The sequence below is a fragment of the Nonomuraea sp. NPDC052116 genome (assembly GCF_040680035.1).
Lineage (GTDB): Bacteria > Actinomycetota > Actinomycetes > Streptosporangiales > Streptosporangiaceae > Nonomuraea > Nonomuraea angiospora_A.
Window position 1 is genome coordinate 324,364 of sequence record NZ_JBFAWA010000008.1, and the last position, 55,716, is coordinate 380,079.

The 55,716-nt window shown below is 70.9% G+C and carries 56 protein-coding genes (1 of these 56 only partly in view); 25 read left to right on the forward strand and 31 right to left on the reverse strand.

Going from position 1 to position 55,716, the window contains the following annotated elements; all coding sequences use genetic code 11:
* Positions 1-55: 55 nt before the first annotated feature.
* Positions 56-250, reverse strand: a complete 195-nt coding sequence (locus AB0L65_RS18120; protein ID WP_364246475.1) for a hypothetical protein — start codon at positions 248-250, stop codon at positions 56-58.
* A gap of 535 nt (positions 251-785) precedes the next feature.
* Between AB0L65_RS18120 and ettA the strand changes: the two genes are divergently transcribed.
* Positions 786-2,450, forward strand: coding sequence for an energy-dependent translational throttle protein EttA (gene ettA, locus AB0L65_RS18125; protein WP_364246477.1), 1,665 nt, complete (start codon positions 786-788; stop codon positions 2,448-2,450).
* A 415-nt stretch (positions 2,451-2,865) separates the two neighbouring features.
* Here the strand turns inward: ettA and AB0L65_RS18130 are convergent, their stop codons facing one another.
* From AB0L65_RS18130 to AB0L65_RS18140, 3 genes are read right to left on the reverse strand one after another with little or no spacing between them, the layout of a single operon-like run.
* Positions 2,866-3,276 carry a hypothetical protein gene (locus tag AB0L65_RS18130; RefSeq protein ID WP_364246480.1) on the reverse strand — a complete coding sequence of 137 codons (411 nt, stop codon included), beginning with the start codon at positions 3,274-3,276 and terminating at the stop codon, positions 2,866-2,868.
* A 3-nt stretch (positions 3,277-3,279) separates the two neighbouring features.
* Complete coding sequence (locus AB0L65_RS18135; protein ID WP_364246483.1) at positions 3,280-4,227, reverse strand: ribonucleotide-diphosphate reductase subunit beta; 948 nt, start codon at positions 4,225-4,227, stop codon at positions 3,280-3,282.
* Positions 4,224-5,540, reverse strand: a complete 1,317-nt coding sequence (locus AB0L65_RS18140; RefSeq protein ID WP_363980780.1) for an MFS transporter — start codon at positions 5,538-5,540, stop codon at positions 4,224-4,226. The genes AB0L65_RS18135 and AB0L65_RS18140 overlap by 4 nt, the downstream gene beginning before the upstream one ends.
* A gap of 159 nt (positions 5,541-5,699) precedes the next feature.
* Between AB0L65_RS18140 and AB0L65_RS18145 the strand changes: the two genes are divergently transcribed.
* Positions 5,700-6,215 (forward strand): VOC family protein, encoded by a 516-nt coding sequence (locus AB0L65_RS18145; RefSeq protein ID WP_364246486.1) that lies wholly within the window; start codon positions 5,700-5,702, stop codon positions 6,213-6,215.
* A 152-nt stretch (positions 6,216-6,367) separates the two neighbouring features.
* Here the strand turns inward: AB0L65_RS18145 and AB0L65_RS18150 are convergent, their stop codons facing one another.
* Positions 6,368-6,979, reverse strand: coding sequence for a TetR/AcrR family transcriptional regulator (locus AB0L65_RS18150; RefSeq protein WP_364246489.1), 612 nt, complete (start codon positions 6,977-6,979; stop codon positions 6,368-6,370).
* 533 nt (positions 6,980-7,512) lie between these two features.
* On the opposite strand from AB0L65_RS18150, the gene AB0L65_RS18155 reads away from it, so the two are divergent.
* Both AB0L65_RS18155 and AB0L65_RS18160 read left to right on the forward strand, forming a co-directional pair.
* On the forward strand, positions 7,513-7,662 hold the full coding sequence (locus AB0L65_RS18155) for a hypothetical protein (protein WP_364246491.1): 150 nt from the start codon (positions 7,513-7,515) through the stop codon (positions 7,660-7,662).
* Positions 7,659-7,811 (forward strand): hypothetical protein, encoded by a 153-nt coding sequence (locus AB0L65_RS18160; protein WP_364246494.1) that lies wholly within the window; start codon positions 7,659-7,661, stop codon positions 7,809-7,811. Before AB0L65_RS18155 ends, AB0L65_RS18160 begins: the two co-directional genes overlap by 4 nt.
* A 144-nt stretch (positions 7,812-7,955) precedes the next feature.
* On the opposite strand, the gene AB0L65_RS18165 is transcribed toward AB0L65_RS18160, so the two are convergent.
* Entirely contained in the window at positions 7,956-8,207 is a 252-nt protein-coding gene (locus tag AB0L65_RS18165; RefSeq protein ID WP_350731592.1) for an SCO4226 family nickel-binding protein, read from the reverse strand.
* A 791-nt stretch (positions 8,208-8,998) separates the two neighbouring features.
* Between AB0L65_RS18165 and AB0L65_RS18170 the strand changes: the two genes are divergently transcribed.
* Both AB0L65_RS18170 and AB0L65_RS18175 read left to right on the forward strand, forming a co-directional pair.
* Positions 8,999-9,370: a thioesterase family protein gene (locus AB0L65_RS18170; RefSeq protein ID WP_364246497.1), complete on the forward strand. Its 372-nt coding sequence runs from the start codon at positions 8,999-9,001 to the stop codon at positions 9,368-9,370.
* A complete protein-coding gene (locus AB0L65_RS18175) occupies positions 9,367-10,533 on the forward strand; it encodes an MFS transporter (RefSeq protein ID WP_364246500.1) in 1,167 nt (388 codons plus the stop codon). Before AB0L65_RS18170 ends, AB0L65_RS18175 begins: the two co-directional genes overlap by 4 nt.
* Positions 10,534-10,549: 16 nt before the next feature.
* Here the strand turns inward: AB0L65_RS18175 and AB0L65_RS18180 are convergent, their stop codons facing one another.
* The 4 genes from AB0L65_RS18180 to AB0L65_RS18195 all read right to left on the reverse strand — a co-directional run bounded on the left by AB0L65_RS18180 (position 10,550) and on the right by AB0L65_RS18195 (position 14,159).
* On the reverse strand, positions 10,550-12,058 hold the full coding sequence (locus tag AB0L65_RS18180; RefSeq protein ID WP_364246503.1) for a glycoside hydrolase family 13 protein: 1,509 nt from the start codon (positions 12,056-12,058) through the stop codon (positions 10,550-10,552).
* Between the two features lie 17 nt (positions 12,059-12,075).
* Entirely contained in the window at positions 12,076-12,456 is a 381-nt protein-coding gene (locus tag AB0L65_RS18185; protein WP_364246506.1) for a globin, read from the reverse strand.
* A 9-nt stretch (positions 12,457-12,465) separates the two neighbouring features.
* Positions 12,466-13,299 (reverse strand): mechanosensitive ion channel family protein, encoded by an 834-nt coding sequence (locus AB0L65_RS18190; protein ID WP_364246509.1) that lies wholly within the window; start codon positions 13,297-13,299, stop codon positions 12,466-12,468.
* Between the two features lie 575 nt (positions 13,300-13,874).
* Positions 13,875-14,159 carry a hypothetical protein gene (locus AB0L65_RS18195; RefSeq protein WP_185067321.1) on the reverse strand — a complete coding sequence of 95 codons (285 nt, stop codon included), beginning with the start codon at positions 14,157-14,159 and terminating at the stop codon, positions 13,875-13,877.
* A gap of 276 nt (positions 14,160-14,435) precedes the next feature.
* Between AB0L65_RS18195 and AB0L65_RS18200 the strand changes: the two genes are divergently transcribed.
* From AB0L65_RS18200 to AB0L65_RS18220, 5 genes are all read left to right on the forward strand, one after another.
* Positions 14,436-15,977, forward strand: coding sequence for an XRE family transcriptional regulator (locus AB0L65_RS18200; RefSeq protein WP_364246512.1), 1,542 nt, complete (start codon positions 14,436-14,438; stop codon positions 15,975-15,977).
* Positions 15,974-16,462, forward strand: a complete 489-nt coding sequence (locus tag AB0L65_RS18205) for a GNAT family N-acetyltransferase (RefSeq protein WP_363980757.1) — start codon at positions 15,974-15,976, stop codon at positions 16,460-16,462. The genes AB0L65_RS18200 and AB0L65_RS18205 overlap by 4 nt, the downstream gene beginning before the upstream one ends.
* Positions 16,463-16,759: 297 nt before the next feature.
* A complete protein-coding gene (locus tag AB0L65_RS18210) occupies positions 16,760-17,983 on the forward strand; it encodes a DMT family transporter (protein ID WP_364246515.1) in 1,224 nt (407 codons plus the stop codon).
* Between the two features lie 275 nt (positions 17,984-18,258).
* Entirely contained in the window at positions 18,259-19,890 is a 1,632-nt protein-coding gene (locus tag AB0L65_RS18215; RefSeq protein ID WP_364246518.1) for a tetratricopeptide repeat protein, read from the forward strand.
* A 31-nt stretch (positions 19,891-19,921) separates the two neighbouring features.
* Complete coding sequence (locus AB0L65_RS18220; RefSeq protein WP_364246521.1) at positions 19,922-20,374, forward strand: hypothetical protein; 453 nt, start codon at positions 19,922-19,924, stop codon at positions 20,372-20,374.
* Here AB0L65_RS18220 and AB0L65_RS18225 read toward each other — a convergent pair.
* Entirely contained in the window at positions 20,371-21,306 is a 936-nt protein-coding gene (locus tag AB0L65_RS18225) for a zinc-binding dehydrogenase (RefSeq protein WP_364246524.1), read from the reverse strand. The genes AB0L65_RS18220 and AB0L65_RS18225 overlap by 4 nt on opposite strands.
* Positions 21,307-21,363: 57 nt before the next feature.
* Between AB0L65_RS18225 and AB0L65_RS18230 the strand changes: the two genes are divergently transcribed.
* From AB0L65_RS18230 to AB0L65_RS18240, 3 genes are all read left to right on the forward strand, one after another.
* The gene (locus AB0L65_RS18230) at positions 21,364-21,981 is read left to right on the forward strand and encodes a helix-turn-helix domain-containing protein (RefSeq protein WP_364246527.1); all 618 of its coding nucleotides are present in this window, start codon (positions 21,364-21,366) and stop codon (positions 21,979-21,981) included.
* 15 nt (positions 21,982-21,996) lie between these two features.
* Complete coding sequence (locus tag AB0L65_RS18235; RefSeq protein WP_357745298.1) at positions 21,997-22,788, forward strand: hypothetical protein; 792 nt, start codon at positions 21,997-21,999, stop codon at positions 22,786-22,788.
* A gap of 94 nt (positions 22,789-22,882) precedes the next feature.
* On the forward strand, positions 22,883-23,674 hold the full coding sequence (locus tag AB0L65_RS18240) for an MBL fold metallo-hydrolase (protein WP_364246530.1): 792 nt from the start codon (positions 22,883-22,885) through the stop codon (positions 23,672-23,674).
* 7 nt (positions 23,675-23,681) lie between these two features.
* Here AB0L65_RS18240 and AB0L65_RS18245 read toward each other — a convergent pair whose 3' ends face one another.
* Together AB0L65_RS18245 and AB0L65_RS18250 are read right to left on the reverse strand one after the other, a co-directional pair.
* Positions 23,682-24,137, reverse strand: a complete 456-nt coding sequence (locus AB0L65_RS18245; RefSeq protein WP_364246533.1) for an NUDIX domain-containing protein — start codon at positions 24,135-24,137, stop codon at positions 23,682-23,684.
* 10 nt (positions 24,138-24,147) lie between these two features.
* On the reverse strand, positions 24,148-24,504 hold the full coding sequence (locus AB0L65_RS18250; protein WP_350731560.1) for an ArsR family transcriptional regulator: 357 nt from the start codon (positions 24,502-24,504) through the stop codon (positions 24,148-24,150).
* A 33-nt stretch (positions 24,505-24,537) separates the two neighbouring features.
* On the opposite strand from AB0L65_RS18250, the gene AB0L65_RS18255 reads away from it, so the two are divergent.
* Together AB0L65_RS18255 and AB0L65_RS18260 are read left to right on the forward strand one after the other, a co-directional pair.
* On the forward strand, positions 24,538-25,425 hold the full coding sequence (locus AB0L65_RS18255) for a TIGR03620 family F420-dependent LLM class oxidoreductase (RefSeq protein WP_364246536.1): 888 nt from the start codon (positions 24,538-24,540) through the stop codon (positions 25,423-25,425).
* A gap of 53 nt (positions 25,426-25,478) precedes the next feature.
* Positions 25,479-26,432, forward strand: coding sequence for an SDR family NAD(P)-dependent oxidoreductase (locus AB0L65_RS18260; protein WP_364246539.1), 954 nt, complete (start codon positions 25,479-25,481; stop codon positions 26,430-26,432).
* Here AB0L65_RS18260 and AB0L65_RS18265 read toward each other — a convergent pair.
* Positions 26,429-27,061 (reverse strand): DUF47 family protein, encoded by a 633-nt coding sequence (locus tag AB0L65_RS18265; RefSeq protein ID WP_350731555.1) that lies wholly within the window; start codon positions 27,059-27,061, stop codon positions 26,429-26,431. The two genes, AB0L65_RS18260 and AB0L65_RS18265, sit on opposite strands and share 4 nt — an antisense overlap.
* An 81-nt stretch (positions 27,062-27,142) precedes the next feature.
* Entirely contained in the window at positions 27,143-28,093 is a 951-nt protein-coding gene (locus AB0L65_RS18270; RefSeq protein WP_364246542.1) for an inorganic phosphate transporter, read from the reverse strand.
* A gap of 195 nt (positions 28,094-28,288) precedes the next feature.
* Between AB0L65_RS18270 and purU the strand changes: the two genes are divergently transcribed.
* The gene (gene purU, locus AB0L65_RS18275) at positions 28,289-29,143 is read left to right on the forward strand and encodes a formyltetrahydrofolate deformylase (protein ID WP_364246545.1); all 855 of its coding nucleotides are present in this window, start codon (positions 28,289-28,291) and stop codon (positions 29,141-29,143) included.
* Here the strand turns inward: purU and AB0L65_RS18280 are convergent, their stop codons facing one another.
* Entirely contained in the window at positions 29,144-30,121 is a 978-nt protein-coding gene (locus AB0L65_RS18280) for an NADP-dependent oxidoreductase (RefSeq protein WP_364246548.1), read from the reverse strand. It abuts the gene before it with no gap.
* Positions 30,122-30,201: 80 nt separating this feature from the next.
* On the opposite strand from AB0L65_RS18280, the gene AB0L65_RS18285 reads away from it, so the two are divergent.
* Positions 30,202-30,795 carry a helix-turn-helix domain-containing protein gene (locus tag AB0L65_RS18285; RefSeq protein WP_364246550.1) on the forward strand — a complete coding sequence of 198 codons (594 nt, stop codon included), beginning with the start codon at positions 30,202-30,204 and terminating at the stop codon, positions 30,793-30,795.
* A 111-nt stretch (positions 30,796-30,906) separates the two neighbouring features.
* Here AB0L65_RS18285 and AB0L65_RS18290 read toward each other — a convergent pair whose 3' ends face one another.
* On the reverse strand, positions 30,907-32,964 hold the full coding sequence (locus tag AB0L65_RS18290) for a prolyl oligopeptidase family serine peptidase (protein ID WP_364246553.1): 2,058 nt from the start codon (positions 32,962-32,964) through the stop codon (positions 30,907-30,909).
* 285 nt (positions 32,965-33,249) lie between these two features.
* On the opposite strand from AB0L65_RS18290, the gene AB0L65_RS18295 reads away from it, so the two are divergent.
* Genes AB0L65_RS18295 through AB0L65_RS18305 form a run of 3 tightly spaced genes read left to right on the forward strand, consistent with a single transcriptional unit; the run spans position 33,250 to position 34,809 of the window.
* Positions 33,250-33,756, forward strand: a complete 507-nt coding sequence (locus AB0L65_RS18295; protein ID WP_350731891.1) for an HNH endonuclease — start codon at positions 33,250-33,252, stop codon at positions 33,754-33,756.
* Between the two features lie 47 nt (positions 33,757-33,803).
* Positions 33,804-34,601: a GNAT family N-acetyltransferase gene (locus AB0L65_RS18300; protein ID WP_364246556.1), complete on the forward strand. Its 798-nt coding sequence runs from the start codon at positions 33,804-33,806 to the stop codon at positions 34,599-34,601.
* 4 nt (positions 34,602-34,605) lie between these two features.
* Positions 34,606-34,809, forward strand: a complete 204-nt coding sequence (locus AB0L65_RS18305; RefSeq protein WP_355200186.1) for a zinc ribbon domain-containing protein — start codon at positions 34,606-34,608, stop codon at positions 34,807-34,809.
* A 6-nt stretch (positions 34,810-34,815) separates the two neighbouring features.
* Here AB0L65_RS18305 and AB0L65_RS18310 read toward each other — a convergent pair whose 3' ends face one another.
* From AB0L65_RS18310 to ilvD, 3 genes are all read right to left on the reverse strand, one after another.
* The gene (locus AB0L65_RS18310) at positions 34,816-35,691 is read right to left on the reverse strand and encodes a serine hydrolase (protein ID WP_364246558.1); all 876 of its coding nucleotides are present in this window, start codon (positions 35,689-35,691) and stop codon (positions 34,816-34,818) included.
* Between the two features lie 67 nt (positions 35,692-35,758).
* On the reverse strand, positions 35,759-36,253 hold the full coding sequence (locus tag AB0L65_RS18315) for a WYL domain-containing protein (RefSeq protein WP_350731538.1): 495 nt from the start codon (positions 36,251-36,253) through the stop codon (positions 35,759-35,761).
* Between the two features lie 85 nt (positions 36,254-36,338).
* Positions 36,339-38,177: a dihydroxy-acid dehydratase gene (ilvD, locus tag AB0L65_RS18320; RefSeq protein ID WP_364246561.1), complete on the reverse strand. Its 1,839-nt coding sequence runs from the start codon at positions 38,175-38,177 to the stop codon at positions 36,339-36,341.
* A gap of 146 nt (positions 38,178-38,323) precedes the next feature.
* Here ilvD and AB0L65_RS18325 point away from each other — a divergent pair, with 146 nt between their 5' ends.
* On the forward strand, positions 38,324-41,020 hold the full coding sequence (locus AB0L65_RS18325; RefSeq protein WP_364246564.1) for an ABC transporter substrate-binding protein: 2,697 nt from the start codon (positions 38,324-38,326) through the stop codon (positions 41,018-41,020).
* Here the strand turns inward: AB0L65_RS18325 and AB0L65_RS18330 are convergent.
* A complete protein-coding gene (locus tag AB0L65_RS18330) occupies positions 41,017-41,799 on the reverse strand; it encodes a thioesterase family protein (protein ID WP_364246567.1) in 783 nt (260 codons plus the stop codon). The genes AB0L65_RS18325 and AB0L65_RS18330 overlap by 4 nt on opposite strands.
* A gap of 96 nt (positions 41,800-41,895) precedes the next feature.
* Between AB0L65_RS18330 and AB0L65_RS18335 the strand changes: the two genes are divergently transcribed.
* Positions 41,896-42,639, forward strand: a complete 744-nt coding sequence (locus tag AB0L65_RS18335; protein ID WP_364246570.1) for a TetR/AcrR family transcriptional regulator — start codon at positions 41,896-41,898, stop codon at positions 42,637-42,639.
* A gap of 49 nt (positions 42,640-42,688) precedes the next feature.
* Here AB0L65_RS18335 and AB0L65_RS18340 read toward each other — a convergent pair whose 3' ends face one another.
* Entirely contained in the window at positions 42,689-43,465 is a 777-nt protein-coding gene (locus AB0L65_RS18340) for a nuclease-related domain-containing protein (RefSeq protein WP_364246573.1), read from the reverse strand.
* Between the two features lie 256 nt (positions 43,466-43,721).
* Between AB0L65_RS18340 and AB0L65_RS18345 the strand changes: the two genes are divergently transcribed.
* Positions 43,722-44,012 (forward strand): hypothetical protein, encoded by a 291-nt coding sequence (locus AB0L65_RS18345; RefSeq protein WP_363980686.1) that lies wholly within the window; start codon positions 43,722-43,724, stop codon positions 44,010-44,012.
* 7 nt (positions 44,013-44,019) lie between these two features.
* On the forward strand, positions 44,020-44,382 hold the full coding sequence (locus tag AB0L65_RS18350; RefSeq protein WP_364246576.1) for a DUF5130 family protein: 363 nt from the start codon (positions 44,020-44,022) through the stop codon (positions 44,380-44,382).
* On the opposite strand, the gene AB0L65_RS18355 is transcribed toward AB0L65_RS18350, so the two are convergent.
* The 9 genes from AB0L65_RS18355 to pepN form a co-directional block, all read right to left on the reverse strand.
* Positions 44,379-45,329: a hypothetical protein gene (locus AB0L65_RS18355; RefSeq protein WP_364246579.1), complete on the reverse strand. Its 951-nt coding sequence runs from the start codon at positions 45,327-45,329 to the stop codon at positions 44,379-44,381. The two genes, AB0L65_RS18350 and AB0L65_RS18355, sit on opposite strands and share 4 nt — an antisense overlap.
* A 50-nt stretch (positions 45,330-45,379) precedes the next feature.
* Positions 45,380-46,669, reverse strand: coding sequence for a protein kinase (locus AB0L65_RS18360; RefSeq protein WP_364246582.1), 1,290 nt, complete (start codon positions 46,667-46,669; stop codon positions 45,380-45,382).
* 10 nt (positions 46,670-46,679) lie between these two features.
* On the reverse strand, positions 46,680-48,920 hold the full coding sequence (locus AB0L65_RS18365; RefSeq protein ID WP_364246584.1) for a TIM-barrel domain-containing protein: 2,241 nt from the start codon (positions 48,918-48,920) through the stop codon (positions 46,680-46,682).
* Positions 48,917-50,059 (reverse strand): glycoside hydrolase family 15 protein, encoded by a 1,143-nt coding sequence (locus tag AB0L65_RS18370; protein WP_364246587.1) that lies wholly within the window; start codon positions 50,057-50,059, stop codon positions 48,917-48,919. The genes AB0L65_RS18365 and AB0L65_RS18370 overlap by 4 nt, the downstream gene beginning before the upstream one ends.
* Positions 50,060-50,077: 18 nt before the next feature.
* The gene (locus AB0L65_RS18375) at positions 50,078-51,334 is read right to left on the reverse strand and encodes a sugar ABC transporter substrate-binding protein (RefSeq protein WP_364246590.1); all 1,257 of its coding nucleotides are present in this window, start codon (positions 51,332-51,334) and stop codon (positions 50,078-50,080) included.
* Between the two features lie 11 nt (positions 51,335-51,345).
* Positions 51,346-52,152, reverse strand: coding sequence for a carbohydrate ABC transporter permease (locus AB0L65_RS18380; protein ID WP_364246593.1), 807 nt, complete (start codon positions 52,150-52,152; stop codon positions 51,346-51,348).
* Positions 52,145-53,041: a sugar ABC transporter permease gene (locus AB0L65_RS18385; RefSeq protein WP_364246595.1), complete on the reverse strand. Its 897-nt coding sequence runs from the start codon at positions 53,039-53,041 to the stop codon at positions 52,145-52,147. Before AB0L65_RS18385 ends, AB0L65_RS18380 begins: the two co-directional genes overlap by 8 nt.
* Complete coding sequence (locus tag AB0L65_RS18390; protein WP_364246597.1) at positions 53,038-54,237, reverse strand: ROK family transcriptional regulator; 1,200 nt, start codon at positions 54,235-54,237, stop codon at positions 53,038-53,040. Before AB0L65_RS18390 ends, AB0L65_RS18385 begins: the two co-directional genes overlap by 4 nt.
* A 127-nt stretch (positions 54,238-54,364) precedes the next feature.
* Positions 54,365-55,716: the 3' portion of an aminopeptidase N gene (gene pepN / locus AB0L65_RS18395; protein ID WP_364246600.1), read on the reverse strand. Its footprint extends 1,213 nt past the window's final position; only the last 1,352 of its 2,565 coding nucleotides appear in the window; its start codon lies beyond the right edge, outside the window — the gene reads right to left on this strand; the stop codon is at positions 54,365-54,367.

Sequence of the window (55,716 nt, forward strand, 5' to 3'; positions counted from 1 at the left end):
CGGCGGTCCCGTCCGCCTCACTGGGTGGGCTGCCGGCTCTGGCTGCGATGTCGGTTCAGCGGCCCCATTCGCCGCTCGACATTGGCGGCAGCGGCGAAAGCGCATGCTGTGTGCCGCAGCGCGCCATGCTCAGCACTGGAACTTCGATATCGGCCCGATCGCGCAGTTCTGCCGCGCACACGAGGTGCTTCATCCACACTGCGCTGATGTGGAGCGGGCTGGCATCCGGATCTCCTGTCAGATGCGCCACGACGGCGACCCGGCCGCGACGGCCACCTGCACGCCGCCTGGACCCCGGCGTTCGGCCCTGCCCCTGATGCCTTTGGCGCGGCGGACTCCTGGATCGAGGCCAAGCCGTTCCTGGTCAGCGGCCGCTGCGCGTTCGCCGAAACCGGAGCAGACCTCACGATCGTCTACCTCGACCGGCCCTACCACCCGTCGGTGCCGGCATCGCTGGCGGCAGCTCTGGAGGCGAGCCAACGCCACAGCTTTCTCGGCTGTGGGTTTCCGCGTTCCGTCAGTATGGCGAAACGCGGAAACCCCGGTTGCACTCGCTGCCCTGGCCGTCGCCAGTCAGTGACCACTGTGTTGCGACGACCCCTCGAAGGCACCCGTGTACGCCAGGGGTGCGGGCCGGCCGCGTGGGTGGCCGGCATCGGCTTCGGAATGCGCCCGTGTACGCCAGGGTCGGGCCGTGCGGTGGGCGTGGGGGTGCTGCCTGGTCTTTCGGGTCTTACCGGGAGGAGCGGCGGAAGCCTGGGTGGAGAGCCCCTAAGCTAGAGGGCATGCCGGAGTACATCTATACCCTGCAGCGCGTGCGCAAGGCGCACGGCGACAAGGTTGTCCTTGACGACGTCACGCTGTCGTTCCTGCCCGGAGCCAAGATCGGCGTTCTCGGCCCGAACGGCACCGGGAAGTCGACGCTGCTCCGGATGATGGCCGGCCTGGAGCAGCCGTCCAACGGTGATGCCAAGCTGATGCCGGGCTTCACGGTGGGCATGCTCCAGCAGGAGCCGCCGCTCAACGAGGAGAAGACCGTCCTCGGCAATGTGCAGGAGGGCGTCGCCGAGACGATGGCGATGCTCCAGCGCTACAACGAGATCGCCGAGCAGATGGCCACCGACTACAGCGACGAGCTGCTGGAGGAGATGGGCAAGCTCCAGGACCAGCTCGAGCACCGCAACGCGTGGGACCTCGACAGTCAGCTCGAGCAGGCCATGGACGCGCTGCGCTGCCCGCCGCCCGACGCCGAGGTGACGAAGCTGTCCGGTGGTGAGCGTCGCCGGGTCGCGCTGTGCAAGCTGCTCCTTGAGGCCCCCGACCTGCTGCTGCTCGACGAGCCCACCAACCACCTCGACGCCGAGAGCGTGCAGTGGCTGGAGCAGCACCTGGAGAAGTACGCCGGCACAGTGCTGGCCGTCACCCACGACCGCTACTTCCTCGACAACGTCGCAAACTGGATCCTGGAGCTCGACCGCGGCCGCGCGTACGCGTACGAGGGCAACTACTCCACCTACCTGGAGGCCAAGGCGCAGCGCCTCAAGGTCGAGGGGCAGAAGGACGTCAAGCGGAAGAAGCGTCTGGAGGACGAGCTCGAGTGGGTTCGGTCCAACCCGAAGGCCCGCCAGACCAAGAGCAAGGCCCGACTCCAGCGGTATGAGGAGATGGCGGCTGAGGCGGACAAGTTCCGCAAGCTGGACTTCGACGAGATCCAGATCCCGCCGGGCCCGCGTCTGGGCACCACGGTGATCACGTCCGACGTGCTGACGAAGGGCTTCGGCGATCGGCTGCTGATGGAGGGGCTGACGTTCGACCTGCCGCGTAACGGCATCGTCGGCATCATCGGCCCCAACGGCGTCGGCAAGACCACGCTGTTCCGCATGATCACCGGCAGCGAGACGCCTGACACCGGCTCGATCACGGTCGGTGACACGGTCAAGATCTCGTACGCCGACCAGAGCCGCGGCGGCATCGACCCGAACAAGAACGTCTGGGAGGTCGTCTCCGACGGGCTCGACCACATCAAGGTCGGCAACGTGGAGATGCCGTCCAGGGCGTACATCGCGGCGTTCGGGTTCAAGGGGCCTGACCAGCAGAAGAAGGCGGGGGTGCTGTCGGGCGGCGAGCGCAACCGGCTCAACCTCGCGCTCACCCTCAAGCAGGGTGGCAACGTCCTGCTGCTCGACGAGCCCACCAACGACCTCGACACCGAGACGCTGTCGTCGCTGGAGAACGCGCTGCTCGACTTCCCGGGCTGTGCGGTGATCACCTCGCACGACCGGTGGTTCCTCGACCGCATCGCCACCCACATCCTCGCGTGGGAGGAAGGCTCGAACTGGTTCTGGTTCGAGGGCAACTTCGCCGACTACGAGAAGAACAAGATCGAGCGGCTGGGCGCCGACGCCGCCCGCCCGCACCGCGTCACGTATCGGAAGCTCCACCGCGACTGAGCTGATCCGCACGCGCTCCGCCGTCCCGGAGGGAACCCCCTTCGTGTACGGCGGGGCGCGAGTGACATTGCCTGACGCACATGGCCGGTCGCCAAAACCGTCGACCGGCCGGATGGTGGACGAGTGCCGGGATCGTCGGCCGGCGTATGGATGCCGGGGCCGGCGATCAGCTCGTTGGGTGGCGGGTGCTGGGATCGTTGGGCGACGGACGGGTGCCAGGGCTGGCGATCAGCCCGGGGTCGGCGATCAGCTCGGTGGTGGACGGGCGCCGGGGCCGGTGGTCAACTCGGTGGCTGGCGGGTGCCGGGGCTGGCGATCAGCTCGGTGGCAGAGGGTCAGCCCGGTGGCGGACGGGGCCCGGGGACGTGATGGACGCGCCGGGCAAGAGGCCGCGCCGATCGGCCGCCGTGTTCGTTCAAGGCTCGACGGGGACCTGGGACAGAGCGGCGAGAGATTCCACGAAGAAGTAGATGAACCGGAAGAACGCCAGCACATCCCCGCGTTCCAGGCGCAACCCCCGATACATCACCACCCGTCCGGGATCGGCTCCCTCGCGCAGCTCCCGCCACGTCGCCTCCTCGGCCGCCAGCACATAGTCGGCGGCCGCCGGGTCGGAGGTGATCGCCGCTTCGGCGCACTTGCCGTCTTTCCAGGTCAGGACCAGGTAAGCCCCTGTCTCGCGTACGCCCAGCGCCCACGTGGCCGTGTAGCCGGCGCGGGCGCGGTCGATCCAGCTCCAGTACGACGGCAGTTTGCCCTCCTGAGGTGGCCCCGTGTCCACGGCGGCGCGGGCGGCTTCGGCCCATTCCGGGGTGAAGAAGCGCATGCGTCAGCCTCCGGCGAGCTCTGGTTCGATGCGGGCGACCATGTCCTGGATGTCCGGAGGGAGCGCGATGCCCACGTCCACCAGCTTCATGTGGAGCTGGCGGATCATGAGGCGCCTGACCTCCTCCGGCGACCAGCCCAGAGACTCGAGGGCGAGCCTGCGGCTGGTGGCGCTGTTCATGGCGAGGATCGTACGGAGCGTCTCGTGGATCTGGAGCAGCAGCCGCGGATCCTCCTGCACCGAGTCGCGCAGGAACCGCATCCCGAACTGCACGTGCCTGGCCTCGTCCCGGCACGTGGCCGTGAAGCCGGTGTAGTAGCCGGGCAGGAACCCCCGCTCCCGGCAGTACGTGAGCGTGATCTTCATGACGGAAAGAGCGAGCACGCCCTCGATCCACAGGAAGTACGTCGTGCCGTAGCGCACCCGGGCGGCGGGGTCTTCGGGGTCCTTCCGCAGTTCGTCGGCCTGGTAGGCGAGCAGCCCGAACGGCCCCACGAACGTCTCCGAGACGTGCTCGAACGACGCGTCCAGCACATCCTGCACCGAGTCGCCCGGCATGCCGACCACTTCGCGGTAGAAACGGTCGAAGAACACCGTGTGCCGGGCCTCGTCCTCGATCTGGCTGGACATGTAGATCTTGGACTCCTCGGACCCACCCAGCATGAACACCGGCAGCTCGACCTCCACCTGCCGCTCCCCATGGTGGAACCCGGCGGAGATCCCGACGAACGCGTCCCGTTCCTCCTGCGACATGCGCTCGCGCCAGTCGTCGATGTCCTGCGAGAAGTCCAGCTCGTAGACGTCCCACCGCTGGCGCAGGTAACGCTTGTACAGCTCGGTGTAGTCGGGCAGCCGCTTGAGGTCGCGGTGCACGTACGCGAGCACGTCGTCGATGTCGAGGTGACGGATCCCGCGCAGGTCGGAGCCGGCGACGTCGGGCAGTTCGGTCATCCTTCGGCCTCCCCGAGGGCGACTGTGACAGGCGTGCGGGCGGGGCGGCGCCACGGCCCGTTGAACATGACGATCGCAGGGATGAACAGAACAAGACACCCCAGCGCCACGAACAGCCACGTCTGCCAGTCCGTCGCCGCGACGACTCGCGGGATGACCAGCAGCCCGACCACCGCGATACCCTTGGTCAGGAACCCGAACAGCCCCCACGCCGTGCCCTGCAGCCGCGGGTCGGCGTCCTCGGCGTCCTCCGAGTAGTTGGCCATCCAGGGCGCGTACGCCACTCCGAGCGAGCCGCCGAGCAGCGCGCCGACCACCATGAGCGTGCCGGTCGAGACGTCTTCCTGACCCAGGGAGACGGCGAGGTAGGCGGTGACGAGGACGGCCGCGATGGTTCCGCCGAGGGAGAACGGCTTACGCAGCTGGGTCCGGTCGGACAGGCGGCCTGTTACGATCAGCGTGAGCAGATTGAGACTCCAGAACGCCGCCATGATCGTCGAAGCCTGAGCACTGCTGATACCGAGCGCATCGACCAGCATCGTCTGCCCGAAGAGCGACAGCGTGATGTAGAGCACCAGCCACAGCGAGATGCCGATGACGTGCGCCCAGATGTTCCGCCTGACGAAGAGCGAGCGCACGCGCGCCGGCCGTCCGAGATCCACCACCTGAGCCGCCGCCTGCTCGGTGTGCTGGATCCGGGCCCGCAGCTCGGGCGACAGGTCTGCGATGTTGAATGCGATGACCGCCGAAATGACGAGCGAGAAGCACCCCATGATGACGAACTGCGAGCGCCACGAATCGTTGAAGATCGGCAGAGTCCAGCCGGCGATGGCCGCGGCCAGGAAGTTCGCGCCGACGGGTCCCCACGTCCAGAAGCCGAATGCCTGAGCCCGCCCCAGGCGCGGTGAGAAGTCCCTGATCAGCGGCGCGGTGCTGGCCATGGCCACGCCGTCCACGAAGGCCAGCACGATCCGGGCGATCAGCAGGTCGCGCGGGTTGTGCACGAGCGTCATGGCGAAACAGCACACGGCCGTCAGGCCCATGAGCGGGATGAGCAGCCGCACCCGGCCGAGCCGGTCGGTGAGTCTGCCGCCCAGGATGGAGGCGATCGCCCCGGCCACCGCCGCGGCGCCCGAGACTGCGCCGTACGTGGCCAGCGACATGTGTAGATCTTTGAGGAGGAGGGGTACGACGGGTGCGATCTGTCCTTCGTAGGAGCCGATGAGGATGGCCAGCACGGCCATCGTGAGGATCTTCATGCGGCGGGCGCCGGTCGGGTATTCGTCGAGCTCGCGGACGTAGGACAGCCTCATGGCTTGCCTTTCTGTGGGCTGGACCCCCGTCAAGCGTTCTAGAAGCTTGCTCTAGAATTCATTTCTGTGATGTTGCTCCTCAGCATGCCCGTCGTCAAGGGTGAGATGCTCATCCCTGACTAGAATCCGATTCTAGGATCGCCTGGTGTAAGGAGTCGTGTGTTGGACCTTGAACTCGACGGCCTCGAAGTCTCCTTCGACCACACGGCCGTGGCCGCTCCCCGGATCAGGGACCTGTTGCCGATCTACCGCGACCTGCTCGGCGGCCGGCACCTGGGCGGCGGTGGCGACAACCGGGCCGTCGGTTTCCGCACGTTACAGCTCACCTATGCGAACGGCAGCAAGATCGAGCTCATGGAGCCTTTGGCCGGATCGACGTTCTTCGACAGCTTCTTCGAGCTCACCAGGGGGCGGGGCGGCGTCCACCACCTGAACTTCCACGTCGACGACCTGACGGCCGCGGTGGCCCTGCTGACCGACCGCGGCTACCGCCTGCATGGCCTCAACCAGGCGGATCCCCGCTGGCGCGAGGTCTTCCTGCACCCCAAGGAGGCCCACGGCGTCCTGATCCAACTGGCCCAGCCGGGTCCGCGCGAGCCGGGCGTCGTCCGGCCGACCTTGGAGGAGGTGCTGGCCGGCCGCGGGTGGAACGGCAACGGCGTACCCAGCCCTTGATGCCTTGGAGCTCACGGGAAGCCGTTCGGGACCGGCGAGGAAAATCCGGTGGGGCTGCGCAGGCAGCGGGAGGGCTTGCCCGCTTCGGCACGTTCGCTCCCGGCTCGTGTCGGGGCAAGGCGCGGATCGGAGCGCCAACCGCCAGGTCCCGGTTACCCCTCTTCGAGGACCTGGAGGGGGTCGAGGCGCCGGATCAGGGTCATCGCCGCCTCGATGACCTCCTGCGCCTCCTCCTCTGTGTCCGAGGTGGCGACCTCCCGGGCGGCCTCACCGATGATGCTGGTCAGCACGGCCACGGTGAACCGATCGAGTGGATCATCCCCGGCCCTCAGCAGCACCGCGTTCTGGCGTACCCACTCCCGCCCCCGCGTACGGCGGATCAGCTCGAACCCCGGCGGCCCGTCTCCATCGATGAAGAGCCGCACCAGATCGCGCCGGTCCCAGGCCCCCGCGAGGTACGCGCGAGCCCCGGCGATCAGCAGCTCGACGGGATCATCCACGCCCGCCTTCTTGGCCTTGGCCACACTGGCGGCCGACGCCTCCTCGTGCGCTGCCTGGTGATCTTCATACAGGGCCAGGAACAGCTCGGTCTTGCCCCCGAAGTGGTGGTAGAGGCTGCCGACACTGGAGCCGGCGCGGGCGACCACCTCGGAGACGCCGGCCTCGGCGAAGCCGTGCTCGCCGAAGACCTCGCGAGCCGCTTGCAGCATGGTTTTACGGGTCTGAGCCGTACGACTCCACTCCCACGAGGACTTGCGCGCCACGCAGCAGAGTATAGACCTGGACGATTCTAGAATCAGGTTCTTGACACCGCACAACAGCGATGGTCGGGGAGGCGGCTGACGGGCTTCCCACTCACCTCAAGATCCGCAAGTCCATGGGCAGACGATCTGGCCATTCAGCGGATGGTCGCCGCGGAGGAGGCGCAGGAGGTCATCGAGGCGGCGATGACCCTGATCCGGCGCCTCGACCCCCTCCAGGTCCTCGAAGAGGGGTAACCGGGACCTGGCGGTTGGCGTTCCCTGGTGAAGATCGAGGCGGCCAAGTGGCTGCCGCTGTACGCGACCGGGCGGGTGGGGGAGGGCATGGACGCCCGGCATGCCTCCTCGATCGACAGGCATGGGCGATGTGCGCGAGCGTCTCCATCTCTCGCGCCGACAGACGTGGTGGGCTCGCCTCGGAGGTCGGGGAATCGAGCTCGTTCTGCAGGATGTCGGCCAGCCCGGCCGACAGGTAGAAGGCACCGGACGCAACGGTGCGCACGGCGTTCACGATGAGCTCTGCGGGGGCGTCCTTGGTGACGTACCCGTTGGCGCCCGAGCGGATGACGACCAGCACGTCGGCGGGCCTGCCCGAGGCCGAGACGGCCAGGACCGTGGTGATCGCCGACAGCTCCCTGACCTCGATCGCCGGTGGACAGTGCAGGTCGAGGATCAGCACATCGTGAGCCAGGTCGGAGCCGTGCAGGTCGCCGATCCCCGAGCCTTGGAGCACGACTTCGAGGTCATCGAAGCGGTGAGGGAGGTACGCCGAGCCATGGCGGATGAGCTCGTGGTCGTCGATCACCGCGATGCGAATCACGTCGTGTTCCCCTGAGGGCTGTGAACGCGGCGGCATGCCGGTAAGGGTGAGCATGGGCTTGCAGGGCTGACGAGTCCCCTAAAGCACTACAGACTCAGTGCGAGATCATTTAGTAAGAATGGGCGACGGGCTGCCGCCCATTCTTACTGTCGTATCCGCCTACTCCACCTCGACCGGCAACTCGTAGATCTCCGTCGTGGGATGCCCGGCCTTCTCGTGTACGCGCAGCACCGCCTCCTTGGACGGCCCCGACGACAGGCAGAACACCTTGCCCGACTCGGGGTCGAGCCAGGCGCGCTCGAAGTGCACGCCCTCGGACTCCTCTATCGCCAGGTCGCGCTCATGCGCCGCACGCAACTGCTCCTCCGTGACCCCCACGAACCCGCTGTGCACGTCCATGAACTTCGCCATCGCGTCCTCTCCTCCTGCACCATCCGGTACGTCGTGTGCCCTCTGAGGAAAAGGCGTTCCATCGTGTGCCATCCCCGTGCCACCGCCACCCAACCGAACCGGCATCAGCCGAGCCCCCTCCAGGAGCGCCTACAGCCCCCGGCACATCAGCACCGCCACCCCATGAACGCCCACGGTCCCCCGACGCGGGTAATAGGCGGTCAGGTGGCGGGGAAACCGGGCGCTGAGGGGGTCGGACGCTGAGTGGGCCGGTGGTGGCAGGCCAAGCGATAGTTACGCTGAGTAATCGAAGCTGTCAGGGTGGGCGGTGGCCCGTGGATCTCCGTCACCCAGGGGGCGTGGTTCGCACGCCCCCTGGCAGGAGGCAGCTCCCGGTGCGGGCGTCCGCGCCTGGTCCCTTGTCTGGTGGACTTGCGCCCATGCCCGCGCCTGCGCCCATGCCCGCGCCTGCGCCCATGCCCGCGCCTGCGCCCATGCCCGCGCTCCGCGTTCCCGTGTCCGCTCCGCGTTCCCGTGTCCGTGCCCGCGCTCGTGTCCGTGCCCGCGCTCGTGTCGTGTCCGTGTCCGTGTCCGTGCCCGTGTCCGTGCCCGCGCCTGTGCTCGCGTCCATGCCTGTGCTCGATCCCCTGCCCGCCCCCGGGACGATCATCACGCGGCCTTTGACCAGCTCGCTCGTGCGACACCTCCGACCACGAGAAACAGACCTGACGCAAGGACAGCTGACCCGGGCGGGTACGGTGGCGGACGTGGTTGAACGCTCCCAAGCCCAGCGGCATATATACCTCCGAACGGTGAGATTTGCCGACATCGACTCCCAGGATCACGTGAACAACGTGCGCTTCCTCGACTATCTCGAGGACGCCCGCTTCGGCATGTTCCACATCGATCCGTACAACGCGGGCGAGGAGCCGTTCAAAGGGCTGGTGGTGACCCGCCACGAGATCGACTACCGCCGCCCCCTCGGCTTCCGTGCCGAGCCGGTGCGGGTCGAGACGTGGGTGACCGAGGTCAGGTCGGTGCGGTTCACGATTAAGTACGAGATCCTCGACGACAGCGACGTGTACGTCACCGCCACCTCGGTCCTCGCGGCCTACGACGTCGAGCGGGCGGCACCGCGCAGGCTCACCGAGAGCGAACTGGCCTATCTCAAACGCTTCTCGTGAAGCGGTGGTTGATGCTGGCGCTGGGTGTCAACGCGCACACCAGCGTCACCTTAGGACTGGGCGGACTGCCCCTGATCCTGCCCGAAATACAGCGACATTTCGAAGTTTCGTTGCCGGTCGCGGGGATCATCGCGAACGCCCCGGCCATCGGCATCCTGTTCGCGCTGGTCGCCTGGGGCGCGCTGGCCGACCGGCACGGCGAACGCGTCGTCCTGGGCACCGGCGTGGGCCTGGCGGCGGTGCTGTTCGCCGCGGTCGCGTTCGTCGACCGGACCTGGGCGGTGATCGCGCTGCTGGCCCTGGCGGGCGCGGCGGGCTCGGCCGCGCTGGTCGGCGGCGGGCGGATCGTGCTGCGCTGGTTCGAGCCGCCCGAGCGCGGCGTCGCGATGGGCGTGCGCCAGGTCTCCTTCACCCTCGGCATGGCCATCGGCGCCTTCGTCCTTCCGCCGGTCGCGCGGGCGCACGGCCTGCCCGGCGTGCTCGCCGTCTGCGCCGCCGTCAGCCTGCTGGCCGCCGTGCTGGCCGCGATCTTCCTGGCCGAGCCGCCGCGTACGATCTCCGCGCCGGGCAGCGCGCCGACGGGGACGCCGTACCGGCAGCCCGCGCTGTGGCGGGTGCACGCCACGAGCGCCCTGCACGTGGTGCCCCAGATGGTGGTCAGCACGTACGGCGTGACCTGCCTGGTGCACCTGTACGGCTGGGACAGCGTGGCGGCCGGGCAGTTGTTCGGGGTGGCGGCGATCGGCGGCGCGGCGGTGCGCATCGCGGTCGGGCGCTGGTCCGACAGGACCGGCCTGCGCATGCGGCCCCTGCTGCTCATCACCCTTGCCACTCTCGGCGTGCTGGTGCTGCTGGTCGTCGGCACGATCACCGGCGGCGAGTTCGGACCCGTCATGCTCGCCCTGGCCGCGGTGATGACCGTGGCCGGCAACGGGCTCGCCTATCTCGCCGCCGGCGAGCTGGCCGGACCCGCCTGGGCCGGCAGGGTGCTGGCCACCCACAACACCGTCCAGAACACCGTCTCCCTCGTCATCACGCCGCTCGCCGGCGTGCTGATCGAGCACGCCGGGTTCTGGGCGGGGTTCGCGGGCGGCCTGGCGTGCGCGCTGCTCTCGCTGTCCGTCATCCCCTTCCGCGGCGAGCGCTCGCGAAGGCATGACTAGCGCCGGAGCCACACCGCTATGACTCGCGCCGGAGCCACACCGCGGTGTCGGGCGGCAGCAGGTCACCCTTGAGCGGACCGCTCGACAGGAGCACGGTGTCGTGCTCGGGCAGGTGTACCGGCCGGAGCCCGCAGTTGATGGCGCAGGTCAGCGGGCCGCGGGTGAAGAAAAGCACACCTTCGGGTGAGTCCAGCCACTCCAAGGTATAAGGAATTGATCCGACCAGGTCACGGCGGCAGGCCAGGGCCCGGCGGTAGAACTCCAGCGTCGAGCCGGCGTCCCCTTCCTGCTTCTCCACGCTCAGCTCCGCGAACGTGGTCGGCTGCGGCAGCCACGGCTCCACCCCGCCGGGAGAGAACCCGTGAGAGGGCGGGTCCACCGTCCACGGGATCGGGACCCGGCACCCGTCGCGCCCGGGGAGCTCGCCCTTCGACTGGAAGAAGACGGGGTCCTGCCTGGCCTCGTCGGGCAGGTCGGTCACCTCGGGCAGCCCCAGCTCCTCGCCCTGGTAGAGGTAGGCGGACCCGGGCAGGGCCAGCATCGTCAGCAGCGCCGCCCTGGCCCGCGCGAGCCCCGTGCCGGGGTCGGCGGTCCCGTAGCGGGTGCGGTGGCGTACGACGTCGTGGTTGGACAGCACCCACGTGGCGAACGGCACGGCGGCCAGGGTGTCGTCGATCACCTTCTTGAACGCCGTCGGCGACCACGGCGCCTGCAGCCAGGCGAAGTTGAAGCTCTGGTGCAGCTCGTCCGGGCGTACGTAGCGGGCGAGGTCCTCGGAGCTGTCCGTCCACACCTCGCCCACGGCCATTCGCTCGCCCGGATAACCGTTCAGCAGCCGCCGCCAGGCGCGGTAGACGTCGTGCACCTCCGGCTGTCCCCACACCGGCGAGACCGACATGAACGACTGGTCGCCCACGTCGGGCAGCCCTTCGGCCTTGTAGAGCCCCATGGCCACGTCGATGCGGAACCCGTCGACGCCCCGGTCCAGCCAGAACCGCAGGATGTCCAGGAACTCGGCGTGCACCTCGGGATTGCGCCAGTCGAAGTCGGGCTGCCCGGGAGCGAACAGGTGCAGGTAGTACTGCCCGTCCGCCACCTTCGTCCAGGCGGGACCGCCGAACGTGGACTGCCAGTTGTTGGTGCTGTCGCGGAAGATGTAGCGGTCGCGCCGCTCGCCCCGCAGCGCCGCCTGGAACCAGGGATGCTCGGAGGAGCTGTGGTTGGGCACGATGTCGACCAGCACCCGCAACCCGTGCTCGTGCGCCTGCTCGACCAGCGACTCGAAGTCGGCCAGCGTGCCGAACAACGGATCGACACCCCGGTAGTCCGCCACGTCATAGCCGCCGTCGGCCATGGGGGAGGGGTAGAAAGGCGTCAGCCAGATGGCGTCGACCCCCAGCCGCCGAAGATACGGCAGGCGCTCGCGCACCCCGGCCAGATCGCCGACGCCGTCTCCCGAGGCGTCGGCGAAGCTGCGAACGTAGATCTCGTAGACGATGGCATCACGCCACCAGGGGATATCCATGTGGCGTGTCATGCCCGCTATGTCGGGGAGTTCACCAGGCTGTGGGCCGCGTAGACCAGATAGTCCCAGAGCTTGGTCGCCAGCTCTTCCGGCAGGTCGAGCGAGTCGACCGCGTCACGCATGTGCCGCAGCCAGGCGTCCCGCTCCGGCTCGCCGATCACGAACGGCATGTGCCGCATGCGCAGCCTCGGGTGGCCGCGCTGCTGGCTGTAGGTGTTGGGCCCGCCCCAGTACTGGACCAGGAAGCCTCGCAGCCGCTCTTCGGCGCCCTCGAAATCGGACTCCGGGTAGAGCGGCCGCAGCAACGGGTCTTCCGCGACGCCCTCGTAGAAACGGTGCACGAGGCGCCGGAAGGTCTCGTCGCCCCCGACGGCGTCGTAGAAGGAGGTCTCACTCACGTTCTCAGCCTATGCGGTGGCGACCATGGGGATGCCGGCGGAGTCGAGTGCGGACTTGACCCGGTACCTGAGCTCCCTGGACACCTCGGCCTGCGCCGAGGGCAGGGTCTTGGCGCTGATGCGGAACACCAGCGAGCTGTCGGACATCTGCTCGACGCCGTACACCTGCGGCTGCTCCACGATCTTGGTCTCGCGGAACTCGCCGTCGGCCCAGATCTCCTCGGCCACGTGCTCCAGGAGCACCCGGACGCTCATGATGTCCGCGTCGTAGGCCACCGGGACGTCCATGAAGGCGCGCGACCAGCCCTGCGACTCGTTGCCGACCCGGGTGATGGTGCCGTTGCGGACGTACCAGACGCGGCCGTCGAGGTCGCGCAGTCTGGTGACGCGCAGGGTCACCGCCTCGACCGTGCCGACCGCGGCGCCGGCGTCGATCACGTCGCCCACGCCGTACTGGTCTTCGAGCAGCATGAACATACCTGCGATGAAGTCCTTGACCAACTCCTGGGCGCCGAAGCCGATGGCCACGCCGAGGATGCCGACGCTGGTGAGCAGGGGTGCGATCGGGATCGTCAGCCGATCGAGCACGGTCAGCACCGCGGTGCCGAGGATGACGATCGAGGCGACGTGTTTGAGCACCGAGCCCATGGTCTCGGCGCGCTGCTTGCGGCGCTCGTGCAGCAGCGCGTCGATGCTGTCGGGCACCGCGTTCTTGCGGAACCTGCTGGTTATCGAACCACCCGTGGCCGCGCGGTTGACCACTCTCGTGATGACCCGGTGCGCGACTTTGCGAAGCACGATCGCGAGCACGAGGATCAGGACGATTGTGATCAGACTAGCCACCAAGGGCGCCCAGGTCGCATTCTGGAACATCCCGACAAGGGTAGAGCAAATACCCGCCGGGTCGTTCTCGCAGCTCCCAGCCATTTGCTGGGTCAACTTCTCGAAGTCCAACTGAGAAGCGGGCGGTTGCGACGCTGTCACCAGCAGTAACACTGGGTAGATCCCCCTCCGGAAGCGGTTCGGTCGGCTGCTTTGGACCGATTCGATCCAAAATACCGCCGACCGGACCGCCCGCCGTCACATCACGCCGGGGAAGACGGGGACGCCTGCTCTCTGGGCCGCGGAGGGAGAGAGCGGACGCTCCGATGACGGACGGCTCGGAACGGGACGCGCACCCGGAAGCGTGTCCTGTGCCGGTTCCGGGAGGGATCCCCCGAACACCCGCCCGGGAGGACCGGGCGGGTGGCTGTGGACAGGCACGGCATGCGAGACCGTGCCTGGGCCGGAACCGGCGGGGCGACCAAGGGCTCCGGCATACGGGAGTCCCTCCGCACCGGCCACCCCGCCGGCTCCGTTGACGCCGCCGTGGGTGCGGTGAGCCGTGGTGGCTGCGCTCCACCCGGGTCACCGCTTTGTCACTCGCCCACGGCGGCCAGTACGCGTGCGACCTTCGTGGCCGCTCCAGCCGGGTCGTCGGCCTTGTGCATCCGTTCACCCCAGGACCAGCAGTACCACCAGTCCGGTGCATCGGATGCGCTCGTCGACCGACAGGTGACGTTCTCCGACAGGCTGGTCGCGTTCGGGTTGATGACCCGTGCGAACATGCGCCCGCCCTGGGTCTGGACCACTCTCGCGAGCAACCCGTGAGCGTCGAGTTCGGATACGAGACGCTTCAGATGCTCGAAGTTGTCGTCCCCCACCTTTCGTCCCCTCCTTTTGGGAATCGGCTGGTGGGCCAAACATGGCTCATGTCAAGGGCGGGCGCAATGCCGCTTCCCCGGTCACGGGGAGTTGCTTCTCCCTCATGGGATGTAAGAAACAGTCCCTCGGAGGACGATCCTTATCCGTAGGCTTGATGCCGGGCGTTTTCAAGCTGGCGACATTGGTTCACACTCTTGGGTAGGCGCACAGCTACATGGACGCTACGCTGAGTCACCAGATATGGACCGGTCGAGACACGCGCGAGAGGGGCCGGGATGTCCGGCAGACAGCACAGGGAAACGGAGATCGCCAGGCGGATCAGAGCCAAGGGACTGGCCGCCGGGCGCACTTCGGCCCAGATAGCTGACGAGATCCATGAGCAGTGCACTCCGCAATTCGGCACCAGCCGCGTCAAATCCCACCGTCTTTCCTACGGCATCGCGCTGGCGGATGTCATCGAGCAGATCAGAGCCCTGTTCGAGCGTGACAACAAGGCGATGCCCGGCATCGGAGAGACCCTGCTGTCGGCCTACGAGAGCGGGCTCAAGCGCCCAGGACCCGAATACATGCACTACCTGTGCACGGTCTATCGGGTGGAGCCGCTGGAGCTCGGTTTCGACGGGCCGTGCATCTGCGGCCACGGGCACCGCACGCCGGGCGTGCAGCTGGGAGACAGCACCGAGCGGCCGTTAGCGCAGGCGGAGCGCGAGACCGGGTCGCCCCCGGAGCCCGAGACCGAGGCCGACGAGAACATCCTCCGGCGCACCATGCTCAACCTGCTCAACCCCGGGACCAGCGCCGCCACCGAGCTCGACGGGCCGGTGCTCGGCGCGTGCGAGGGCATCAGGCGCCGGATGGACGAGACGCTCGTCGCGGCCACGGTGTCTGCGGCGATGCTCGACCAGTGGGAAGAGGCCACGCAGAGCTTCGGCCGCCAGTACACGACGACGGCCCCGCTGCGCCTGCTGTGCGACGTGATGCTCGAGATGAGCGCCGTACGCGCGGCGCTGACCCACCGTCAGCCCATCGACCTGCACGACCGCCTTCTGCGGATGGCGGCCCAGCTGGCGGGGCTGAGCGGCATGATCATGATCAACCTCGGTGACCACCGGCTGGCCCGCTCCTTCTTCAGGACCGGACGCACCGCGGCCGACGAGACGGGCGACCGCGCACTGCGCGCGTGGATCACCGCCCGCGAGTCGCTCGTCCCGCTCTACTTCGGGGACGCCCGGGAGGCGCTCAACCTGGCGAAGAAGAGCCGCGACCTGGCCGGCACCATGCCCTGCCCCGCGCAGGCCATGGCACCGGTCGTCGAGGCGCGGGCGCTGGCCATGCTCTCGGGCGCCGAGAACAAGAAGGAGATCGTCGACCAGGCGAAACGCGCGCTGGCCAGGGCCAGGAACGCCTTCTCCCACATGCGGCCCGAGCACCAGGCGGACATGGCCTTCGGCTACACCGAGAAGCAGCTCTACTTCTACCAGGGTGACGTGCTGACCAAGCTCGGCCAGACCCTGGAGGCCGAAGTGGTGCTCGACCAGGCGCTGGAGAAGTACGAGGACCACATCCTCGACCAGACGCTGATCAGGCTCGACCAGGCCCAGTGCCGCATGATCGACGGGGAGTTCGACTCCGCGCTGGACATCGGCACCAGGGCGCTGCGGATGCTCGGCGACGAGTACATGACCGATTTCATCATGCGTCCCGCCCTGGCGCTCGAACAGGCGATCATGGCCCGTGACGCGAACAACTCGAAACTCGAGGAGTACAGGGCCGAACTGCGCCGGCCGAGGGTCCCGACGAAAGGCGGCGGTGCATGAACGTGGAGATCCGGCGCTATAGGTGGTCAGATCTCGACACCATCCTCGCACTCCACCGGATCTCCCTCGCCGAGGTGGGACTGGTGCCGGGCGACGGCGTCTACTACGACGACGACTTCCCGCGCATCCAGGAGATCTACCTGGGCTGCGGCGGTGACTTCCTGGTCGGCGAGGTGGACAAGCGGGTCGTCGCGATGGGCGGGCTGAAACCCGTCGACACGGCCACGGCCGAGATGTGCCGGCTGAGAGTGCACCCGGAGTTCCAGCGGCGCGGCTACGGTGCGGCCATGCTGCTCGCACTCGAACGGCGCGCGGTGGAGCTCGGCTTCGAACGCGTCAGAGGCGACACCACGCTCAACCAGGAGGCCGCCCTGGCGCTCTACGAGCGAGAGGGATGGCGCGAACTCTCCAGACAGCGGGTCGGCGACCACACTGTCGTCTACCTCGAAAAACGCCTGGCTCCTCCGGCGGTCATCGAGCTCTGAGGCTCCCGGCGTACGGCCCCACCCAACCCCTCCTGGGGCCGCCTTCTCCCCTTCCCGGTGATCTTCCCCGGGCTCCCGGCGTGACTTCACCGCCGACATTCCTTCCGTCACCCGCAGTACGCGACGACGCCGGTTCTGGCGTCCGCGGTATGGATGTACAAACCCGCGGGTGAGGCTCTTAACACCGAGGTGTAGAGGAACCTCACCGGCTGCTCCCTGTACATCAGTGGCTGCGAATAGTAGTGAGATGCTTTTGCCATGGCAGTCGTGCCCGCTCCCCGACCCCTCCTGGGAGCCGTGCTTCTGTTGTTCGTCAGCGCCGCTTGGGGGTCGGCGTTCCCGCTGATGAAAGATCTCATCCACCGGCTACCGGTGGAGGATCTGCTCGCCGAGCGCTACCTGATCGCCGCGCTCACCCTCCTCGTCATCAGGCCGCGCTGCCTTCGGGGGCTGCCGCGCAGGACCTGGATCTACGGGGTCGTTCTCGGGGTCATGTTCGGGGTCGGTCAGGCCGGTCAGGCCGTCGCGCTGCACGGCCTGCCGTCCTCGCTGTCGGGGTTCGCCGTCGGCTGCAGCGTGGTGATCACGCCCATCCTGGCGCTCGTCCTGTTCAAGGTGAGAGTGCCGCGCCGGATCTGGGCGGGGGTGGTGCTCGCGCTGGCCGGGATGACCGTGTTCACGCTGCTGAGGGGGATGGAGGACCACGAGGTCTCGGTGCCGGCGCTCGGGGTCACGCTGTTCGCCGCCGCCCTCTACTCCGGCCACACGCTGCTGCTGGCGCAGTTGTCCAAGCGGGGTGAGACCTTCCACGCGTACGCGCTGACGGTGATCCAGCTGTTCACCATCGGGCTGCTCACCGGGGTCGTCGCCGTCCGCGACGGGGTCGTGCTGCCGTCGGGAGGGTCCGACTGGCTGATCCTGGGGCACCTGGCCGTGGTGTCGTGCGCGCTGGGGTTCCTGGCCCGCTCGTACGGCCAGGCGCACGTCACGGCCGTGCCGAGCGCGATCCTCATGTCGTCGCAGCCGCTCTGGGTGGCCGCGATCTCGGTGATCTGGTTCCACGAGCCGATCGGCTGGGGCATGGTCGTCGGCGGGGGGTTGATGGCCGGCGCGATGCTGCTCGCGCTTCCCGCGAGGACCGCCGCGCTGGGAAAGGAGCGCACCCGCGCCAACCACGCCCTCCTCATCGTCGCCGCACGGGCGGCCAGGACGCTGGCCGACCTGAGGATCAAACGTGAGGATCCGCTGCCGCTCGGCGGCAGTCAGACGCCGTATCTCGACAGAGGGGCCTGTGTGAACGCTGAGACGTGTCCCTGGCACACGCGCTCGCTCAAGGGTGGCGGGGAGCCCAGCCTGGAGCGGCTGATCGAGCGCGCCACGATCATCGTCCGGGCGAGGAATCTGCCGGGGCCGGGGTGCTGCCGGTCGGTCACCCTGCTCGGCCGGTGCCTGTGCGATCTGATGGGGGAAGCCGAGCAGGCCCGGACGAAAGCCCTCCCACGTTGGTTTCGGTCCCAATAGCTTACTGGTGTCAATCAAAAGGCAACCGCTTTTTGCGGCGTAACCTCCCACTTATTCACCATAAATCTTGATATTCGGCGGGGCGCACTAATAATGGGAAAATAGCCCCAGTGGGAGAGGTATGTCATGAAGCGCATCATTGTCCGCAAGCCTGGAACCGCGAGGCTGGCGGGGACCTCCAGCGTCCTTCACAAGGGGTGACCGAGGCAAGGTCCCATCTCAGAGTTGAGGGCGAAGCACCCGCTCAATGGGGGGCCGTACGGCTGCTGACACCGTTGATCGACGGACATCGCCGGCCGCGCGGCCCCTACACTGTCGCCGCCGCCCTGCTGCGTCACCTGGTGCCGCAGGTTCTGGAACGGGACGGGGACCTGGTGGCGGCGCACGACATCGAGATCCGTGCCGCCGCGCCCGAACTGGCCCCTCTCGTATCGCTCCGGCGGGCCACGATCGACGCCGGGCTGCCTGAGGACGAGCGCATCCTCGTGCCCGCGCCCCGCCGTACGCTGCGGCTGGCCAACGGGCTCGCGGAGTTCTTCAGGGACGCCGTACGCCCCGGGCGGGCGATAGCCGTGTGCAACGGCGCCGAGGCCGACCCGACGGACACCGAGCTGCTGGACATCATGATGCGGCGGATCCCGCCGGACCTCCTCACGATCATGCTGTACTCCGGCGGCCCCGACCCGCCGCCCGACACCCGGAGCGCGGACGAGCTCTGGGCCCTGGTGGACCGGTGCATGCGCGACGGATTCCTGCACGCCGCCGCCGAGCTGGGGGAGCGCGGCATGGCGCGCACCGAGCCGGGCGGCGAGCACTGGTGGCGCTTCGCGCAGCGCACCGCGACCGCGCTGGGCGGCCTCGGCCGTACCGACGACGCCCAGGCGATCTGGGACGGGGTGCGCGCGGCCAGCCAGGATCCGGCGATGCACGCCGCCAGCGCGTACGGCACCGCCATGCTCGACGCCCGCCACCCCGACCCCGCACGCCGTGACCTGGGCCGGGCCCGGCGCTGGATCAACGAGGCCATCGCCATCTCCACCCTGCTGCCGGAGCCCCTGGACCGGGCGTTCAAGCTGGGCTTCGACCTCAACGGCCTGGCGCTGATCGAGCTGCGGCACGGCCGGCCGGGCGCGGCGCTGTCGCTGGTCGAGTCGGCCGTCGAGCTGGCGCGCGAGCTGCGGGAGCGGCATCCGCTGCACCGGATGGTGCTGCTGGCCAACCGGGCCCAGTTGCTGGCCGCGCTCGGTCACGTCAAGGAGGCGATGGAGGACTACGCGGCCGCGATCGCGCTGGACCCGGCCTTTCCCGACTACTACCTGGAGCGCGGGAACCTGCTGTTCAAGCTCGGGCGGCACGAGGAGGCGCTGGCCGACTTCGAACGGGCCATGCGGGCCGGGCCGCCGCTGCCCGAGGCGTACTACAACCGGGCGGAGCTGCACACCGTGCGGGGTGACACCGAGGAGGCGCTGGCCGACCTGGGACGGGTGATCGAGCTGGACCCGTCCTACCTGGACGCGTACATCAACCGGGCCGGGCTGCTGGCCGCGGCGGGCTGCGACGAGGAGGCCCTGGCCGACGTCGTGGCCGGGCTGGTCCTGGAGCCCGGCAACCCCCACCTGCTCACGGTGCTGGGGCAGCTGGAGACGGCGGCGGGGCGGCTGGCGGCGGCGGGGGAGGCGCTGGACCGCGCGGTGGAGCGCGCGCCCGGGCTCGCCGCCGCCTGGGGGAACCGGGGGGTGCTGCGGTATGCCGCCGGGGACCTGGAGGGGGCGGTCGAGGATCTGAGCCGGGCCATCGAGCTGCAGCCCGAGCCCGACCTGTACACCAACCGGGCCGTCGCCCTGCGCGCGCTCGGCCGCGCCGCCGAGGCCGACGCGGACGAGCGGCGGGCCGATCGCCTCTCCTGACGACCGCCTGCCGCGATGGGATTATTGGGTTATGCGGGGGCGAATGGGGCGGGCGGCCGCGGTGTGCGCCGCTCTGGGGGTGCTGTGGTGGGCCAGCGTGCGCCTGGCCTGGGCGGGCATCGGCTGCGAGGACTGGGGGTGCCTGGCACCCGCCGTCGGCGTCGTGGCGGTGATCACGCTGGCCCTGATCGCCGGGTTCGCGCTCGTGCTGGAGCGGGTGGACGTACGGCCGGGGCGGCGGGTGGCGCTGGTGGCGGGCGGGGTGCTGGTGGTGTTCAGGCTCGTCGGCGAGGCGCTGCCGTCGTGGACGTCCTCGCTCGCGCACGCGGTCACGGCCGGGGCGGTCTTCGCCGGGGCGGGGGCCGTGGCGGCGTTCGTGACGGAGCCGGGGGTGGCGCGGCGGTGGAAGGTGGTGACCGCGCTGGGGGTGGTCGCGCTGGTGCCTGCCGCGCTCGTCGTGTCGTGGGCGCGGTTCGGCGCCTAAACGGGCTTGATCATGAGCAGGCTCTTGCCGGTCACCGCGCGGGCCTCGATGGCGGCGTGCGCCTCGGCGGCCGACTCCAGGGGGTAGGTGGCGCCGACGGTCGGGCGCAGGCGTCCGGCGGCGGCCAGCGTCAGGGCCTCCCCGGCCAGCTCGCGCAGGTCCGTCCGCGGCCAGGCGACCGCCGTCACGCGCGGCTCCGGCGTGGTCATCGGACCGCCCGCCATGCCGTACACGCTCAACCTGCCGCCGTCCTTCAGCAGCCCCTGCGCCGCCGCGCCGACCTCGCCGCCGACCCCGTCGAAGACCAGGTCGAGGCCGCCCGTCGCGTCCCGTACGAGGTGGGTCCAGCCGGGGTCGGTGTAGTCGACCGTCAGCTCCGCGCCCAGGCTCGCCGCCAGGTCGCGCTTGGCGGCGCTGCTCGCCGCGCCCACCACGCGCGCGCCCGCGGCCGTGGCGAGCTGCACCAGCAGACTCCCCACGCCGCCGCCGGCCGCCTCGACCAGCACCCACTCCCCGGGCTTGGGTGCGGCGGCCCGCGCGAGGCCCACGGCGGTGCGCCCGTCCGCGAGCAGCGCCACCGCGAACTCGGGAGACAGGCCGCCGGGGATCGGGATCAGGTCGCCGGCGCTCGCCACCGCGAGCTCCGCGTATCCGCCGTAACCGCCGAGCGTGCTGACCACCGGCGTGCCGGTCAGCGCCGGGTCGACGCCTTCGCCGGTCGCGGCCACCGTCCCCGCGACGCCGTTGCCCAGGATCGCCGGCAGCTCGGCCTGCCGCGGCCCGCGGTTGGCGCGTACCTGTGTCTCCACGAACGTGATGCCCGCCACCGACACGTCCACCAGCACCTGCCCGGGCCCGGCCACCGGGTCCGGCACCTCCTCCACGACCAGCGCCTCCGGTCCGCCGTACCGCCTCAAGACCACCGCACGCATGATGAGCCCTTCTCTATCGGAGCGATTCGCTCCGAAAATACTAATATCCTGTACGGCATGAGCACACGCGGGAGGCAGGCCGAGGCCGCGCGCAACGATCTGCGGCTGCTGCGGGCCGCGCACGAGGTGTTCACGACGCAGGGGTTCGACGCGCCGGTGTCGGCCATCGCCAAGGCGGCGGGCGTGGGCATGGGCAGCCTCTACCGCCGCTACCGCACCAAGGAGGAGCTGCTCCAGCGCCTGTGCGTGATCGCCATGGAGCGCGGGGTCGAGGCGGCCGAGGCCGGGCTGGCCGAGCCGGACCCGTGGGAGGGGCTGGCCTCCTACATCCGCGCGTGCGTGGGGTTCAGGTCGGGCGCGCTCGCACCGGTCGCCGGCACCATCGAGGTCACCGACGAGATGTGGCGCACGGCGCGCAAGGGCACCGAACTCGCCGACCGGCTGATCACCAGGGCGCGCGCGGCCGGCGTGCTCAGGGGCGACGTCACCACGCTGGACATCTCGCTGCTCATGGAGCAGTTCAGCCGCCCGGCGCCGGGCGCCGAGCATCCGCACGCCAAGGAGCGGCTGCTGACCATCGCGCTCGACGGCCTGCGCGCGCCGGGGGCGACCGAACTGCCCGGCGACCCGCCGAGCACGGAGTGGTACGAAGGCCGCTGGGGGAGCCCTCCGTAGGTCTACGGTGGGGGCGTGGGCTTCAACGACCTGCTCAAAGACCTCGATCACAGCGCCAGCGTCCAGGCGGCGGGCATCAGACGCGGCTACGGCGGGCCGCCCGCCCGCACGGTGGGCGTCACCGTGGGGCTGGCGCGGCTGCGCTGCGCCTCGCTGCTCAAGCCCCTGTACGCGTGGGTGAGCGCGGCCCACATCCCCGACGCCGAACGGTGGCGGCGGCACGCCGAGCCCGCCGTGGTCGTGTCCTCCAACGCCGACACGCTCAACCTGTGGCTGGCCGTCGGCCCCCGGGTCATCCTCGACGACCTCCGCAGCCGCACCGGCATCGCCTGGTCGCCGCCCAACGGCGACCCCTCGCGGTTCGGCTCGGTCGAGGTGGCCGCCGACGAGGTCGCGATCGCGTACGCGGTGCTCGCCCAGGCCGCCGTCGCCGGTGACCCGGTCGCGGAGACCATCCTGGGGTGGATGCGGCAGGTCAGCGCGTCGCAGGCGTTCGGGGCCCGGGAGGCGATCCGCTCGCCCGGGGCGGGGGTCAAGAGCGGCTGGTACGGCGCCCCCGACGAGACCTGCCTGCGTACGCACACCGTGGCCGTGCTGCCCCGGGGCGGCACTCGGGTGGCGGTGGCCGTGGGGATGACCGCGCTGCCGTACACCGACCTGCGGGAGCGCGAGGCTTATGTCGAGAAGGTCGGCAAGGGCGTGCCCGTGGAGCCCGATCACGAGAAGGTGGCGGGGCGGCTGCTCCGCGGGCTCCTGGTGACGACACTCGACGAACTCGGCCATTTCCGCGACGGCCCCCACGCGTGAGACCGGCTCACCCCCCGCGTCCTGGATCGCGGTGCCGCTGGAGTCGAAGACGACGATCTCCCGGAAGAGCCGTTCGATCTCGGATTGTGTGAACATGAGCACGGCCGGGATCGTTGCCAGGTTTCCTACTGCGTCTGGGGTTGGCGTGAAATTTACTGTTTTGGGCGGATGTGGGGCTTGGCCTGCGGCGGGGCAGGCGTGCAGCGGGTACGTGGTGGAGGCCGAAGGATTCCGCGTCCTCGTGGATCCCGGCTATGCCACGCTGCCGAGGCTCCTCGGGCGCATGCGGGCCGACGAGGTGGACGCGGTGCTGGTCACCCACGGCCACCCCGACCACTGCGCCGACCTCAACCCGCTGCTGCGCGCCCGTGCCCTCGCCGACATCCCTGCTCCCGCCCTGCCGGTGTACGCGCCGCCGGGCGCGCTGGACGCCGTCCTGGCGCTGGACAAGCCGCGCATGCTGGCGGGCAGCTTCGTGACGCGCGATCTGGCGCCCGGCGTGCCGTACGAGGTCGGTCCGTTCCGCCTGGACGTGTTCGACCTGCCGCACCACGTGCCCAACGCCGGCCTGCGGCTGAGCGCCGGAGGTCGCGTGATCGCCTACACCGGTGACACGGGGCCGTCCCCCGAGCTGGTGGTGCTGGCGGAGGGAGCGGACCTGCTGGTGGCCGAAGCGACCTATCCGGAACGGGTCCCCGAAGAGGACGCGCCGTACCTGTCCAGCGCCCTGGACGCGGGCCGCACCGCGGCCTCGGCGGGCGTGGCCCGCCTGCTCCTCACCCACCTGTGGCCCGACACGTCCCCGGCGCTCGCGCTGCAGGCCGCTGCGAAGTCCTATGACGGCACGCCGGCGGTCGCCGCCGAGGGCATCACGCTGGACCTGTGACGACGCCTCACCGCGCCGTGAGCCGCTCGATCACCTTCGCCAGCCCGGGCGGCTCCACGTTGCCTGGCAGCTCCTCGGCCCAGGCGTAGCCCCGGTAGGCCACTCGCTCCTCCTCGGTGAGCTCCCCGGGATCCACCGCCGGCCGCGCCTCCTCGAAGGTGGCCAGGAAGAACGGCTCGGTCTTCACGTACCGCACTCCCAGCCACGAGAAGTCGCGCTCGACCTCGACGAACCGCTCCCGCACCGCCGAGCCCGGCAGCCCGGTCTCCTCGCCCAGCTCCCGCCTGGCCGCCTCCAGGGCCGTCTCGCCGGGGTCGATCCCGCCACCGGGCGGCTCCCAGATGTCCATGCGACTGATGGGGTCGTACCAGTGCATGAGCAGCACCCTGCCGTCGCGATCCAGGCAGACGACCCGAGCCGCAGGCCGGTCGCTGATACCCGCTTGCCCCTCTATGGCACCCACCAGCCCGACGTTACTCCTGGCGCTCCTCCTCCAGCACGAGCCCCAGCAAGCCGGGGAAGCGATGATCGAACTCCTCCTGGCGCAGGCGGTTGAGCCGCCGGGCGCCTTCGTCGCGCTGCTCCAGCAGCCCCACGTTGCGTAACACCGAGAAGTGGTGGCTGAGCGTGGACTTGGCCACCGGCAGGTGGGAGAACGTGCCGCAGGCGCGCGTCCAGTCGGGGACGTCCGCCAGCTCCCGCACGATGCGGCGCCGGATCGGATCGCCCAGCGCGTCGAGGGCGGCCTGCAGCGAGACCTCGATCGGGGATGTGTGCGTCAGACCGCGCGTCCTGTTCGACTGCGATCGAACATTGTTGTAGTGTTCCATCTCGATCGAACATTCTATGCGAGGGGAGCGGCCGTGGACATCGGGCGCGTCGGAGTGTGGCATCCCAAGATCGGCACGGCCCCCGCCGAGGAGGCGCGTCGCGCGGCGGCCACGATCGAGTCACTGGGCTACGGCTCGCTCTGGGTCAACGAGGGCAAGAGCAGCAAGGAGCCGCTCGTCATGTCCGCCGTCCTGCTGGCGGCCACCCGGCGCATCGCGGTCGGCACCGGCATCGCCAATATCTGGGTGCGCGACGCCACGGCCATGGCCGCGGGCGCGGCCGCGCTGGGCGACGCCTTTCCCGACCGGTTCCTGCTGGGCATAGGGGTCAGCCATGCCCCGCTGGTCACCGGCCGCGGCCACGACTACGCCAAACCCCTGGCCGCGATGCGCACCTACCTGGAGGCCATGGGCCAGGCCGACCGGACGCTGCCCGTACCCCCGGTCCCGGCTCCCAGGGTCCTCGCCGCGCTGCGGCCCAAGATGCTGGAGCTCTCCAGGGACCTGGCGGACGGCGCCCACAGCTACTTCGTGCCGCCGGAGCACACCGCGCAGGCCCGCCGGATCCTCGGCCCGGGCTCGCTGCTGATCCCCGAGCAGGCGGTCGTCCTGGAGTCCGACCCGGCCCGCGCCCGCGAGATCGCCCGCGCCCACATGTCCTACTACCTGACGCTGCCCAACTACCTCAACAACCTGCGCACGCTGGGCTTCACGGACGACGACTTCGCCGACGGCGGCAGCAACCGCCTCGCGGACTCCATCGTGGCCTGGGGCAACGCCGACGCCATCACCAAGCGCGTGCACGCGCACCTGGACGCGGGGGCCGACCACGTCGTCATCCAGCCCCTCTCCCCGGACGTCCCGGACCTCGCCCACGCCCTGACCCAGCTGACCGACCTCGCCCGGCCCCTCGGCCTGTAACGCCCATCGGGGCGTTTGACCTCGAGTGGACTCCAACTCGTAGCGTGAGTGGCATGACAACGCCGCAACACAAGATCGGGTCGGGATTCGGGGCCAGGAGCACCGCGGACGACGTGCTCCACGGGATCGATCTCTCAGGAAAGCTGGCGATCGTCACCGGCGGCTACTCGGGCATCGGCCTGGAGACCACGCGGGCGCTCGCCCGAGCCGGAGCGCGCGTCGTGGTGCCCGCGCGCCGTCGCGAGGCCGCCGAGGAAGCGGTCGGGGGCATCGGCGGGGTCGAGGTGGACGAGCTCGACCTCGCCGATCTGGAGAGCGTACGGCAGTTCGCCGAGCGCTTCCTGGCCACCGGCCGCAGCGTCGAGATCGTCATCGACAGCGCCGGGATCATGGCCTGCCCGGAGACGAGGGTGGGCCCCGGGTGGGAGGCGCAGTTCGCCACGAACCACCTGGGCCACTACGCGCTCGTCAACCGCCTCTGGCCGGCCGTCGCCCAGGGCAGGGGACGGGTCGTGTCCGTTTCGTCGGCCGGGCACCGGCATGCGGGCATCCGGTGGGACGACGTCCAGTTCGAGCGGGGCTACGACAAGTGGCAGGCCTACGGGCAGGCGAAGACCGCCAACGTCCTGTTCGCCGTCCAGCTCGACGCGCTCGGCCGGGACGCGGGGGTGCGGGCGTTCGCGCTGCACCCGGGCGCCATCCTCACGCCGCTGCAGCGCCACCTCCGCAAGGAGGAGATGGTCGCCGCGGGGTGGATCGACGAGGAGGGCAACGCCCTGGACCCCACGTTCAAGACCCCCGAGCAGGGCGCGGCCACCCAGGTGTGGGCGGCCACCTCGCCGCAGCTGGCGGGCATGGGCGGCGTCTACTGCGAGGACTGCGACATCGCCGAGCCGACCACGGAGGCCGTCGGGCCCGGGGTGCGCGACTATGCGATCGACCCGGAGCAGGCCGCCCGGCTGTGGGCGCTGTCCGCCGAGCTGACCGGGGTCAACGCCTTCGGCTAGCGCTTCATGGCGCCGTCGGCGATGGCGTCCGCGGCATCGCCGATGGCGACTCCGACGATCTCGAGGCGGCGTACCAGCTCCCGCCTCTTCAGCGCCTCCGCGGTCACCTCGCCCGAGAAGATGCGCGAGATCTCGTACTGGTACATCCGCCGGATCGACCCGCCCACCTTCTTCGCCTCCAGCGCGTCCTGGACCACGGCGGAAGGGCGGGAGGCGAGGTCGCGGACCGCGTTCTCCAGCGCTTCGATGCCGACGATGACCTGGTCGAGCAGGGGAGTGAAGCGGATCTGGTCAGGGACCCGGTAGAGGTGGGACTCGCGGACGAAGTCCCGCAAGGAGTCCAGCACGTCGTCGATGGCGCGGGACAGCCGGAACAGGTCCTCCGGGTCGATCGGGGTGACCAGGGCCGTTTTGAGCTCCTCGACGAGGCAGGCGCGTTCCTCGTCGCCGATGTGCTCGATCGAGCGCATCTGCTCGTGCGCGCCCGTCCTGCCCACCTCGCCCCCGATCATGGCCATCGCCAGCCACGCGCCTTCCTTGGTGGCCCGGAGCTGGCCGAGCAGGGCCTCCGTGAGCGCGCTGTCCATGCGGCCGGTCATGAGGTTGCGGATCCGCCGCAGCCGCTTCATGGTCCGGCCGCCTTCGCGGAGCCGGGGCGGCACGTCATGGGCGGAGCCGCCCTCGAAGAGTGCTGCACGTTCGCCGTCCCTTCATGAGAGTTCAACCCTCGCGATCGCCTTCACCAGTGCCGCCAGCCCCGCGCCCAGCAGGGCGCCGGCCGGCAGCGTCAGGAGCCAGGCCGCGACGATCTTGCCGGTGGCGTACCAGCGGACGCGGCCGCCGCCCCGTGCCACGCCCGCGCCGATGAGCCCGCCGGCGATGGCCTGGGTCATGCTCACCGGCATGCCCACGGCCGCGCAGGCGATCACCGCCGTGCCCGCGGCCAGCTCGGCCGCGACTCCGTGCGGGGGCCGGGAGGCGATGAGCTCGCGGCCCAGCGTGCGGCCCGCCTTGGGGAGGCCGTACATGGTGCCGAGTCCGAAGAGGACGGCCACCAGCGACGTGTACGGGAGCGGCGCGCCCGAGAAGCCGAACATGATCATGAACACGGCCAGCATCTTCTGCCCGTCGTTGGCGGCGTAGGCGAGGCTCTGCAGGAGGAACCCCACCTGGTGCCAGCGCCGCAGCCCGCGGGCCGTGATCGTGATCAGGAGCACCCGGACGAGCATCCAGCCCAGCAGCCCGCCTGCGAAGGGCGCCGCCACCCCGAACGCCAGCACCAGCAGCACCGAGCTCGGCGACACCGGCAGCCCCCAGCCCAGCCCCGCGCCGGTGAGCCCGCCCACGACGGCGAGCGTGAGGCTGGTCGGCAGGCCCTTCATGCTGAGCGCGGTGACCACGGCCAGCGCCGAGATCACCGCGACGGTCATCGCGATCCTGCCGCCCGGCGCGTGGAACGAGGCCAGCCTGGTCGTGAACGTCACCGCCACCTGATGCGTGACCAGCGGGACCGCCGCCGTCAGCACCACGAGCACGAGGATGCCGGTGGCCGGGCGCACCGAGGGCAGCTTGAGCCCGGTGGCGAGGAGGGCGCCCCCGTCGTTGACCCCGGACACGACGGCGAAGAGGCCGGCGACCACGATCAGTACGGCGACGTCCAAGGACCGCGCTCCATCCCAAGCCGCGAGACAACCCGGGGTTGCCCCTCCCGAATCCGCGTTCCCCCCTGACTACCCGGGATCGCATGGATGATGGACGATCGGACGCGTAACGTGTGTCGGGTACTCTCTGTGATGGTCACCGGCCAGGATCAGCCCTGTGGTGACCGCAGATCCCACGCCCGCGAGAGTGAAGGCATGACCAGCCCCGCCGAATACATCCTGACGCTGTCCTGCCCCGACCGGCCCGGTGTGGTGGCCGCCGTCTCCGGCCTGCTGGCCCGGCACGGATGCAACATCATCGAGAGCCAGCAGTTCGGCGACCGGGCCGGGCAGCGCTTCTTCATGCGTGTCCAGTTCGCGGGGCCGTTGGGCGAGGACGAGCTCAACGGCGCCTTCGCGGCGCTCGCGCCGGACTTCGCCATGGAGTTCAAGGTGCGCGACGTGGCCAGGAAGCCGCGCGTGCTGATCATGGTCAGCAAGTTCGACCACTGCCTGAACGACCTGCTCTACCGCGTCAGGTCCAAGGCCCTGGACATCGAGATCGTCGCGGTCGTCTCCAACCATCCCGACCTGCGGCCGCTCACCCAGTCCAACGGGATCGACTACCACCACCTGCCGGTCACCCCCGAGACCAAGGCGAGGCAGGAGTCCGAGGTGCTGGCGCTGGTGGAGCACTACCAGGCGGACCTGGTGGTGCTGGCCCGCTACATGCAGGTGCTTTCGGGCGAGCTGTGCGAGAAGCTGGCCGGGCGGGCGATCAACATCCACCACTCGTTCCTGCCGTCGTTCAAGGGCGCCAAGCCGTACCACCAGGCCCACAACCGCGGCGTCAAGCTGATCGGCGCCACGGCCCACTACGTGACCTCCGACCTGGACGAGGGGCCGATCATCGAGCAGGAGGTGGCCCGGGTCAACCACAGCCACTCTCCGGAGGACCTCGTGGCGATCGGCCGCGACGTGGAGTGCCTGGCCCTGGCCCGGGCGGTCAAGTGGCACGCCGAGCAGCGGGTCCTGCTGGACGGGCACAAGACGATCGTCTTCCCTCGCTAGCTACCCGGTGACCACCAGCTTGCCCCGCACGTGCTCGTGGACCAGATCCCGGTACGCCCGCGCCGCCTCGGCCAGCGGGTAGCGGCGGCTGACGGTGGAAGGCAGCGTGCCTTTCACCGCGAGCGCGGCCACCTCGTCCAGATCGCCGGGACGGGCGTGGGTGTAGACGGTCTTGAAGCCGGTGGACGGGTCGGGGCTGGGGAAGGCGACGGTCAGCAGCGGGCCTCCCGGACGGACGACCCGCGCAGGCTCGGCCAGGGCCGGGCCGGGGAGCACCAGGTTGACCAGGGCGTCGACGCCGCCGGGGTGGCGGCGCAGGGTCTCGGCGGCGGTGTCCGCGGAGCTGTGGTCGATCGTCTCCGCGGCTCCCAGGCCGCGTACGTAGCTCTCGTCCGGCGGGATCGCGGTGGCAATTACGTGTACGCCCTGGGCCGCCAGTAGCGGCACGACGGCTCCGCCCACCCCGCCGGCGGCCCCGACGACCAGCGCCTTCGCGCCGGGCGCGAAGTTCCCCGCGCGGAGCAGCGGAAGGGCGGTCAGGGCGGCGATGGGCAGGGCGGCGGCGTGCTCGACGGGAAGGCCGGCCGGCCGGTGCGCGAGAGCGGGCGTGTCGGCGTCGAAGATCGCGTACTCGGCCATCGTGCCGGTCGTGAACGACGGCGGCGAGGACGTCAGGCTCGCCATGCTCCCGGCGGCCCGCGCCAGGCCGAGCCCGAATATTTCATCGCCCGTGGAGAATCGGGCCACGCCCGGCCCGACGGCCGTGACCGTCCCGGCGAAGTCGCTGCCGAGGACGTGCGGGAACTCCAGCGGGGCCATCTCTCTGAACGCCCCGCTCACGAGCCGGACGTCGGCGGGGTTGAGCCCGGCGGCCGCGACGCGGACCTGGATCTGGCCGGGGCCCGGCAGCGGGACGGGTACGTCCACCACCTCCAGGACCTCCACCCCGCCGTAGCCCTTCGCCACCAGTGCCTTCATGGGAACCTCCAACTAAACGGACCGATCGGTCAGGTTGAGCATAATATGACCGCGCGGTCCGGTTACGGTAGGGTTCTGATGTGGCGAATGTGCGGGCGGACGCGGTGCGTAACAGGCGGTTGCTGCTCGACGCGGCGGCGGCCGAGTTCGCCGAGCACGGCACGGAGGTCTCGATCGCCCGCATCGCGGCGCGGGCGGGGATCGGCAAGGGCACCGTGTTCCGGCACTTCGCCACCAAGGAGCAGCTCATGGCCGCGATCTTCAGCGACCAGCTGGAGTCGCTGGTGGCCAGGGGAGAGGCGCTGCGCGAGGGGGCGGACTCCGGGGCGGCGCTGCTGGAGTTCATGGCCGCCGGGGTCGAGCTGCGCTCGTTCTGCCAGGCGTTCACCCCGGCCATGCGCGAGGATCCGCAGATCAGGGCCGCGAGCGATCGGCTGGTGGCGGTCGCCAGGTCGCTCACGGACCGGGCCTGCCGTGACGGGTTCGTACGGGACGACGTCACGGGGCACGACGTCGTGCTGCTGATCAATGCCGCCTGCCAGGCGGTGGCCCCGCTGGGCGACGCGGTTCCGGGGCTCTGGCGGCGCTACCTGAGCATGATCTTCGACGGCCTGCGCCCCGAGGCCGCCCATCCGCTGCCCGTCCCGGCCCCCGATTCCCTGACCCCCGGCTGAGGCCGCCCGGCGCTCGCGGCAGGCGTCACGCAGGGCCGTCACGCAGGGCCGCGGCACGGCGCTGGGGTGGCCTCGACCCTGGCCGGCCCCAGCGCGCTCATGCCGTCGAGGCTACAGACCGGTGTGCCGGGCGAGGAAGGTGAGCGTGTCGGCCGACAGATCGACCGACCTGCTCACCGACCGGGCGCCGTGCCCGACCTCGGTCTCGTTGCGCAGCAGCACCGGGCGGTCGCCGGTCGAGGAGTGCTGCAGCGCCGCGCACAGCTTCCACGCGTGCAGCGGGTGCACCCGCGTGTCGGACTGGAAGACGGTGAAGAGCGTGGCGGGGTAGTTCACCGACTCCTGGACGTGGTGGTAGGGCGAGTAGCCCAGCAGCCAGCCGAACTGCTCGGGGTCCTCGACGGTGCCGTACTCGACGTTCCAGGTGGCGCCGAGCCCGAACTGTTCGTACCTGACCATGTCGAGCAGCGGCGCCGAGCAGGCCACGGCCGCGTACAGCTCCGGCCGCTGCGTCAGCGCGGCGCCCACCAGCAGGCCGCCGTTGGAGCCGCCGGAGATGCCGAGCTGCTCGGGCGTGGTCACGCCGGTGGCGATGAGGTGCTCGGCCGCCGCGTGGAAGTCGTCGAACACGTTCTGCTTGTTGCCGAGCATGCCCGCGCGGTGCCACTCCTCACCCTCCTCGCCGCCGCCGCGCAGGTTGGCGATGGCGTAGACCCCGCCGGCCTCAACCCAGGTCAGGACCGACGCCGAGTAGCCGGGGGTCATCGACAGGCCGAAGCCGCCGTAGCCGTACAGGATGGTGGGGCGCGGTCCGGGCGTGTCGTCGGCGGGGGAGATGATCAGCATGCGGACGTCGGTGCCGTCCTTGGACTGGTACACGACCTGCGAGGTGCGCACCGGGGGCACCTCGACCGCGCCCGGGGAGGCGGCCCAGAGCGTGGTCTCGCCGGTCCTGGCGTCGTAGCGCTGGACGGAGGGCGGCCTGGTGTTGTCCGTGTAGCCGAACCACGCCTCGTAGCCGCCCTCGGGGCGCTCGGAGAGGCTTCCGACGGAGCCGAGCCCCGGCGTGGGCACCTCGCCGACGCGCTCGCCGGTCTCCAGGTCGTGGACGGTGATCTCGCTGATCGCGTGGCGGGTCCAGCCCACCAGGATGACCGGGCGCTCCAGGTCGTCGAGGATCGCGAAGTCGTTCAGCACCGCCTCGGGGTCCTCGGGGATGAGGTCGCGCCAGGTCTCGAAGCCCGGCTCGGCCGGGTCGGCGACGCACACCCGGGCCCTGGGCGCGTCGCGGTCGGTGTGGACGTAGAGCCTGCCGTCGCGGCCGAACACCAGCCCCGCCTGCGCGTCCACGCCCTCCTGCACGACCCGCAGGTCCGGCCGGTCGGCCGGGGACGCGGCCAGGTCGGCCACCCAGAGGTCGTTGCGCGGCGCGGTGCCCTCGTGCGCCGAGACCTGCAGCCAGCGGCCGTCACGCGAGACCGAGACGCCGTAGTAGTTGGTCATCTTCAGCCCCTGGCCGAAGATCATCACGTCGTCCTCGGTGGAGGTGCCGACGCGGTGCAGGTAGACGCGGCGGTGGAACTGGGTCTCGTTCTCCGGGACCTCGGTGCTGGGCAGCCTGCGGACGTAGAAGTACGCCTCCCCGCCGGGCAGCCACGCGATGGGGGAGTAGCGGCAGCGGTCGATCGGCCCCTCGACGCGCTCGCCCGTGGTGACGTCCATGACGTAGAGGATCGACTCCTCGTTGCCGCCCACGGAGATCTGGTACGCCAGCAGCCGCCCCTCCTTGTCGGGCTGCACGGCGTCGAGCGTGGTCAACCCCGACGGGTCGATCTCCATCGGGTCGATCAGCGCCCGTTCGGTCCCGTCGGGCTCGACGACGTAGTAGACGGCGTGCTCCTGGTCGGGCGTGCGGCGGCTGAAGAAGTGGCGGCCACCGCGCCACGCCGGCGCGCCGACCGAGCCGGACCTGAGCAGCTCGGCGATGCGGCTCTTGAACCGCTGCGGCCCGCTGCCCCTGCTGAACAGCTCGGCCTGCTCCAGCAGCCACCCCTTCGTCTCGGGACTGTCGGGATCCTCCAGCCATCGATAAGGATCCGGCACGGGCGTGCCGTGCAGGGTGTCGACGGTGTCTTCGCGGCGTGCGGTCGGGTACGGCTCCAGCTTCATGCTGGGAACCCTACTGCCAATGGACATGCGTAAAGCGCTGGTGAAGCGGGCATAAAACGTAACGTGTGTCCCTCTGGTCCATTCCGGTTGGAGGATATTTGGGGTGGCGGGGACCGGGGTGCAAACGCCAGACTTGGTGACAGGACGGTGCCGTGGTGACCATCCGCTGGACCGTCCGGCGGAGGTCCACGTGACGGAAGCACAAGTGCCCCAGGAGGGGCCGACAGTCGGGACATGCCACGGCATGTCCCCTTTGATACGCGCGCAGCAGGGAGAGGCCCCATGATGCGCCAGGTCCTGCTGCTTAATGCCACCTACGAACCGCTGACCACCCTTTCCCTGCACCGGGCCGTCGTGCTGGTGCTGCGGGAGAAGGCCGACGTCGTCCACCGTGACGGCAGGGGCGCGGTGCTGCGCTCCGCCAGCCACACGCTCGACGTCCCCTCGGTGATCAGGTTGAGAAGATATGTCCGCATCCCCTACCGGTCCCGCATCCCGCTGACCAGGGCCGCCCTCATGAGGCGCGACGACTACCGCTGCGCCTACTGCGGGCAGCGGGCCGAGACCATCGACCACGTCATCCCGCGGTCCCGGGGCGGCACCCACACCTGGGAAAACTGTGTCGCCTCCTGCACCACGTGCAACCACAGGAAGGCCGACAAGTACCTGGAGGAGCTCGGGTGGACGCTGCGCTTCAGCCCCGCGGTGCCACGGGGCGCTCACTGGAGGCTCATCGGCGCGTCGCTGATCGGAGACCCCCAATGGGCGCCTTACCTCGAGGCCGCGGCCTGAGATATCGCTTTGTAAGGGGTGGCCACCGCCTGACACCATGAGCAGGCATGTGGACCTTCACCTCAGATGTTGAGGAGTACGCCGCGGTCGCCGAGCCCTTCCTGCTCGGCGACCCGGTGCGCAACACGGTCGCGTTGACCGTCCTCGCCAACCTGCGCGCCGGCATGCCCGCGAAGGGTCCCCGGTTCGGCTGGTGGACGGTCGATGGCGAGGTTCGCGGCGCGGTCTTCCACACCCCGCCGCACCCGGTCGGGCTCGCCGACATGCCCCTGGAGGCCGTCGAGCCGCTCCTGGCCGACCTCGGCGACCCCGCCGAGGTCGTGGGCAGGGTGGAGCTGACCTCCGAGGTCAAGCGGCTGCTGGGGGCGCCTGGGCGGCTGGTGCCCGAGCGGCTCTACCGCTTGGGGGCACTCGCCGTCCCCGGCACGCCCGGGCGCGGCAGGCTCGCCGCCCCCGCCGACTTCCCGCTGCTGGTCAGCTGGTACCAGGCGTTCGCCGAAGAGGTGCGGATGGGCATGGGCGACGACGTGGTCGAGTCGGTCGCGCGGCGGCTGGCGGCCCGCGAGCTGTTCGTGTGGGAGGCGGGTGAGGCGCCGGTCTCGCTGGCCGCGCTCTCCCCGGCGGTCGGCGGGGTCTGCCGCATCGGGCCCGTCTACACGCCGCCCTCGTGCCGCAGGAACGGCTACGGCGCCGCGGTCACCGCGTACGCCAGCCAGGTCGGCCTGGCCGAGCGCTGCGACCAGGTGGTGCTCTTCACCGACCTGGGCAACCCGACGAGCAACGCCATCTACCGGTCGATCGGGTACGTGCCCGTGTCCGACTTCGAGCACATGACCTACGCTTAGGGTCATGCCGCGTTACGACTTCCGCTGCCGCGCCTGCGGCTCCACGTTCGAGGTCTCCCGTCCCATGTCGGCCTCCGACGACCCGGCCACCTGCCCCGACGGCCACGACGACACGGTGAAGCTGCTGTCCACGGTGTCCATGACGGGCGGCGCGGCCGCTCCGAAGGCGAGCGGGGGCGGCTGCTGCGGCGGAGGGTGCTGCTCGTAAGACGGCCTAGAACACCTGGGCGGCGGTGAAGGTCGCCTGCGAACGCGTCAGCTCCTCCACCGCCAGCTTGGCGAGCCGCTCGACTGTGGCGATCCCCGTCTCCATGGTCGGGCTGCGCTCCGACAGCACCGCGATAAGCACGTCGTGCCCGTCCACGCCGAGCCGGCCCACGCTGTTGATCGTCCACAGCCCGTCGTGCGCGTCCACGGGCAGCCAGCCGTTCTTGAGCGCCACGTCGCCCCCGGCCGAGCTGACCCCCCATGCCTGCGACGGCTCCACGGACGACATGAGCTTCAGCGCGTAGCGCCGGTCGGAGGCCGGCAGCGGCCCCGCGGGGTCCGTGAGCCACTCCAGCACCTTGACCTGGTCGGACGGCCGGCTGCGGGTCGTTCCCCAGTACAGCCCGGGCCCCGGCCACGTCTGCTCGACGCCGAGCCGGCGCAGGACCCTGGTGAGCCCCTTCTGGCCGCCGACCGTCAGGTAGAGCTCGTGCGCGCAGTCGTTGTCGCTCTCGCGGATCATCTTGGAGGTCAGCGTGCGCTCGTACGCGCTCAGCTCGCCCTCCTTGCCCAGCAGGAACGCCAGTAGGATGTCCATCTTCGCCACGCTGGCCAGCACGAACGGCGTGCGCTCGCGGTAGGAGTACCTGGCGCCGGTCGTGCGGTCGTAGAGGGCCAGCGCCGCGCGCCCGGGGCGTTCGCGCAGGTACTGGTCCAGCGTGCGGTCGAGAGCGCGCCGCGCGGCAACTGGCAGCACGCTCTCGACGACCACCCCGCCCGGCTGCCCGAAGGAGGCGGCCTGAGGCGGGACGACGGTTGACGGGTTTGCACAGCCGGCCACGGCCAGCAGGGCAACGACGAGCGAGATCCCCCGAACGCGCATGTGCGGGAGCCTGCCAGCCGCCACCCCAAAGGCCGGGGGCGCGGAAGGTCAAACGCCGGTCAGTTTCCTAGGCGGCCCTGGGGCGCTTGCGGCGCTGGAACGGGAGGAACCGGTCGGCCAGGTGCGGACGGGACGGCGTGAGCGTGGGCTCGACCGCGATGATCCGGTCGAACCGGAACGCCCTGATCCCCCGGCGCATCCTGCACACGCCGACCAGATACCAGTATTCGCGGTGGACCAGGCACGTCACCGGCTCGACGTCGCGCGAGGTGATGATGCCGGAGGCGTCGCGGTAGTGGAGGCGGATCATGAGACGGCTGGTGATGGCGTCCGCCATGAGCCTGGCTCTGGAGGCGACCTCGACGGGCAGCGGCTCGGTCAGAGTCGTGAGCGTGGTGGCGATGACGTCGTCGTCGAGCTCCAGGTGCTCGAGTGCGTGTTGCAGGCCACGTCGTGCGGTGACGGCCTGCGGGCCCGATCCGAGGTGAGCGAGGGAGAGGGCGAGGGCGGCGATCTCGGCGGTCGTCAGCGGGCGAGTATCGTGCTTCACGACTGTCGTCATACCCCAATATTAGAGACGACGACCGACATTTTTCGAAAACCTGTGCGGCAGGCAAGCTCCTTGTCACCTACCGCACAGGCCTTTGTTACCGCGACAGCTGGGACAGGTCGCGCGAGGCGCCGGTGGAGGCGGACGTGGTCATCGCCGCGTACGCCTGCAGGGCCGCGCTCACCGGCCGGTTGCGGTCGCGCGGCCGGTATCCGCCCAGGTCGGCCAGGAGCCGCTCGCGCCGCGCGGCCAGCTCGGCCTCGGGCACCCGCAGCTCCATCGACCGGCTGGGGATGTCGATGTCGATGATGTCGCCGTCCTCGACCAGCGCGATCGCGCCGCCCTCGGCGGCCTCGGGCGAGGCGTGGCCGATGGACAGGCCGGAGGTGCCGCCGGAGAAGCGGCCGTCGGTGACCAGCGCGCAGGCCTTGCCGAGCCCCCTGCCCTTGAGGAAGGACGTCGGGTAGAGCATCTCCTGCATGCCGGGACCGCCCTTGGGGCCCTCGTAGCGGATGACCACCACGTCGCCCTCCTTGACCCGCCCGCCGAGGATGCCCTCGACCGCGTCGTCCTGCGACTCGAACACCACCGCGGGCCCGCTGAACTTCCAGATCGACTCGTCCACGCCGGCCGTCTTCACCACCGCGCCGTCGCGCGAGATGTTGCCGTAGAGGACGGCCAGGCCGCCGTCCGCGGTGTAGGCGTGCTCCAGGTCGCGGATGCACCCGGCCGCGCGGTCGACGTCGAGGTCGTCCCAGCGGTTGTCCTGCGAGTACGGCTTGACCGTGCGCACGTTGCCGGGGGCCGCGTGCCAGAGCTCGACGGCCTCGGGCAGCACCGTCGGCGACTTCGCGTCCCAGGCGGCCAGCATGTCGGCCAGCGAGCCGCCGTTCACGGTGGGCACGTCGCGGTGCAGCAGCCCGGCCCGGTCGAGCTCGCCCAGGATGCCGGGGATGCCGCCGGCGCGGTGGACGTCCTCGATGTGGTACTTGTTCGTGGCCGGGGCGACCTTGCAGACGCACGGCACCCGCAGCGAGATCTCGTTGATCTCCTTGAGCCCGAAGTCGACGCCGGCCTCGCGGGCAGCGGCCAGGATGTGCAGGATCGTGTTGGTCGAGCCGCCCATCGCGACGTCGAGCGTCATGGCGTTCTCGAACGCGTCGCGGGTGGCGATCGAGCGCGGCAGCACCGACGCGTCGTCGTCCTCGTAGTAGCGGCGGGTGATCTCCACGAGCTGGCGGCCCGCGTCCTCGAACAGCTTCTTGCGCGCCTTGTGCGTGGCCAGGATCGTGCCGTTGCCGGGCAGCGCGAGGCCGATGGCCTCGGCCAGGCAGTTCATGGAGTTGGCGGTGAACATGCCGGAGCACGAGCCGCAGGTCGGGCAGGCGCTCTCCTCCATCTCCAGCAGCGCGGCGTCGGAGACGGAGTCGTCGGCGGCGGCGATCATCGGGTCGATGAGGTCGAGCTTCTTGCCGGGGATCTTGCCGGCCTCCATGGGCCCGCCGGAGACGAAGATCGTCGGAATGTTCAGCCTGAACGCGGCCAGCAGCATGCCCGGCGTGATCTTGTCGCAGTTGGAGACGCAGATCAGCGCGTCCGCGCAGTGCGCGTTGACCATGTACTCGACGGAGTCGGCGATCAGCTCGCGCGACGGGAGCGAGTAGAGCATGCCGCCGTGGCCCATCGCGATGCCGTCGTCCACGGCGATCGTGTTGAACTCCCGCGGGATCGCCCCGGCCTCCCGGATCGCGGCCGACACCACCTCGCCGACGTCCTTGAGATGCACGTGACCCGGCACGAACTGGGTGTAGCTGTTGGCCACCGCGATGATCGGCTTGCCGAAGTCGCTCCCGGCTACGCCGGTCGCCCGGAGCAGGGCCCGGGCACCGGCCATGTTCCTGCCGTGGGTGACTGTACGTGACCTGAGGGCGGGCATTGGGCATCTCCCATCGCTAGCGAGTCTTCACATGTTACGGCCACTGCCCGGCAACTGAGACACGTGTCCACACATCGGACGGTTGGTTACCGGATCGAGCCCGAAAAAGCAGCCGTCCGCGCCCGGACTCGTGTTACAGAGATCAGATGAGCAACGGGGCAGTCATGCTCGACGACCCCGCCAGGGTCGGCAACTTCATCCACACGATAGACCGCCTGTGCCGCAGACCGGCCAGGGGCGAGGGGGTACAGGACTCGCCGCACGTGGCCAGGCAGCCTCGGCTGGCCAGGTGGCGAGGCGGAGAGGACAAGAAGCAGCACATCGACCGGATGGGCATCCCGCTGGTCCAGCTGAGCGAGGCGAGGGGCTGGCCGGAGATCCTGGCGCCGCAGGACAGGCAGGCCACGCCGGTCATCTCGCGCGGGATCCCGCGCGCTCGCCCCGACATCCAGCCGGGCGAAGGGGTGCCGAAGATCCTCTCCCGGATCGTGTCCGCCCTGCGCGGCACGAGGCTGCGCTTCCCGCGCTATCAGCTGACCGCCCAGATCGTCGAGCGGCTGGCCGAGTCGCACGGCAAGGAGGACCAGGCCCGCCGCATGCTGCGCGAGTCCGACCGCAACTGGGGGTGGGGCGTCGACACCGCGGGCAGGGGCGCCGAACACGTCCCGTTCCCGCTCAACCTGCTGCTCAAGCTGTTACCCGGCTTCCTGCACGACCTGCGGCTCAGCGGGCGCGTGCCCGGGCTCGGCGGGCGGTTCCGCTGGCTGCGGCGCGCGCTGTCGGGCGACGACTCCAAGGCTCCCGGCGTCGCCGCCCTGCTGGCCGACCTGGACCCGGCCGACGAGCCGGGCGTCGCGCGGCTGCTGCTGCGCGCGTTCATGGACGACCTGAGCGGGCAGTACCGGCGCTCCCCGCTGCACGTGCGGGGCGCGGGCCACGTCTTCTACCCGCTCCTGCTGCTCAACGAGCACGGCGAGGCGCTCGTCGAGCTCGTCGAGGAGCGGCGCGCGGACCTCGGCAGGTTCGATCCGGTCGTGGTGGTCTCGTACACGCCGGACGCCGTGCTCCTGGAGGACGACGAGGAGCCGCTGTGGCGGCTCATCCGCTGGCGCCGCGAGCTGGTCACGGCCGAGGACCGCGACACGTGGCGGCGGGTGCTGGACGCGCCGCTCACCATCTCGGCGCCGCCCGTGCCTGCCGACCTCACCAGGTACGACGTCGCCGACCCCGCCTGGGTGCCACCCGCCCGCGTGGCGCCGTGGTGGTCGTCCTGGACGGCCATCGCGCTGTTCTGGATGGCCCTGGCGGGCGCCGTCGGCGCGTACGCGGGCCAGACCGCCGCCTGGCACCGCAACGCCTGCGCGACCGGCCTGTGGACGCCGTGGACGGAGAGCGGCAGGCAGCTGGCCGGCACCGAGTGCGTGGGCGTGGCCGAGCCCGACTACCTGTTCTCGCCGGGCAACACCGAGATGCGGCAGGTCCAGGCCGTGCTCCAGCAGGAGAACGAGCGGGCCGCGAAGCTGCACGAGGGCGGCGACCGCCCGTACGTGACGATCGCCTACCTCGCCGCGCTGACCTCGACGGACCGGGACACGCTGGCCGCCGCCCGCGAGGGCCTGGCGGGCGTCGCCATCGCGCAGAGGCGGCAGAACAACTCCGCCGGCGCCAGCGAGCCGCTGGTCCGCATCCTCCTGGCGAACGCGGGCGGCAGGATGCAGCACGGCTCGAGCATCGCCCGGCTGCTGCTGCGCTACCGCGACGAGGAGGCGCCCATCGTGGGCGTGGTGGGCCTGGACCAGAGCCGCCAGGAGACCGTCGCGGCCATCCAGGAGCTGGGCAAGGCCGGACTGCCCATGGTGGCCTCGACGCTGTCGGCCGACCGCCTCGTGAACGAGTCGCCGTTCTACTTCCAGGTCGCCCCGCAGAACTCCCGCCAGGCGTGGATGGCGGCCGCCTTCGCCGACTCGCTGGTCAAGAAGGGCGAGGTGAAGCGGCGGGCCCGGGTCTACTACTCGCACGACGTGACCGACTACTACGCCTCCAACCTCAGGGCCCGGGTCGTCGCCCGGATGGAGGAGCGTGGGTTCGCGGTGGAGGGGCTCAGGTTCACGCCCGTCGGAGGGGCCAAGCCGGGTCCCGACGACCGCAGCGACGATCCCTACGCGGGGGAGCCCAGGGACGCCGGGGTGTCGGCGTGCGGGTTCGACGGGCTGGTGTACTTCGCCGGGCGCGGGATTCCCGACTTCGCCGAGTTCGTGAAGGGGGTGGCCGACAAGTGCGCGGACGCGCCGCCGACCATCCTCGGCGGCGACGACGTCACCAGGTACGCCGCGGACGTGCGCGTCAGATCGGCCGTCAGCGGCGTGGGCTACTACTACGAGTCGTTCGCCGCCGCGCCGAACAAGTGCGGCGAGCCGCAGCGGCACGACTTCTACGCGACCCTGTTCGCCACGTTCCCCTTCGAGTGCGAGGAGCCGGGGCCGGGGCGGACGCTGGACGGGCACGCCGCCCTGGCCTACGACGCCACGGAGACGATGATCACCGCCATCCGGCGGCTCGGCAGGGAGCGGCACCGCGTGCCGGTGAACTCGTACACCGTCTGGCGCCAGCTCGGCACGCTCTACACGCCCGACCAGAGCGGGCACGCCATCGAGGGCGCCACGGGCGCGCTCGACTTCGGCGCGGACTCGCCCCGGCAGTATCCCCTGGACAAGGCCGTGCTGATCCTGCACGCCAAGGGGGCCGAGCGGCCGACCCAGGTCGGCCTGTGCGGCGACGTCACCCGTTCCAGCCGGAGCGAGATCTTCCCGTGGTGCGCCTCGGTCCCGGAGATCTACCGCTAGGACGGCAGCCGTACGGCGGCGAGCTGGGTCGCCTGGGCCACCAGGCGGCCCTTGTCGTCCCAGACGTGGGCCACCTCGTCCATCCGGTCGCCGCCGACGTCCGTGGCCGCCAGCCGCACCCTGATCGGCCCGGGAGCGGGCAGCCTGCGGATGTACGCCGAGAGCTGGATCGTCGGCACCCACCCGGACAGGCCCAGGTCGAACGACACCGGCGGCACCGGGTCGAGCGCCACCAGCAGGCTCAGCGGGTCCCAGTCGGAGCCGTCCGCCAGCCGCTGCCAGCTCGCGATGACGCCGGCCCGGGTGGGGGCGCCGAACGCGAAGGACAGGTGCTCGGGGACGATGCGCTCCTCGACCACGGCCATCAGCGGCACCGTGAGGTCCGTGCCCGGCGGGTTGGTGGGAGCCAGGAAGCAGTTTTCCTCGGGCGGCAGCTCGACCGGCTCGTGCGAGGACCACCAGGGGCCGGTGTCGTCCAGCAGGCCGAGCGTGATGTGCGACTCGACGCGGATGCGGCCCTCCTGCACCAGCGCGGCCCTGACCTGGGCCACGCTCCTGCCGACCCGCAGCGTCTCCACCCGGGCCACGGCCTCGCCTGGCTCGGGCGGCTCGATGAAGGAGCCGCTGACGGCCGTCACGTGCGGGTGGCCCGCGCCCGCCGGGCTCTCGCAGGCGGCTCTGGCGAGCACGGCCAGCAGGTAGCCGCCGTGCAGCCGGTTGCCGACGCTCCACTGGGCGTCCAGGACGGCCCCGAACTCGCCTTCGCCGCGATCGGTCAAGGCGGTCGCTTCGCTAAAATTCCCCATTTTTCAGTAAACCCCTTCCCCAGGGCCTCAGATTGACATTGTTAACCTGACGGCGTCAACCTGAGACCCATGACCACCAGACGCGTACGCGCCAGGCGCGGAGAGGGAGCGCTGCTGCGCGAGGAGATCCTGCGGGCCGCCGAGGACCTGCTGGCCGAGTCCGGCAGCGAGGACGCGCTCACGCTACGCGCGGTCGCCCTGCGGGCCGGCGTCTCCACGCCCTCCGTCTACCTGCACTTCGCCGACAAGGAGGCGCTGGTCGAGGCGGTCTGCATGCGGGTCTGGGGAGAGTTCGGCCGGATGTTCAGGGAGAACCTGGGCGGCGACCCGTTCCTGGCCCTGGGCAGGTGCGGGCGCGCCTACGCCCGCTTCGCCCTGGAGCATCCGGTGCAGTACCGGGTGCTGATGATGCGGGCCACGGCCGGGCCGGGCGTGCCGCCGGCCGCCGCCGAGTGCTTCCGTCACATGGTCGACGCGGTCTCGGCCTGCGTCGAGACACGGGTGCTGGAGGGCGATCCCGAGGAGCTCGCGCTGGGCATGTGGTCGGCCGTGCACGGCTGCGTCTCGCTGCTGATCGCCCAGCCGTCGTTCCCGTGGCCGCGCGACAGGGAGGCGCTCATCGACCACATCGTCCGCGTCGCCGGGTTCGGCACCGCGGTGTACTCGCGCCTGCCGCAGACGCTCCCGCCGAGCGCGGACCTGGCCGCCGCCCTGGACGACTTCGGCGCGCGCCTGGCCTCGGGTGTGGCCTCAGGCGTGGCTTCAGGCGTGGAAAAGCCCCGCGGGGACGAGCCCGGCGGGGCTGGGGAATGACCGTCGGCCCGGACCCCGCCATATCGAACGGGTATGCCCGGGCCGGGGCCTAGTCTTCGCCGTAGCGGGCGGGCAGGACCTGGGCGGCGATGTCGAAGATCCGGTCGATCTCGCCGTCGGTCAGGGCCCGCTCCCGCTTGGTGATCCACTTGCGTGCGCGGTCGCCCTGGTAGACGTCCACGCCGCGGATGGTCATGATCTTCCACGGCACCGGCGGGCCGTAGATGGCGAGCGAGGGCACGACCGAGACCTCGCGGCCGAACGACTGGGTGATCAGCTCGCTGGCCTGCGACGCCTCCCACTTCGCCTCGGTGAGGCGGGCCTTCTTGTCGAAGGGGCCGTGGAAGAGCTTCTTGCCCATCTGCACCCGCACCGGGAGCCGCTTGTCCCACTTCTCGGAGTCGACCGCGTACACGCCGGTCGGGCCCACCACGAGATGGTCGATCTGGGCCTCGCTGTTGGGGATCGCCCTGGCGTGGAGCGTGCGATAGCCGGCGCGTTCGAGCTTGCGCAGCTGCGCCTCGGTACGGCGCTCCGCCACGGATGTGCGCCGCCAGGCGGGCACGGACGAATGGGATCGCGAGCGATAGACCGCCTCGGCGACGGCCGCGATCACACCCGCGGTCACGCCCAGCCGCCAGTCGCTCACGAGGAAGCCCACCACCACCGCGACGCCGATCCCCACCAGCGCGCGGTTGCGCAGGCGGTGGAACTGCGGTTGTTGCAGCAGGCTACGCACGGACGCGCGCTCGACGGGCGCGTACGTGGAGGTGGGCGCCGAAGGCTTCGCGGCAGCGGTCTGCTCGCTCTCTGACCGGTCGCTCACCCAGATTGGTGACGCATTGTGACCGTCTTCACGCTGGATGTCGGAGTCCACGTAACTCACCGTAGCTCGGAGATCGGAACGATTCCTAGTGTTGCCCTGTCCATAGTTTTATGGCCCAGCTCATCGTGTTCCACGCATGTTTTCGGGGTATGTTCTACGTTCTTCTCTAGAGATGTCGTCTCAAAAAAGATCTTACCTGGTGGACACTCCCAGGTGGGGTCTGGCCCGCTGCTCACATCGGGATTACGTTCAAGGTGTGCACAGCGCAGGCGAGATTCTGCTCTTTCTCATCGGGGTGTCGTTCGGGCTGTTCATCGTGATCAGCCTGCTGGTCCTGCTGCCGGGGCGCAGCGCGCAGCGCCGGGTGGAGTCCGGCCCGGTGTGGCTGGGCGGCCCGTCCAGGAGCGAGCGTGGCGTGAGCACCTCGGACCTGGTGCTGGCCGACCGGGTGGCGCACTGGGCGGACGTCCCGGAGCGCGACTGGGTGGCCGCCGCCGAGACGGCCGAGCCCGGCGGACACCTCGGCGGGGCTTCCGCGGGATGGTGATGTGACGATGCGAGGACTGACGGCCGCACAGGCCGACGACGTCAGGCGCGCCCTGCACACCGCCGAGCGGCGCAGCGGGCTGCGGTTCGGGGTGTTCCTGGGGGATCCGGTGGGCTCGCGCCGCCACTTCGCCGAACGCCTGCACGCGGCCCTGGGCGAGGAGGCCGACGACGCCGTGGTGCTCCTCGTCGACCTGAAGGGCCGCGCGCTGGAGATCGTGACGGGGGAGAACGCCCGCAGGCGGCTGACGGACGGCTCCTGCCGGCTCACGGCGATGTCGATGGCGACGGCGTTCAGCGTGGGCGATCTGGTGGGCGGCCTCCTCTACGGCATCGGCGCCCTGGGGGAGCAGGCCACCGCCCGCCGCTAGAGGCGTTGGAGCAGGTGGACGATGTGCTCGCTGACCCCGCTCAGCAGCGTCGCGGGCTCGATGGGCGCGGCCGCGACGGCCGAGAACAGCGAGGGCAGCCCGGGCAGCGGGAACCCGTCGTCCTGCATGGCCGCGGCCCCGACGGGGTTCTTGTCGAGGGCGGCGCGGCTGCGCTCCCAGGCGTCGAGCACCTCTTCGGGCGACGGCACCCCGAACCCGTGCCCCACCGGGGCCGCGTGCCGCAGCCGGACGAGGGGGGTGTCGGCGAAGGTGAGCGCCGTGCGGGCCCGGACGTGGAGGTCGGCGCGCGGCTCGGGGGCGATCCAGTCCATGGCCGTGCACGGGTTGCGGCAGGTGGCGACGCAGACGGCGAGCGCGCCGGCCACCTGGCTGTGCTGCCGGTCGAAGTACGCGCGCCAGCCCTCGCCCGGCTCCAGGGACACCCGTAGCGTCCGGTTGGTGGCGGACTGCTCGGACTTGGTGTGGTCGCACTCCCGGTCGCCGATCACGCCGAAACGGCTCCCCGGCGCGCTCAGCCCCTCGGGCCAGCGGGCCGGGTCGCCGGCGTGGCCGAGCTGGGGCTCGAAGGCCAGCAGCGGCAGGTATTCGCTGGCGATGTGGACCGCGGCGATCATCGGGCTCAGCTCCCGCCGGTGCCACCGTGCGGCGATCACCTCGAGCAGCAGGCCGTACGCGGGCCGCAGCGACTCCAGCGCCCCACGAGGCTGCTCGCGCGGCGTCTGCGGCATGTGACAGGCCCGAGCGCGCCGCCGCAGGTCGGCCGGGACGCCCTTCGCCTCGGCCGCGAAGTCCTCGGCGTCGAGCGAGAGCAACCGGTGACCGAACTCGCAGACCTCGGCGATCTCCGCGGCCGGCGCGAGCGCGCCGAGATCGGCGAAGGCATAGCGGCGGGCCAGGGCGACGAGCAGGTCACGAGTCGAGTCCACCCGACGACTCTCTCACGATCGGCGAGCGGCTGAGGACGCGCAAAAGACCATCATCCCGGGCACGGGGAGCGGATGCACTGAATCTCGCCGGAAGAGTGGCTGATCGTGGGATCGGCGGTCGGGGGCTCCTCCGGACCGGCCGTGGTCGGCTCCGCCGTGGGCTCGGGCTCCGAGGTGGTCGGCGAGGGGGTGGGCGTCACGGTCGGGGTGGCGGAGGCCGAGGCGCTGGGGCTCGGCACGTGCGTCACGCTGCCGGTCGCCGTCGGCTTGGGGGTCGGCGCGCGCCTGGCCGGAGGCGTGGACGGCTTCCTTGTGCTCGGCGAGGGCGGGGTGGCGGTGACCGAGGTGGCGTCCACGGTGGGCGACACCTCGTCGACGGTGGTCGCCGGGCCGGCCGGGCGCAGCCAGACGGACCCCGCCACCACCCCCGAGACGATCACCGCGACGGCCGCGGTGAGCACCGCCCGCAGCGTGCGGTGGCGGCGCGGCACGAGCGGCCGGTCGAGCGGCCGGTCTGGGGCGTCCATCGCCTTGCGCGCGGCCTCCGCCATCACGGCGGCCGACGGCCAGCGCCGGTCGGGCGTCTTCTCCAGCGCCCGCGCCACCACCTGGCGCGGCCCGGGAGGCACGTCGTGAGGCAGCTGCGGGATGGGGGCGTTGAGGTGCTTGAAGATGATCTGTACGGGTGTGTCGCCCTGGAACGGGAGCTCTCCCGTCAGGCACTCGTACGCCACCACGCCCAGGGCGTAGACGTCGACCGACGGCGTCACGTCGCTGGCCGTGGCCAGCTCGGGAGCGCAGTAGCCGGCCGAGCAGAGCATCGTGCCCGTGGCCGTCAGATGGCCGGCCGAGGCCGAGTGGGCGATGCCGAAGTCGGTGAGCACCACGCCGCCGTCGGTCCTGATCATGAGGTTGGCGGGCTTGACGTCGCGGTGGACGATGCCCTGCGCGTGCGCGGCGGCCAGCGCGTCGCCGACCTCCGCGATCAGCCGCATGGTGGCCTCGGCGCCGAGCGGGCCGCGCCGCAGGACGCGGTCGAGCGACTCGCCGCGCACGTATTCCATCACCAGGAAGCTGACCTGGCGGCCCTCGACCTCGCAGATGCCGTAGTCGTAGACGTCGACCACGCCCGGGTGCCGGAGCGTGGCCATGGCGCGGGCCTCGTTCTGGAAGCGCTGGATGAACGCCGGGCTTTCCGACAACGCGGGCATGAGCACCTTGACCGCCACCGCACGCCCGAGAACCGTGTCGTCGGCACGCCACACCTCGCCCATGCCACCGCCGCCGAGGCGGTCGGCGAGCACGTAGCGATCATTGAGAGTGGTCCCGGCCCCTAGCACGGTACCGAGGCTAACATCGTGTCCGGCGTGCTTTTGGCAAGTCGGTGAACACTTCCGCGAGGCGTGTCCAGTGCTCCTTCGCGCAGGTGACGGGCGGGTGATCGAGGGCGGCGGGCATAGTTACCTCCCGGCCGCCCGCCAGGTCGCGCCCGGTCCAGACGTCGACCCAGTCGCCGTCCGGAAGGTAGACCGAAATTTCCGAAATGCCGGGTTCGGTCACGGGGGCCACGAGGAGCGCGTCCCCGAGCTTGTACTGCAGGGGGTGGCGCCAGACCCGCGGGTCGCGCGGGTGGTCGAAGAACAGGCCGCGCATGAGCGGCGCGCCGCCGCCGACCGCTGTACGGGCCTGCTCCACCAGGTACGGCACCAGCCGCTCGCGCAGCTCGGCCAGCCGCCGGAACACCGGGATCACCCGCTCGTCCCCGGTCCGGGCGGCGACGTTCCACGGCGTGCGATCCCTGAGGGGCGGGCGGTGATGGTTGAACTCCGAGTGGTACTGCATGATCGGCATGAACGCCGCCGCCCCCGCCGCCCGCAGGTACAGCTCCGCCTCCGGCACCTCGCCGGAGAAGCCGGCCAGGTCCCAGCCCCAGTAGACGATCCCGCAGGCGGAGGCCGTGATCCCGGCCCGGATCGAGGACCTGAACGCCTCCCACGTGGAGTCCTCGTCCCCGGCCCAGAACGCGCCGTGCGGCTGCGACCCGGCGAACCCGGCCCGGCTGAACGTCACTGGCGCCTTGCCGCACGACCGCAGCAGGTCGCCGAAGGCCCGCGCGTAGTGGACGGGGAACAGCCCGTTGCCCGCCGCGCCGTCGCGCCCGTCGGCGTAGCGCAGGTCGTGGCCCCAGGCGTGCTCGCCGCCGTCCGTCTTGAAGCCGTCGACGCCCACCTCCTCGACCAGGTAGCGGCGCTTGGCCGTCCACCAGTCGCGCACCTCCTGGGAGGACAGGTCGGGCATGAGCGCGAGCGGGAACCACCAGCCCCGGTTGCGGTAGGGGCGGCCGTCGGGCTCGCGCACGCCGTACCCGCGCTCGACGAGCTGCCCGGCGTCCACGGCGGCCTGGTGCCGCGGGTGGGGGCGCGTCTTCTGCAGCGGGATCTGCCAGAGCAGCACCTTGATGTCCCTGCGGTGCAGCTCGTCCACCATGCCCTTGGGGTCGGGCCAGGGCCCGTCGGGCGGGAAGGTGTAGTCGGCCAGGCGGTGCGGCTCCTCGGAGGGCTCGTACTCGGCCCCTCTGAACGCCGTGAACGTGCTTTCGTCGCTCCACGCCTCGATGACCAGCGCGCCGACGGGGATGCCGTGCTCGCGGTGGCGGTCCATCTCGGCCAGCACCCGCTCCTGCGTGTTCCACTCGTTGCCGCTGGCCCACAGCCGGAACACCCACGGCGGCAGCTCCGTGGGCCGCCCGACGTCGTCGAGGAAGCCGCGCAGGACGTCGGCGGGCGTGCCGCCGTCGTGGAAGCGCACGCCCAGCTCGCCGTCCCGGCCCACCTCGGCCTCCACCCGCACCCGGCCGGGCGTCGAGGCGCCCACGTCGTACCAGGTGCGCCGCGAGGTCCGCACGTGCCAGCCCCAGCTCGCGGGCCCGCCCACGACCATCGCGAACGGCATCGGCAGGTAGGTGCGGCCGTGCCGCCCCTGCGCCTTGTACTGCTCGAAGACGACCGCGTCGAGCTCGCGTCCGCGCTGGTCCACGGCGTCGAACCGCTCGCCGAACCCCACGACGTGCTCCTCCGGCCCCAGCTCCAGCTCGAACCGCACCCGCAGCGGCCCGTCGCCGTCCGAAAGCCAGCGCACGCTCCCCGGCACGATCCGGTCGGCTCCGGTGACGTCGAGCTTCCCGCCGTCGTCCGACCAGCCCGCCGCCGACACCTCGAACCACCTGCCGGTACGGGTCCCGCCGCCGGCGGTCGTGGCGCGGAAGCGGTAGGCGTAGCGATGCCCGGCCCGCAGCGCGGGCGTTCGCACCGCCCACGACCCGGCGGCGGCCCGCGTGGCCCTGGCCTGGGCGGCGGCGAGATGGCCGCCGTCCACACCCGCGCCGGCCCGCGTACCGTCGTCGCGCCTGGTCAGGGGGAGCTCGATCGGCGGCGCGCCGTCGGCGGCCCACTCGCACACCACGGCGGTCACGTTCGCCGAGGCCCGCACCCGCAGCTCCACCCGCTCCCCGTCCACGGGTCTGGCCGGGACGCGCTGGTCCTCGGTCTCGGCGTACGGGTGCCCGGAGCCGTGCGGCCGATGCCGGATCATGCGTGTACTCCCAACTCGTCGGCGAGGATCAGGTACATGCCGTGCGACCACAGCAGCGGCGTGGCCACGGGCCCCCAGCGGTCGAGCCACTCCTGCCGCCGCCCGGGCGCCAGCAGCAGGTCGGACACCTGCTCGGGCAGGTCACCGCCGGGGGTGGCCTGGGCGGCCATCCAGTCCAGGTAACGCCGGGCCTCGGCGGGGCGTCCCGCCCTGGCGTGGTTCCAGCCGAGGAAACCGGCCAGCAGCACCCACCTGCCCCCGCCGTAGAAGGTGTCGGCGAGGTAGCGGTACACCCCGCCGTCCCTGGCGAGCACGCGCTCCACCTCGGCGACCGTGGCCGCCCCGACCGGGTGCGCGGCCGGGTAGAGGCCGAACGGCTCCACGCACGCGAGCAGGCTCGCGTCCACGGCGTCGCCGCCGAGCCACTTCCGCAGCCGCGGCGAGCCGGACCCGTCCCGGGTGAGGCCGTCCCGCTCCACCGGCGGCGAGCCGGACCCGTCCCGGGTGAGGCCGTCGCGTTCCACCAGCGCCGCGATGCCCTCGACCGCCTCGGCGGCCGACGCCTCCTCCGCCGCGCTCAGCACGCCGAGCGCGGCGGCGGCCCGCAGGCCCGCGTGGATGGCGCCGAGCGTGGCCACGTGCCGCTGCTCGACGTGCTCCTCCCACCAGTCGTAGCAGGGCAGGTGCCAGAACGCCGTCAGGTACCGGACGGCCGCCCTGCCCCCCTTCTCGACCTCGGGGACCGCCCTGCCGTGCCGCGCGACGTGCTCGCACAGCGCCCAGAGCCACGTCCCGTACCCGTCGAGCTGGAAGTCCCACCAGTCGTCGTCCCCGTCCACCCCGTCGAGGGTGAAGCGGGTCGGCAACATCTCCGCGACCGGTACGGCCTCGCCCCGGGCGGCCCGCGAGATTAGCGCGTCCACCTGGCCCGCCCGGCCGCCGACCGTGCGGGCGCACCAGGCGTGGAAGGCGTCCGCCCCGGCCACGTCGCCGTGCCTGCTCACCCCCTCGGCGATGAAGGCCCCGTCCCGCAGCCACGAGTAGCCGCGGTAGGCGGAGAAGGTGGGCGAGGCCGGATAGGCCCCGGTGGGGGACTGCAACCTCTTGATCACGTCGAGGCTGTGCGCGACGAGGGACAACGAGAACTCTCCTAATGATCAGCCGAGCAGGGCGTTCACGTCGGCGGCGGCGGCCTTGAGCGCGTCCGCCACCGGCTTGCGCCCGGCCGCGGCCTCGCCGAGCTGCTGGGTCACCGCGTCCTGCATCTCCTGCTGCCGCTTGATGACCGGCGGCAGCGCGATGGACTTGAGCGAGTCGAACACGGCCTGCCGGTTGGCCGGCTTCGGGTCCTTGAGGTAACGGGCGAGCACCTGCTGATCGGCGACCGGCGGCAGTTCCCAGGAGGACTCGACGCGCGTGGTGGCCGCGGTGTCCGACGAGGACAGGAAGCGGGCCCACGCCCAGGCCTCCTTGGCGTGCTTCGTGGTGGCGGAGGCGGCGACGGCGTTGTGGAAGACCGCGCTGGCCTTGGCGGCGTCACCGGGCTCGACGACCACGTCCCACGCGAACGGCACGTCCTTCAGCCCCGCGAACTGCCAGATGCCGTTGTGCCACATGGCGAGCTTGCCGGACTTGAAGAGGTTCGTGTCGTAGTCGGCGGTGCCGCCGATCTCCGCCTCGGTCGGCATGGTCTTCCCCACCTTGGAGACCAGCCACTGCGCCGCCTTGACGCCCTGCGGGCTGTCGAAGGCCGCCTTCTTCCCGTCGGCCGACAGGAACTCGCCGCCCGCCTGCTTGAGCGTCTTGTAGAACTCGAAGAACTGCACCGGCTGGAAGTCGCCGTACACGCCCTTCTTCCGGTCCGTCAGCTTCGCGGCCGCGGCCTGCTCGTCGGCCCACGTCCAGTCCGCCGTCGGCGGGGCGACCCCGGCCTTCTCGAACAGGTCCTTGTTGTAGAAGAGCACGACCGTCGAGAACGACGCGGGCAGGGCGTACTGCTTGCCGTCGCGCTTGAACGCGTTGAGCGACTCCTGGGCGTAGACCGAGGTGTCGCCGTCGCCCGCCACGCCGCCGAGGTCGAGCAGGGAGCCGGCACTGGCGTAGGTGACGAAGTTCTCGTAGTTGAGCTCGAACGTGTCCGGCGCGGTGCCGCCCGCGATGCTGGTCTGGAGCTTGGTGAAGTACTGGTCGAACGGCGCGGTCTCGACGACCACGTCCACCTTCGGGTTCTCCTTCTCGAAGGCCTTCTCGATCTTGTCCAGGTCTTTGACGTGGTCGGGGGCCGCCGAGAAGGTGAAGTACCGCAGGGTCACCCTGCCGTCCGCGCCGGTCGTGGCCTTCGTGGCCGAGCCCTGGGAGCAGGCGGAGGCGAGCAGCGCCGTGGCCGCCGCGACGATGAGGAAATGTCTTGACATGGGGGATTCCTTTACTTGAGCCCGCTCTGCGCGACGCTGGCGATGACGTGCTTCTGCGCGAAGACGTAGAGGATGAGGATCGGTACGACGCTGATCACCGAGCCCGCCATGACCACGTCCCACTCGGTGGTGAACTGGCCGTGCAGCGTGGCCAGGCCCAGGGGGAGGGTCATGAACTCGGGCGACTTGATGATGATCAGCGGCCAGAGGTAGCTGTTCCAGCTGGCCATGAAGCCGAAGATGGCGAACGTGGCCAGTGCCGGGCGGATCAGCGGCAGCACGACGTACAGAAAGATCCTGAAATGTCCGGCGCCGTCCAGCACCGCAGCCTCGTCGAACTCCCGCGGCACCTGGTTGACCGCCTGCCGCAGCAGGAACACCCCGAACGCCGAGGCGATCGTCGGCGCGAGCAGCGCGAAATACGTGTCGACCAGGTTGAACGTGCGCATCTCGATGAACAGCGGCACGACCAGCACCGGCAGCGGCATCATCAGCGTCGCGAGATAGACCGCGAACAGCGCGCCCCTGCCCGGGAACGGCAGCCGGGCGAACGCGTAGGCCGCCATCGCGCTCGTGACGAGCTGCAGCGCGGTGGAGGCGGCGCCGATCCAGACGCTGTTGAGCACGATGCGCCAGAACGGCAACGTCTCCAGCAGCTTGCCGTACGCGTCGAGGCTCGCGCCTTCGGGCGTGAAGTCGGGCGGCACGGCCAGCACCGCGTCACCGGGCGTGACGGAGGTGATCACCGCCCACGCGAACGGGAACAACATGACCAGCGCGCCCAGCCCGACCAGCAGGTAGCGGAGGACCCTACCCATAGGTCACCCACCGCTTCTGACCTCGGATCTGCACGACCGTCACCAGCAGAACCACGGCGAACAGCAGCCAGGACAGCGCCGAGGCCGCACCCGCCCTGCCGTACCTGAAGGTCAGGTCGTAGATCTGCGACACCACCACCTGCGTCGCGCCCCCGGGACCCCCGCCGGTCATGATCTTGACTTGGTCGAAGACCTGGAAGCCGTTGATCAGCGAGATCACGACCACGAAGAACGTCGAGGGCGACAGCAACGGCAGCGTGATGTGCCGGAACCTGCGCCAGGCCGACGCGCCGTCCACCATGGCGGCCTCCTGGTACTCGCGGGGGATCGCCTGCAGCCCGGCCAGCAGGATGATCATCACGAAGCCCAGGTCCTTCCAGGCCGAGGCCAGGATGATCGACGGCATCGCCCAGTCCGGGTCGGTCCACCAGCCGGGGCCACTGATCCCGAGCAGGCCGAGCGCCCAGTTCACGATGCCGCTGGCGGGGTTGAGCAGCCACTTCCACATCAGCGCGACGACCACCCAGCTCGTGATCACCGGCAGGAAGTAGATGCCGCGCAGCAGGCTCCGGCCCCGCATCGCCCGGTTCAGCAGCACGGCCAGGCCCAGCCCGCCGACGTAGACGAGCGGCAGATAGCCGGCGATGAAGGAGAGCGTGTGCAGGAAGGCCGCCCGGGTCTCGGGGTCGCCGATCAGCTCGGCGTAGTTGTCCAGGCCGACCCAGCGCATGTCGGTGATGAGGTCCCACTCGTGCAGGCTCGTCCATAACGAGCCGAGCATCGGGATGAGCGTGTAGAGGGTCAGGGGGACGAGGCTGGGGAGCAGGAACACGGCGACGGTGGCCCCGTACCGCCAGCCCTTCCTGGGCGGGCCCTGGGCGGGGCTCACGGCGTCGCCCCGATCAGGCGGGCCCGCACCAGGCGGCCCTGCTCGCCCGCCGCCCCCGCCGCGTCGAACGGGGTGGCCAGCACCAGCGCCGCCGCGCCCTGGGCCCAGCTCGTGTCGTCCCAGCTCTCCACCTCGACGGAGATGTCGCGCCGGCCCGGGTAGAGCTGCGCCCTGAGCGCCGCGTCGAAGCTCGCCCGCCAGAGCGGCCAGTCGGCCGTCCCCTCGCCGAGCACCACCACGACCTCGGGGTCGACGACGTTGATGAGCCCGGCGGTGGCCCGCCCCAGGATGGCCCCGGCCTCGGCGAACACCTCCCGCGCCCCCGCGTCGCCCCCGGCGGCGGCCCGGCCGAGCGCCGGCAGATCGAGATGGACGTTCTTGGCCCGGGCCGCGGCGAGCAGGCCGGCGGCGCCGACGTACGCCTCCAGGCAGCCCCGCGCCCCGCATCCGCACACCGGCCCGCCGGGGTCCACCGGCAGGTGGCCGAACTCGCCCGCGCCGCCGCGCGCCCCCCGGTACACCCGCCCGTCCGCCACGATCGCCGCGCCCACGCCGCGCCCGATCGTCACCACGAGGAAGTCCCGGTGCGTACGCCCCCGCCCGTACAGCCGCTCGGCCGCCGCCAGCGCGTTCACGTCGTTCTCCACCAGCACCGGCAGTTCGAGCCGGCGCCGCAGCCAGTCGCCCACCGCCATGGCCCGCCATCCGAGCGTGGGGGCGTTCACCGTCCCGGCCGCCTGGTCGTCCACGCTGCCCGGCACCCCGACCCCGATCCCGAGCAGTGGCGGCGTCCGCTCATCGGCCGAGCTCTCCGCCACCACGGCCGAGATCGCACCCGCCAGCGAGTCGAGCGCGTCGGGCGCGGACGGGTCGAAGGGCCGCTCCCACGAGCCCAGCACCTCCCCGTCGAGCCGCACGTCGACGAGCACCAGGTGCTTGGCCGTCACCTTGACGCCCAGCGCCCGCCCCGCGCTCCCGACCAGCCCCAGCCGCACAGCGGGCCGCCCGCCGCGCGACGGCTTCAGGTCGAGCTCCTCGAGCATCCCGTGCCCCATGAGCTCCCGCGTGAGCTGCGTGACGGTGGCCGGGCTGAGGTCGAGCCGGCGCGCGATCTCGCTGCGGCTGAGCGGCCCGACCGTGCCCAGCAGGGCGAGGATCGCCGTCCGGGTGAGGTCTCCGCGATCGGTGCTTACCATGCGATGAGGGACTTTCTTCAGAAGTAAAGTTAGTCCCGAAATATCCCTCTTAATTCGCGTGCCTGTCAACCCCCGGGAACGCGAAAGGACCCCCGCCGGTGGCAGGGGTCCTCCGTGAAACGGCGCGTCAGGCGGACGCGGCGTCCTTCTCCCGGTTGCGCAGCGCCCGGCTGACGCCGTCGGCGCCCTCCAGGATCAGCCGCCGCAGCGCCTGCGGCGGCTGCTCGGCCTCCAGGTAGTCCTGCGCGGCCCGCACCGTCTCCGGCTCGATGAGCAGCGCGGGGAAGCACCCCACCGCGAACGTCGACGCCTGGTCGAACGTCCACTCCCGGTAGATCCGCCCCACCTCGGCGAAGTACTTCTCCCGGTACGGCGCCAGCAGCTCGGTGTGGTGCGGGTCCTGGAACCCGGAGATCGTCGTACGCGCGATGTGGTTGGCCAGCTTGCCGCCCACGACCCGCTCCCAGGCGGCGGCCTTGGCCTCGGCCGTCGGGATCGCGGCCCGGCACTGCGCCGCCGACCGCTCACCCGTGGCAGTAGGGTCCCGCTCGAGCTCGGCGTCGATGTCGGCCTCGCCCAGCCGGCCGCCGGCGACCAGCGCGTGCACGAGCGACCAGCGCAGGTCGGCGTCCACGCTCAGGCCCTCGGGCACCTCGGAGCCGTCGAGGATGCGCTGCAGCAGGTCGAGGTCCGCGTCGGAGGTGGCCACCGGCGCGAACGCCTGCAGGAAGGCGAGCTGGTGGTCGGAGCCCCCAGCGGCCTGGCCGAGCTGCTTGCGCAGCTCCGCGGCCAGCAGCGCCAGGCCCTCGGCCTGCCAGGCCGGGGCGGCGTACTGCTGGACGGCCATGCGCGCCTGGCGCAGCACCGCCTGCAGGACTGTGATGTCCTTGAGCGTGCCGGCTCCCGAGACGACCAGCCTGACGTAGTCACGCGTGGCCATCTCGCCGTCACGGGTCATGTCCCAGGCCGCCGACCAGCACAGGGCGCGCGGCAGCGACTCGGTGAACGCCGCGATGCCGCCGTCGACCAGCGTCCGCATCGAGCGGTCGTCGAGGCGGATCTTGGCGTAGGTGAGGTCGTCGTCGTTGAGCAGCACCAGGTCCGGCTGCTCCTCGCCGACCAGCTGGGGCACGCTCGTACGGGGGCCGACCACGTCCAGCTCGACCCGCTTGGTCCGCTTCAGCTCGCCGTCCACCAGCGAGTAGAGGCCGACCGCGACCCGGTGCGAACGCAGCGTCGGGTGCTCCGCGGGCGCCTCCTGCAGCACCTCGAAGCTGGTGAACCGCCCGTCGGACACCTCGAACGAGGGCCGCAGCGTGTTGACCCAGGACGTCTCCAGCCACTCCTTCGACCAGGACGAAAGGTCGCGGCCCGAGGTCCGCTCCAGGGCGTTGAGCAGGTCCTTCAGCTCGGTGTTGCCCCAGGCGTGCTCGGCGAAGTAGTCGCGTACGCCGGCCAGGAAGTTGTCCAGGCCGACGT

What these genes read in the sequence shown, in the direction of transcription:
- AB0L65_RS18300 (WP_364246556.1), top strand. Translation starts at nt 33,804, where the DNA reads ATGTGGACCTTCACCTCAGATGTTGAGGAGTACGCCGCGGTCGCCGAG.
- AB0L65_RS18220 (WP_364246521.1), top strand. Translation starts at nt 19,922, where the DNA reads ATGCGGGGGCGAATGGGGCGGGCGGCCGCGGTGTGCGCCGCTCTGGGG.
- AB0L65_RS18205 (WP_363980757.1), top strand. Translation starts at nt 15,974, where the DNA reads ATGAACGTGGAGATCCGGCGCTATAGGTGGTCAGATCTCGACACCATC.
- AB0L65_RS18250 (WP_350731560.1), bottom strand. Translation starts at nt 24,504, where the DNA reads ATGGAACACTACAACAATGTTCGATCGCAGTCGAACAGGACGCGCGGT.
- ilvD (WP_364246561.1), bottom strand. Translation starts at nt 38,177, where the DNA reads ATGCCCGCCCTCAGGTCACGTACAGTCACCCACGGCAGGAACATGGCC.
- AB0L65_RS18265 (WP_350731555.1), bottom strand. Translation starts at nt 27,061, where the DNA reads ATGAAGCGGCTGCGGCGGATCCGCAACCTCATGACCGGCCGCATGGAC.
- AB0L65_RS18380 (WP_364246593.1), bottom strand. Translation starts at nt 52,152, where the DNA reads ATGGGTAGGGTCCTCCGCTACCTGCTGGTCGGGCTGGGCGCGCTGGTC.
- purU (WP_364246545.1), top strand. Translation starts at nt 28,289, where the DNA reads ATGACCAGCCCCGCCGAATACATCCTGACGCTGTCCTGCCCCGACCGG.
- AB0L65_RS18295 (WP_350731891.1), top strand. Translation starts at nt 33,250, where the DNA reads ATGCGCCAGGTCCTGCTGCTTAATGCCACCTACGAACCGCTGACCACC.
- AB0L65_RS18350 (WP_364246576.1), top strand. Translation starts at nt 44,020, where the DNA reads ATGCGAGGACTGACGGCCGCACAGGCCGACGACGTCAGGCGCGCCCTG.
- AB0L65_RS18135 (WP_364246483.1), bottom strand. Translation starts at nt 4,227, where the DNA reads ATGACCGAACTGCCCGACGTCGCCGGCTCCGACCTGCGCGGGATCCGT.
- AB0L65_RS18140 (WP_363980780.1), bottom strand. Translation starts at nt 5,540, where the DNA reads ATGAGGCTGTCCTACGTCCGCGAGCTCGACGAATACCCGACCGGCGCC.
- AB0L65_RS18225 (WP_364246524.1), bottom strand. Translation starts at nt 21,306, where the DNA reads ATGCGTGCGGTGGTCTTGAGGCGGTACGGCGGACCGGAGGCGCTGGTC.
- AB0L65_RS18180 (WP_364246503.1), bottom strand. Translation starts at nt 12,058, where the DNA reads ATGGATATCCCCTGGTGGCGTGATGCCATCGTCTACGAGATCTACGTT.
- AB0L65_RS18260 (WP_364246539.1), top strand. Translation starts at nt 25,479, where the DNA reads ATGACAACGCCGCAACACAAGATCGGGTCGGGATTCGGGGCCAGGAGC.
- AB0L65_RS18305 (WP_355200186.1), top strand. Translation starts at nt 34,606, where the DNA reads ATGCCGCGTTACGACTTCCGCTGCCGCGCCTGCGGCTCCACGTTCGAG.
- AB0L65_RS18230 (WP_364246527.1), top strand. Translation starts at nt 21,364, where the DNA reads ATGAGCACACGCGGGAGGCAGGCCGAGGCCGCGCGCAACGATCTGCGG.
- AB0L65_RS18165 (WP_350731592.1), bottom strand. Translation starts at nt 8,207, where the DNA reads ATGGCGAAGTTCATGGACGTGCACAGCGGGTTCGTGGGGGTCACGGAG.
- AB0L65_RS18315 (WP_350731538.1), bottom strand. Translation starts at nt 36,253, where the DNA reads ATGACGACAGTCGTGAAGCACGATACTCGCCCGCTGACGACCGCCGAG.
- AB0L65_RS18290 (WP_364246553.1), bottom strand. Translation starts at nt 32,964, where the DNA reads ATGAAGCTGGAGCCGTACCCGACCGCACGCCGCGAAGACACCGTCGAC.
- AB0L65_RS18240 (WP_364246530.1), top strand. Translation starts at nt 22,883, where the DNA reads ATGAGCACGGCCGGGATCGTTGCCAGGTTTCCTACTGCGTCTGGGGTT.
- AB0L65_RS18310 (WP_364246558.1), bottom strand. Translation starts at nt 35,691, where the DNA reads ATGCGCGTTCGGGGGATCTCGCTCGTCGTTGCCCTGCTGGCCGTGGCC.
- AB0L65_RS18200 (WP_364246512.1), top strand. Translation starts at nt 14,436, where the DNA reads ATGTCCGGCAGACAGCACAGGGAAACGGAGATCGCCAGGCGGATCAGA.
- AB0L65_RS18335 (WP_364246570.1), top strand. Translation starts at nt 41,896, where the DNA reads ATGACCACCAGACGCGTACGCGCCAGGCGCGGAGAGGGAGCGCTGCTG.
- ettA (WP_364246477.1), top strand. Translation starts at nt 786, where the DNA reads ATGCCGGAGTACATCTATACCCTGCAGCGCGTGCGCAAGGCGCACGGC.
- AB0L65_RS18375 (WP_364246590.1), bottom strand. Translation starts at nt 51,334, where the DNA reads ATGTCAAGACATTTCCTCATCGTCGCGGCGGCCACGGCGCTGCTCGCC.
- AB0L65_RS18130 (WP_364246480.1), bottom strand. Translation starts at nt 3,276, where the DNA reads ATGCGCTTCTTCACCCCGGAATGGGCCGAAGCCGCCCGCGCCGCCGTG.
- AB0L65_RS18390 (WP_364246597.1), bottom strand. Translation starts at nt 54,237, where the DNA reads ATGGTAAGCACCGATCGCGGAGACCTCACCCGGACGGCGATCCTCGCC.
- AB0L65_RS18365 (WP_364246584.1), bottom strand. Translation starts at nt 48,920, where the DNA reads ATGATCCGGCATCGGCCGCACGGCTCCGGGCACCCGTACGCCGAGACC.
- AB0L65_RS18280 (WP_364246548.1), bottom strand. Translation starts at nt 30,121, where the DNA reads ATGAAGGCACTGGTGGCGAAGGGCTACGGCGGGGTGGAGGTCCTGGAG.
- AB0L65_RS18325 (WP_364246564.1), top strand. Translation starts at nt 38,324, where the DNA reads ATGAGCAACGGGGCAGTCATGCTCGACGACCCCGCCAGGGTCGGCAAC.